Source organism: Acinetobacter sp. BY419, from assembly GCF_019038395.1.
GTDB lineage: Bacteria > Pseudomonadota > Gammaproteobacteria > Pseudomonadales > Moraxellaceae > Acinetobacter.
In genome coordinates, this window is sequence record NZ_JAGFXZ010000005.1 from 57,672 (window position 1) to 115,342 (window position 57,671).

Annotated in this window: 52 protein-coding genes, 1 pseudogene and 1 riboswitch (1 of these 54 only partly in view); of the genes and pseudogenes, 35 read left to right on the forward strand and 18 right to left on the reverse strand. The window is 44.8% G+C overall.

The features are described from left to right. On the forward strand, positions 1-337 hold the 3' portion of the coding sequence (locus KUG37_RS03245) for a disulfide bond formation protein B (RefSeq protein ID WP_216937950.1). 191 nt of this gene lie to the left of the window's left edge; 337 of the gene's 528 nt are visible here — the last part of the coding sequence; its start codon lies beyond the left edge, outside the window; its stop codon occupies positions 335-337. Between the two features lie 56 nt (positions 338-393). On the opposite strand, the gene KUG37_RS03250 is transcribed toward KUG37_RS03245, so the two are convergent. Beyond that, positions 394-1,725 carry a GPI inositol-deacylase gene (locus KUG37_RS03250; RefSeq protein WP_216937951.1) on the reverse strand — a complete coding sequence of 444 codons (1,332 nt, stop codon included), beginning with the start codon at positions 1,723-1,725 and terminating at the stop codon, positions 394-396. A 246-nt stretch (positions 1,726-1,971) separates the two neighbouring features. Here KUG37_RS03250 and KUG37_RS03255 point away from each other — a divergent pair, with 246 nt between their 5' ends. The 7 genes from KUG37_RS03255 (at position 1,972) to urtE (ending at position 10,414) form a co-directional block, all read left to right on the forward strand. After that, complete coding sequence (locus KUG37_RS03255) at positions 1,972-2,565, forward strand: YqiA/YcfP family alpha/beta fold hydrolase (protein WP_216937952.1); 594 nt, start codon at positions 1,972-1,974, stop codon at positions 2,563-2,565. A 1-nt stretch (position 2,566) separates the two neighbouring features. Continuing rightward, positions 2,567-4,447, forward strand: coding sequence for a DNA topoisomerase IV subunit B (gene parE / locus KUG37_RS03260; RefSeq protein WP_216937953.1), 1,881 nt, complete (start codon positions 2,567-2,569; stop codon positions 4,445-4,447). A gap of 357 nt (positions 4,448-4,804) precedes the next feature. After that, positions 4,805-6,085, forward strand: coding sequence for an urea ABC transporter substrate-binding protein (gene urtA / locus KUG37_RS03265; RefSeq protein WP_216940158.1), 1,281 nt, complete (start codon positions 4,805-4,807; stop codon positions 6,083-6,085). 92 nt (positions 6,086-6,177) lie between these two features. Further along, entirely contained in the window at positions 6,178-7,812 is a 1,635-nt protein-coding gene (gene urtB, locus KUG37_RS03270) for an urea ABC transporter permease subunit UrtB (protein ID WP_216940159.1), read from the forward strand. Between the two features lie 4 nt (positions 7,813-7,816). Then, on the forward strand, positions 7,817-8,890 hold the full coding sequence (gene urtC / locus KUG37_RS03275; protein WP_216940160.1) for an urea ABC transporter permease subunit UrtC: 1,074 nt from the start codon (positions 7,817-7,819) through the stop codon (positions 8,888-8,890). Beyond that, positions 8,887-9,705 (forward strand): urea ABC transporter ATP-binding protein UrtD, encoded by an 819-nt coding sequence (urtD, locus tag KUG37_RS03280; RefSeq protein WP_216940161.1) that lies wholly within the window; start codon positions 8,887-8,889, stop codon positions 9,703-9,705. The genes urtC and urtD overlap by 4 nt, the downstream gene beginning before the upstream one ends. Before the next feature lie 10 nt (positions 9,706-9,715). Then, positions 9,716-10,414: an urea ABC transporter ATP-binding subunit UrtE gene (gene urtE / locus KUG37_RS03285; RefSeq protein ID WP_216940162.1), complete on the forward strand. Its 699-nt coding sequence runs from the start codon at positions 9,716-9,718 to the stop codon at positions 10,412-10,414. Positions 10,415-10,552: 138 nt separating this feature from the next. Here urtE and KUG37_RS03290 read toward each other — a convergent pair whose 3' ends face one another. The 4 genes from KUG37_RS03290 to KUG37_RS03305 all read right to left on the reverse strand — a co-directional run bounded on the left by KUG37_RS03290 (position 10,553) and on the right by KUG37_RS03305 (position 13,567). Beyond that, a complete protein-coding gene (locus tag KUG37_RS03290; RefSeq protein ID WP_216940163.1) occupies positions 10,553-11,260 on the reverse strand; it encodes a phospholipase D family protein in 708 nt (235 codons plus the stop codon). A gap of 66 nt (positions 11,261-11,326) precedes the next feature. Beyond that, a complete protein-coding gene (locus KUG37_RS03295) occupies positions 11,327-12,049 on the reverse strand; it encodes a hypothetical protein (protein ID WP_216940165.1) in 723 nt (240 codons plus the stop codon). Positions 12,050-12,227: 178 nt separating this feature from the next. Further along, positions 12,228-12,740, reverse strand: a complete 513-nt coding sequence (locus KUG37_RS03300) for a GNAT family N-acetyltransferase (RefSeq protein WP_216935831.1) — start codon at positions 12,738-12,740, stop codon at positions 12,228-12,230. An 80-nt stretch (positions 12,741-12,820) separates the two neighbouring features. After that, the gene (locus tag KUG37_RS03305) at positions 12,821-13,567 is read right to left on the reverse strand and encodes an outer membrane protein OmpK (protein WP_216935830.1); all 747 of its coding nucleotides are present in this window, start codon (positions 13,565-13,567) and stop codon (positions 12,821-12,823) included. Positions 13,568-14,611: 1,044 nt separating this feature from the next. Here KUG37_RS03305 and KUG37_RS03310 point away from each other — a divergent pair. The 4 genes from KUG37_RS03310 (at position 14,612) to dsbD (ending at position 18,292) form a co-directional block, all read left to right on the forward strand. Further along, positions 14,612-14,977 carry an HPF/RaiA family ribosome-associated protein gene (locus tag KUG37_RS03310; protein WP_216935828.1) on the forward strand — a complete coding sequence of 122 codons (366 nt, stop codon included), beginning with the start codon at positions 14,612-14,614 and terminating at the stop codon, positions 14,975-14,977. A 130-nt stretch (positions 14,978-15,107) separates the two neighbouring features. Then, positions 15,108-15,650 carry an ankyrin repeat domain-containing protein gene (locus KUG37_RS03315; RefSeq protein WP_216935826.1) on the forward strand — a complete coding sequence of 181 codons (543 nt, stop codon included), beginning with the start codon at positions 15,108-15,110 and terminating at the stop codon, positions 15,648-15,650. A gap of 25 nt (positions 15,651-15,675) precedes the next feature. Next, entirely contained in the window at positions 15,676-16,431 is a 756-nt protein-coding gene (locus tag KUG37_RS03320; RefSeq protein WP_216935823.1) for a transporter, read from the forward strand. Between the two features lie 19 nt (positions 16,432-16,450). Next, entirely contained in the window at positions 16,451-18,292 is a 1,842-nt protein-coding gene (dsbD, locus tag KUG37_RS03325; RefSeq protein WP_216935835.1) for a protein-disulfide reductase DsbD, read from the forward strand. A 30-nt stretch (positions 18,293-18,322) separates the two neighbouring features. On the opposite strand, the gene KUG37_RS03330 is transcribed toward dsbD, so the two are convergent. Next, complete coding sequence (locus KUG37_RS03330; protein ID WP_216940167.1) at positions 18,323-19,519, reverse strand: GGDEF domain-containing protein; 1,197 nt, start codon at positions 19,517-19,519, stop codon at positions 18,323-18,325. Between the two features lie 339 nt (positions 19,520-19,858). Between KUG37_RS03330 and KUG37_RS03335 the strand changes: the two genes are divergently transcribed. Further along, complete coding sequence (locus tag KUG37_RS03335) at positions 19,859-20,428, forward strand: FMN-dependent NADH-azoreductase (RefSeq protein WP_216935819.1); 570 nt, start codon at positions 19,859-19,861, stop codon at positions 20,426-20,428. A 58-nt stretch (positions 20,429-20,486) separates the two neighbouring features. On the opposite strand, the gene KUG37_RS03340 is transcribed toward KUG37_RS03335, so the two are convergent. Next, positions 20,487-21,398: an alpha/beta hydrolase gene (locus KUG37_RS03340; RefSeq protein WP_216935817.1), complete on the reverse strand. Its 912-nt coding sequence runs from the start codon at positions 21,396-21,398 to the stop codon at positions 20,487-20,489. A gap of 156 nt (positions 21,399-21,554) precedes the next feature. Between KUG37_RS03340 and KUG37_RS03345 the strand changes: the two genes are divergently transcribed. Beyond that, positions 21,555-21,992 (forward strand): DUF2147 domain-containing protein, encoded by a 438-nt coding sequence (locus KUG37_RS03345; RefSeq protein ID WP_216935815.1) that lies wholly within the window; start codon positions 21,555-21,557, stop codon positions 21,990-21,992. 71 nt (positions 21,993-22,063) lie between these two features. Here KUG37_RS03345 and KUG37_RS03350 read toward each other — a convergent pair whose 3' ends face one another. After that, entirely contained in the window at positions 22,064-22,414 is a 351-nt protein-coding gene (locus KUG37_RS03350) for a Spx/MgsR family RNA polymerase-binding regulatory protein (RefSeq protein WP_216935813.1), read from the reverse strand. A 449-nt stretch (positions 22,415-22,863) separates the two neighbouring features. Continuing rightward, the gene (locus tag KUG37_RS03355) at positions 22,864-23,682 is read right to left on the reverse strand and encodes an exodeoxyribonuclease III (RefSeq protein ID WP_216935811.1); all 819 of its coding nucleotides are present in this window, start codon (positions 23,680-23,682) and stop codon (positions 22,864-22,866) included. 40 nt (positions 23,683-23,722) lie between these two features. Between KUG37_RS03355 and pyrE the strand changes: the two genes are divergently transcribed. Then, a complete protein-coding gene (gene pyrE, locus KUG37_RS03360) occupies positions 23,723-24,373 on the forward strand; it encodes an orotate phosphoribosyltransferase (RefSeq protein ID WP_216935809.1) in 651 nt (216 codons plus the stop codon). A 641-nt stretch (positions 24,374-25,014) separates the two neighbouring features. On the opposite strand, the gene KUG37_RS03365 is transcribed toward pyrE, so the two are convergent. Then, entirely contained in the window at positions 25,015-25,224 is a 210-nt protein-coding gene (locus KUG37_RS03365) for a cold-shock protein (RefSeq protein ID WP_004281299.1), read from the reverse strand. A gap of 551 nt (positions 25,225-25,775) precedes the next feature. Here KUG37_RS03365 and KUG37_RS03370 point away from each other — a divergent pair. After that, positions 25,776-26,108 (forward strand): hypothetical protein, encoded by a 333-nt coding sequence (locus tag KUG37_RS03370; protein WP_216935807.1) that lies wholly within the window; start codon positions 25,776-25,778, stop codon positions 26,106-26,108. Positions 26,109-26,298: 190 nt separating this feature from the next. Here the strand turns inward: KUG37_RS03370 and KUG37_RS03375 are convergent, their stop codons facing one another. The 4 genes from KUG37_RS03375 to KUG37_RS03390 form a co-directional block, all read right to left on the reverse strand. Further along, the gene (locus KUG37_RS03375) at positions 26,299-27,234 is read right to left on the reverse strand and encodes a copper resistance protein B (protein WP_216935805.1); all 936 of its coding nucleotides are present in this window, start codon (positions 27,232-27,234) and stop codon (positions 26,299-26,301) included. After that, positions 27,221-28,993, reverse strand: coding sequence for a copper resistance system multicopper oxidase (locus KUG37_RS03380; protein ID WP_216935803.1), 1,773 nt, complete (start codon positions 28,991-28,993; stop codon positions 27,221-27,223). The genes KUG37_RS03375 and KUG37_RS03380 overlap by 14 nt, the downstream gene beginning before the upstream one ends. Positions 28,994-29,034: 41 nt before the next feature. Continuing rightward, the gene (locus KUG37_RS03385) at positions 29,035-29,463 is read right to left on the reverse strand and encodes a hypothetical protein (protein ID WP_216940169.1); all 429 of its coding nucleotides are present in this window, start codon (positions 29,461-29,463) and stop codon (positions 29,035-29,037) included. 127 nt (positions 29,464-29,590) lie between these two features. Further along, entirely contained in the window at positions 29,591-29,791 is a 201-nt protein-coding gene (locus tag KUG37_RS03390) for a DUF3565 domain-containing protein (RefSeq protein ID WP_216935800.1), read from the reverse strand. A gap of 143 nt (positions 29,792-29,934) precedes the next feature. Here KUG37_RS03390 and gshB point away from each other — a divergent pair, with 143 nt between their 5' ends. Continuing rightward, on the forward strand, positions 29,935-30,885 hold the full coding sequence (gene gshB / locus KUG37_RS03395) for a glutathione synthase (protein WP_216935798.1): 951 nt from the start codon (positions 29,935-29,937) through the stop codon (positions 30,883-30,885). Between the two features lie 50 nt (positions 30,886-30,935). Here the strand turns inward: gshB and KUG37_RS03400 are convergent. Beyond that, positions 30,936-31,441: pseudogene (locus KUG37_RS03400) on the reverse strand (hypothetical protein). Between the two features lie 458 nt (positions 31,442-31,899). Between KUG37_RS03400 and murG the strand changes: the two are divergent. From murG to lpxC, 7 genes are all read left to right on the forward strand, one after another. Further along, positions 31,900-33,006 (forward strand): undecaprenyldiphospho-muramoylpentapeptide beta-N-acetylglucosaminyltransferase, encoded by a 1,107-nt coding sequence (gene murG / locus KUG37_RS03405; protein ID WP_216935795.1) that lies wholly within the window; start codon positions 31,900-31,902, stop codon positions 33,004-33,006. A gap of 3 nt (positions 33,007-33,009) precedes the next feature. Beyond that, positions 33,010-34,458, forward strand: a complete 1,449-nt coding sequence (murC, locus tag KUG37_RS03410; protein WP_216935793.1) for a UDP-N-acetylmuramate--L-alanine ligase — start codon at positions 33,010-33,012, stop codon at positions 34,456-34,458. Between the two features lie 56 nt (positions 34,459-34,514). Next, a complete protein-coding gene (locus tag KUG37_RS03415; protein ID WP_216935791.1) occupies positions 34,515-35,444 on the forward strand; it encodes a D-alanine--D-alanine ligase in 930 nt (309 codons plus the stop codon). A gap of 2 nt (positions 35,445-35,446) precedes the next feature. Continuing rightward, entirely contained in the window at positions 35,447-36,301 is an 855-nt protein-coding gene (locus tag KUG37_RS03420; RefSeq protein ID WP_216935789.1) for a cell division protein FtsQ/DivIB, read from the forward strand. A gap of 69 nt (positions 36,302-36,370) precedes the next feature. Then, a complete protein-coding gene (gene ftsA / locus KUG37_RS03425; protein ID WP_216935788.1) occupies positions 36,371-37,633 on the forward strand; it encodes a cell division protein FtsA in 1,263 nt (420 codons plus the stop codon). Between the two features lie 159 nt (positions 37,634-37,792). Next, entirely contained in the window at positions 37,793-38,986 is a 1,194-nt protein-coding gene (gene ftsZ, locus KUG37_RS03430; RefSeq protein ID WP_216935787.1) for a cell division protein FtsZ, read from the forward strand. Positions 38,987-39,112: 126 nt separating this feature from the next. Next, positions 39,113-40,015 (forward strand): UDP-3-O-acyl-N-acetylglucosamine deacetylase, encoded by a 903-nt coding sequence (lpxC, locus tag KUG37_RS03435; protein ID WP_216940171.1) that lies wholly within the window; start codon positions 39,113-39,115, stop codon positions 40,013-40,015. Positions 40,016-40,114: 99 nt separating this feature from the next. Here the strand turns inward: lpxC and KUG37_RS03440 are convergent, their stop codons facing one another. Continuing rightward, complete coding sequence (locus KUG37_RS03440) at positions 40,115-40,555, reverse strand: DciA family protein (RefSeq protein ID WP_216935785.1); 441 nt, start codon at positions 40,553-40,555, stop codon at positions 40,115-40,117. Positions 40,556-40,662: 107 nt separating this feature from the next. Here KUG37_RS03440 and KUG37_RS03445 point away from each other — a divergent pair, with 107 nt between their 5' ends. From KUG37_RS03445 to recJ, 10 genes are all read left to right on the forward strand, one after another. Beyond that, a complete protein-coding gene (locus tag KUG37_RS03445) occupies positions 40,663-41,346 on the forward strand; it encodes a M23 family metallopeptidase (RefSeq protein ID WP_216935784.1) in 684 nt (227 codons plus the stop codon). Between the two features lie 328 nt (positions 41,347-41,674). Beyond that, a complete protein-coding gene (gene aceE / locus KUG37_RS03450) occupies positions 41,675-44,377 on the forward strand; it encodes a pyruvate dehydrogenase (acetyl-transferring), homodimeric type (protein WP_216935783.1) in 2,703 nt (900 codons plus the stop codon). Between the two features lie 2 nt (positions 44,378-44,379). Further along, positions 44,380-46,392, forward strand: a complete 2,013-nt coding sequence (locus tag KUG37_RS03455) for a 2-oxo acid dehydrogenase subunit E2 (RefSeq protein WP_216940172.1) — start codon at positions 44,380-44,382, stop codon at positions 46,390-46,392. Between the two features lie 107 nt (positions 46,393-46,499). Further along, positions 46,500-46,640, forward strand: a riboswitch (yybP-ykoY riboswitch). Positions 46,641-46,713: 73 nt separating this feature from the next. Beyond that, entirely contained in the window at positions 46,714-47,289 is a 576-nt protein-coding gene (locus tag KUG37_RS03460; RefSeq protein WP_216935781.1) for a TMEM165/GDT1 family protein, read from the forward strand. A gap of 184 nt (positions 47,290-47,473) precedes the next feature. After that, positions 47,474-48,271, forward strand: a complete 798-nt coding sequence (locus KUG37_RS03465) for an MBL fold metallo-hydrolase (protein ID WP_216940173.1) — start codon at positions 47,474-47,476, stop codon at positions 48,269-48,271. A gap of 94 nt (positions 48,272-48,365) precedes the next feature. Next, entirely contained in the window at positions 48,366-48,731 is a 366-nt protein-coding gene (locus KUG37_RS03470; RefSeq protein ID WP_216940174.1) for a YkgJ family cysteine cluster protein, read from the forward strand. A 244-nt stretch (positions 48,732-48,975) separates the two neighbouring features. Further along, on the forward strand, positions 48,976-50,442 hold the full coding sequence (guaB, locus tag KUG37_RS03475; RefSeq protein WP_216935778.1) for an IMP dehydrogenase: 1,467 nt from the start codon (positions 48,976-48,978) through the stop codon (positions 50,440-50,442). A 123-nt stretch (positions 50,443-50,565) separates the two neighbouring features. Next, positions 50,566-51,897, forward strand: coding sequence for a phosphoglucosamine mutase (gene glmM / locus KUG37_RS03480; RefSeq protein ID WP_216935775.1), 1,332 nt, complete (start codon positions 50,566-50,568; stop codon positions 51,895-51,897). Between the two features lie 14 nt (positions 51,898-51,911). After that, complete coding sequence (gene pdxH / locus KUG37_RS03485) at positions 51,912-52,568, forward strand: pyridoxamine 5'-phosphate oxidase (protein WP_216935834.1); 657 nt, start codon at positions 51,912-51,914, stop codon at positions 52,566-52,568. A 2-nt stretch (positions 52,569-52,570) separates the two neighbouring features. Continuing rightward, positions 52,571-54,271: a single-stranded-DNA-specific exonuclease RecJ gene (gene recJ / locus KUG37_RS03490; RefSeq protein WP_216940175.1), complete on the forward strand. Its 1,701-nt coding sequence runs from the start codon at positions 52,571-52,573 to the stop codon at positions 54,269-54,271. A 51-nt stretch (positions 54,272-54,322) separates the two neighbouring features. On the opposite strand, the gene KUG37_RS03495 is transcribed toward recJ, so the two are convergent. After that, a complete protein-coding gene (locus KUG37_RS03495) occupies positions 54,323-55,069 on the reverse strand; it encodes a putative porin (RefSeq protein WP_216935770.1) in 747 nt (248 codons plus the stop codon). A gap of 176 nt (positions 55,070-55,245) precedes the next feature. Continuing rightward, the gene (locus KUG37_RS03500) at positions 55,246-56,025 is read right to left on the reverse strand and encodes a putative porin (RefSeq protein ID WP_216935769.1); all 780 of its coding nucleotides are present in this window, start codon (positions 56,023-56,025) and stop codon (positions 55,246-55,248) included. A gap of 497 nt (positions 56,026-56,522) precedes the next feature. Between KUG37_RS03500 and prfB the strand changes: the two genes are divergently transcribed. Continuing rightward, positions 56,523-57,618 (forward strand): peptide chain release factor 2 gene (gene prfB, locus KUG37_RS03505; RefSeq protein WP_216935767.1). Its coding sequence is split into 2 segments (ribosomal slippage): positions 56,523-56,594 and positions 56,596-57,618, totalling 1,095 coding nucleotides; the frame shifts between segments, so codons are not numbered across the junction. The last annotated feature ends 53 nt before the right edge of the window (positions 57,619-57,671 follow it).

Consider the following 57,671-nt stretch of genomic DNA (forward strand, 5'->3'; position numbering starts at 1 on the left):
CATGAAGCGGTTCTATGCCTTGCTGGGTTCACTCAGTATTTTATGGTCTGTGGGTGTGGCTGCGCGGCATGTCTGGTTGCAGAACCTGCCACCGGATCAGGTACCGAGCTGTGGTCCCGGTCTGGAATACTGGCTGGAAACCTTGCCAATGCAATCTGTGTTACAGCAGGTGCTGAATGGTTCCGGGGAATGTGCCACGATTGACTGGACCTTCTTGGGCCAATCCTTGCCTGTCTGGTCTCTGATCTTCTTCAGTATTTTATTAGTGGTCAGTCTATGGCAACTGCTGCGTAAATATAAAACCGCACCAGTGAAACGACTTAGAGACAAATACTAATTCATTAGGTCATCAAAAAAGCCCTCCATTGAGGGCTTTTTTGATTTTGCTTGAGTTTAGGTCAGGGCAATGCCTTCCAGACTATCCAGATCCATTACGTATTCATGAATCTGGTCAAAGGCTTCATCTTCTACACTTGGATAGAACCAGCGCGCCACCTGCTCGGCCACCAGCGGATGATATTGAATTTCGAAATGGTTCAGGCCGTAGAAAATAGCCTTGTGTGCATCGGGGACTTTGAGCTGGAAACGCGGATTGGGATGTTCGCCCAAAGCGCTTTTAATACTGACCAGATAATCTCCAATCATGTGCAGGGTCTTGTTCTTGCGGTGTTCAAACTCGATGGTGCCGGCGACCAGATAGGTATCGATATGAGACGGAATGGGTGCGGGTTTACGGTGATCGTCTATAAAGCCGATTCGAAGCGGATTATGCTCCCAGTCATCATCGCGCACGCTGCCATGGCGCAAATCCAGAATACCGTTACTGCGGATATTAACCAGATGGCCAATCAGCCGAATCAGCGGGAAATGTCCAAGTTTGTCCTGCAGGCTAAAGCCAAAACGCTCGAGTACCGCACCATGATGCGGTGAACCCAGACAGACCAGATTTTCCACCATGTTGACCCAGCGATAGACATTCTGCTTGCCATAAAATAGCGCACTACGCGATACCAGCCCGCCCATGCTATGTCCGATCAGGTCAATACTGGTAATTCTCGGATTGCGAATGACCAGATCTTCTAAGGTATGCGCCAGGCTGCGACCATTGGCAGAAATCCGGCGTCCGGTATTGTAGTTTAGATACAACATGGTATTGCGATCGCGCTGCGCCAGTAATTTTTCGCCAATCCCTTCATATCTGCGATTTGACCAGTCTAAATGGTTCATGCATAAACCATGTACAAACAGGGTAATACGGCCGCTCAGCTCCCCTTTTTGCAGCGATCCATAATGGTCATAGATCACCATGGGCAGGGCTAGAGGATTTTGATATTTCAGCAGATTATCCCCGATAATACCATTTAAGACACTGACCAGAAAATGTAAGTAAGGCGTCAGTGGTTTATTATGCAGTTTTGGAAATCGTTCAATAATCTGGCGCAAAGCGGGTGCAATCAGGGTATTACCATAATGAAACAGCATGTCATAAGACATTTGATAGAGCCGCACAATCGAAGGAATATTCTGAATTTTCTGTGAATTATTTTCACTTAAACCAAAAATACTCATTAAAATTTCGCGCTGAATACTCTTGATCAGCTCCTGGATCACATCGTTAAAGCGCATGGTTATCAGCAGCGCCAGGCCTTCCAGTACATCGGCCTGACTCGGCGGGGTTCGGTCCCATCGACAATAGGTTTCATGTAACGGTGTCAAACTTGGCATCTGATCCTGTCCTTTCAATAAGCCGCATGGTGTGCCATCTTTCTTTTTAAAGAACTTCGCGGTATAAATTCTTTTTCTTGTTGAGTTTCCAGATTTTGAGAGCCTCAGCTTAAAATAACGAGAATTACAGTAGACTTCAGGCTTTATTGTCAGACAATTTAAGTAATTAACAGGTCTTATAAAGTAGTGTACTTCACATTTTTTAAATTCAATTTTGATGATTGATGGGTTTTTTGTTGGTAGTTCATGAATATCATTTATTTGCATGGGTTTAAGAGTAATGCGGACTCAATCAAGGGGAAACTGCTGCAGCACTACTGTGCAAAGTCTCCTGAGATTCGGGTACATTTACCGGATTTAAACATGTCACCGAATGATGCCATTGCATATGTGTCGGGTCTGATTGAATCGATGCAGGAGGTGGCGTTGCTGGGCAGTAGTCTGGGAGGATTCTATGCGACACATCTGGTCGCACAGCATAGTGTGCCTGCTGTACTGATTAATCCGGCAATGCGACCATGGCAACTGTTTCGTGAACTGTTTGACGAGCAACTGCCCTATCAGGTTCATCCGAACTGGTGTCTGGATGAAGCAGATCTGGCACAACTGCAACAATTGGCCCTGCCTGTTGCACAAGATGCAGACAAAATTCTGGTTCTGCTGCAACAAGGTGATGAAGTTTTGGATTATCGTGAAGCACATCGTTATTATAGTGCTGCGCATCCCCCTGCAATGCTGATGACTGAAGCGCATGGCAGTCACGGGATGGATGATTTTGCGGAGAAAATTCCGTTCGTCTTACAGTTTTTATTGGACTGCATAAAAAAGGAAACCGAATAACGTGTCTCAATATACGGCTCAATCTCTTGAAGTTTTATCTGGTCTGGATCCGGTACGTCGTCGTCCGGGCATGTATACCGATACTTCTCGTCCCAACCATTTGGCACAGGAAGTGATTGATAATGCTGTCGATGAGGCACTGGCAGGGCATGCCAATAAAATTACCGTCACGGTCTATAAGGACGGTTCTTTATCAGTGGAAGACAATGGTCGTGGTATGCCGGTGGATATTCACCCTGAATACGGCCAGAGCGGTATTGAAATTATCATGACCAAACTGCATGCCGGCGGTAAGTTCAGCACCGATAACTACCAGTTTTCAGGTGGTTTGCATGGCGTCGGGATTTCGGTGGTGAATGCGCTTTCGACCCGTGTAGAGGTTGAAGTCCAGCGTCAGGGCAATCTGTATAAAATGGCCTTTGAAAAGGGCGAACCGGTTGCACCGCTTGAAGTGCTGGCCGGTAAGGCGCCGAAACGGGTATCTGGGACCACAGTTCATTTTTGGCCAGAAGCCAAATATTTTGATTCACCCAAATTTGCCTTGAAGGCACTCAAACATAATTTAAAAGCCAAAGCTGTTTTGGCAGCGGGCTTACAGATCAATTATGTTGACCAGATCAATGATGAAAAGATCACCTGGCAGTTTGAAAATGGTCTGGTCGACTATCTGATGGACGAGCTGGAAGACCGTGAAATTATTCCTGCACCAGCTTTTGTCGCAATAGGCGATGCGGAACGTGCCAGCGCTGAATTTGCCATTTGCTGGAACGTTGAAGGCGGTGAAAGCGTTCAGGAATCTTATGTGAACCTGATTCCTACCGCACAGGGCGGCACCCATGTGAATGGTCTGCGTTCAGGTGTCACCGATGCCATGCGCGAATTCTGTGAACTGCGTAACTTATTGCCGCGTAATATGAAACTCTCTGCCGAAGATGTCTGGGACGGGGTGAACTATATCCTGTCGCTGAAACTTCAGGAGCCGCAGTTCTCCGGCCAGACCAAAGAACGTCTGTCGAGCCGTGAAGCATCCGGCATTGTACAAAACATCGCCAAAGATGCCTTTGCATTATGGCTGAACCAGAATTCAGACATCGCCATGCAACTGGCTGAAATGGCAATTTCCAAAGCCGGCCGCCGTTTAAAAGCAGCGAAAAAAGTTGAACGTAAAAAGATTGTGGCGGGTCCAACCTTGCCGGGTAAATTATCCGATTGCGTAGGACATGATCTCGATCAGTCAGAACTGTTTATTGTGGAAGGAGATTCTGCCGGCGGTTCGGCTAAGCAGGCGCGTGACAAGAACTTCCAGGCGATCATGCCGATTCGCGGTAAGATTTTAAATACCTGGGAAGTGTCTTCTGACGAAGTTTTGGCATCTCAGGAAGTGCACAACATCGCGATTGCCATTGGTGTCGATCCGGGTTCGGATGACCTGTCTGAACTGCGTTATGGCAAGGTCTGTATTCTGGCCGATGCCGACTCAGATGGTTTGCACATCGCGACCTTGCTGTGTGCCTTATTTGTAAAACATTTCCAGACCTTGGTGGAAGAAGGGCATCTGTATGTGGCCATGCCGCCATTATTCCGCATAGATGACGGCAAAGATGTCCATTACGCACTGGATGAAGATGAGCTAAATGGCATTCTGAAAAAATGCAAAACCAAGAATCCGCAAATTACCCGATTTAAAGGTTTGGGTGAGATGAACGCCAGTCAGCTCCGTGAAACCACGCTTGACCCAAATACGCGCCGTTTAGTGCAATTGGACTTGGATGATATGCAATTTACTTCGGGCTTACTGGATAAATTGCTGGCGAAAAAACGTGCCAGTGACCGTAAAGACTGGTTAGAGCAAAAAGGTAATCTGGCAGATCTGGTGGTTTAAATCCGATCAATCCACTTCTAAAAAATCCCGCGCTTGCGGGATTTTTTGTTTTAAAATAGTGCATTTTTTACTCAATATGCTGCACTTTATTTGTACATTGTCTTCTATCTTACTTTTGTCATGTGTTTATTGGCCTTTGTGCAACCTATTTAAGATTGAGCTTGGATTCTGCATTTGAATAGAACTCTCAGTCCTTTTAGTAGTGCTAAATTCATGATTCATAATACAAATAATCAGATCATTTTTAGCGATTTTTTTATTTTTTCAAGCCTTGGCACAGAAATTGAATCACTCCCTCCAGATGTACCACAAGACCAGCATGAAAAATGCACCATTATAAAGTTTGGAGAAAATCTGATGTTCCAACGCAATTTATTTTCAAAAAGTATTTTAGCCGTAACCATGGCAGGGGCTGTTGCATTAACGGGGTGTTCAAAATCGGCTGAAAAAGCAGAAGCCCCGGCCGCAGAAAGCAAAGTTGCTGGCAGCGGCGACACGATTAAAGTCGGGATTCTGCATTCTCTTTCAGGCACGATGGCAATTTCTGAGACTTCGCTGAAAGACACTGCCTTAATGGCCATTAAAGAAATCAATGACAATGGTGGTGTACTAGGTAAAAAACTGGAACCTGTAGTGGTGGATCCTGCATCCGACTGGCCACTCTTTGCAGAACAAGCACGTCAGCTTATTACTCAAGACAAAGTCGCGGTGATTTTTGGTGCATGGACATCGGTATCGCGTAAATCTGTGTTGCCAGTGGTTGAAGAGTTAAATGGCTTATTGTTCTACCCAGTCCAGTACGAAGGACAAGAGCAATCGAAAAACATTTTCTATACGGGTGCTGCACCAAACCAGCAAGCCATTCCTGCTGTGGAATACTTGATGAGCGAAGAAGGGGGCAAGGCTGAACGCTTTGTCTTACTGGGAACAGACTATGTGTATCCTCGTACGACCAACCAGATTTTACGTGCTTTCTTAAAGTCCAAAGGTGTGGCGGATGCCGACATCATGGAAGAGTACACTCCATTTGGTCACAGCAACTATCAAACCATTGTTGGCAACGTGAAAAAATTTGCAGCAGGTAAAAAGACTGCGGTGATTTCGACCATCAATGGCGACTCCAACGTGCCGTTTTATCGTGAACTGGGTAACCAGGGCATAAAAGCCTCGGATATTCCGGTGATGGCATTCTCGGTGGGCGAAGAAGAATTGCGTGGTATTGATACCAAGCCATTGGTCGGCCATTTGGCTTCTTGGAACTACTTCATGTCGGTGAAGAATCCAGTCAATACTGAATTTACCAAAAAGATGAAGCAATATGCGGTTGAATTTAAATTACCGAATGTAGATAAGCTGGTAACCAATGATCCGATGGAAGCGACCTATGTCGGCATCAATATGTGGAAGCAAGCCGTTGAAAAAGCGGGCTCTACAGAGGTTGACAAAGTCCGTGAAGCCATGGCAGGTCAGGAATTCAAAGCACCATCGGGCTATGCCTTGAAAATGGATGCAACGAATCACCACTTACATAAACCGGTCATGATTGGTCAGATTCGGGGGGATGGACAGTTTGATGTGGTCTATAAGACAGCACAAGCCATCCAGGCACAGCCATGGAGCACTTATATCCCCAAATAAAAACGACATATAGCCTGCTGTATCAGCAGCAGGTTTCTTTTGATTTTTTCCTTTTTTATGGATGAAATTCCAATTTAATAGGGGTGAATATAATGAATATTCGCGTGAATATCGCCGCTATTTTTCTGGTATTTGCACAGGTCGTTTGTGTGCAAGTGGTATCAGCAGAACAAGCCTCAAATAGCATTACCTTGACTGCGGCCACACAGCAACAAGATGCAATCCAGCAATTTGTGCAAGGTGATTTTGCCCAGCGCCGTGTTTTACTCAATCAATGGCCGGGCAGTATTGAACAGCTAGATCAGCTTGCAGAATATGTTGAAAACGAGCAGCTTTATAGCGGTTCCAATGGTCAGACCTACATTTTAGAATCGGACGAAAAATTACTCAGCTACCCGAGTCTAGACATCGTGACTGACTGGCCCGGTGACCTATCCCAAGTCACCTTAGTCAATACCTTGCGTAAAGCACTCAACTTTGGTTTGGCACAAAGAAAGCTCAAATCTGAAGATGCTTCTGAGCGTCTAGAAGCGATTGATATTTATGAAAGCAACTTGTCCGAGCTGAATATTGCGCATATCAATGCACTGTATTTAAACGAACAAAACAACAAATTCAAAGATCGTTTGGCTCAGCTCAAAGCCCGTCTGGATTATCAGAACCCTGATGTCCTAGTCAAAATTCAAGCCGCAAAAACCTTGCAAGATTCGAATCGTCCCGATGTGTTGGCAATGGTGGAAAATGAGCTAAGCCAGCCGAATTTACATCCTGAATTAAAAGCAGCTTTAGTCGAAGCTAAAAGTGATATTAAAACCCGTATTCAAGCCAGTGAATGGGCAGGACATTTATTTTCTGGTCTCAGTACCGCGAGTATTTTACTGCTTGCAGCACTAGGTTTAGCGATTACCTATGGTTTGCTTGGTGTCATCAATATGGCTCATGGCGAGCTGATTATGATCGGTGCCTACACTACTTATGTGGTGCAAAGCCTGTTTAAAAGCTATTTGGGCAGTTATGTCGACTGGTACCTGATTGCCGCGATTCCTGCTGCATTTGTGGTCAGTGCGCTGATTGGTATGTTGATTGAACGCACGGTAATTCGTCCGCTATATGGTCGCCAATTGGAAACCTTGCTTGCCACTTTTGGGGTCAGTCTCATTCTGATGCAACTGGTACGGATGACTTTTGGTGCACAAAATGTTGAGGTATCGAACATTTCATGGCTGTCAGGCGGAATTTCTATCACGCCCAGCTTAATGCTGCCCTATAACCGCATTACCATTATTGTTTTTACCATCGCAGTGCTTCTATTACTGGTTTATCTGCTTAATAAAACCCGTTTTGGTCTGTTCGTGCGTGCGGTCACGCAAAACCGTCAAATGGCACGTGCAGTCGGCATTCGTTCAAGTCGTATTGACATGATGGCCTTTGGTCTCGGTTCAGGTTTGGCGGGACTTGCCGGCTGTGCCCTGGCACAAGTCGGTAACGTTGGCCCAGATTTAGGTCAAAACTACATTATTGATGCCTTCCTCGTGGTGGTGGTTGGTGGCGTCGGTCAAGTCTGGGGCGCAGTGCTGGCAGCACTCGGTCTGGGTATTAGCGGTACAGCACTCGAAATCGGGATTGGTGCGGTACTGGCAAAAATTGTTCTCTTGGTGCTTGTGATTTTGTTTATTCAAAAACGTCCACAAGGTTTGTTTGCCATCAAAGGCCGTTTTGTGGAGTAAACAGATGAAAATGACACATTTACTCTCGGATAAACCGTATAGCGGTGTGGCGATTGCTGTGTGCTTTGCCATTCTATTGATTTTACCGTGGTTACATTTATTGCCGAGTGATTCCGCTTTTTATTTGTCTGCTTATTGGGTGACCCTGATTGGCAAAATTATGTGTCTGGCTCTGGTGGCTTTAGCCTTGGATCTGGTCTGGGGATATGCCGGGATTTTAAGTCTGGGGCATGGTTTGTACTTTGCCCTCGGTGGTTATGCTTTTGGGATGTACCTGATGCGTCAGTCGGCAGGGGATGGCATTCCAGACTTTATGCGTTTCTTAAGCTGGACTGAAGTGCCCTGGTTCTGGGTCGGTACAGAATATTTCCTCTGGTCGCTGGCACTCGTAGTGCTCGTGCCGGGCATTATTGCCTTTATTTTTGGTTTCTTTGCTTTCCGCTCGAAAATCAAAGGCGTGTATTTCTCGATTATTACCCAAGCCATGACTTTTGCCGCTGCATTACTTTTCTTCCGTAATGAAACCGGCTTTGGTGGCAACAACGGCTTTACCGGTTTTAAAACCATTTTAGGCATGGACATTACCTCGGCATCGATGCGTGCCAGCCTGTGCTTTATCACCGCACTGGTTCTGCTGCTCTGTTTTGTTGGTTTACGTCATCTGATGAATAAACCCTATGGCCGTGTACTCGGTGCGATTCGTGACAGTGAAAACCGTCTGCAATACTTGGGCTACCGCACCTTGTGGTACAAGCTCTCGGCATGGGTGCTTTCTGCGGTGATCGCCGGGATTGCAGGGGCGTTGTATGTGCCGCAAGCCGGCATTATTAACCCAAGTGAAATGAACCCGGTGAACTCCATTGAAATGGCGGTGTGGGTAGCAGCAGGTGGTCGTGGCACGCTGATTGGTCCATTGATTGGGGCAGGTTTAATTAATGGTGTAAAAACCTATTTCACTTCGGCTTATCCTGAAGCATGGCTGTTGATTTTAGGGGCGTTATTTATTGTGGTGACCCTCTTCCTGCCAAAAGGCGTGATTGGTCTGTTTGACCGTTTTAAAAAGGAGCGTAGCGAATGAGCGAATTAGTTCAACCTCATGGCGGTCATGCTTCTGATGGCTATGGTCGCCCGAAAGAGCTGGGTGCAGATTTCAGCCACGGTATTGCGCTGTATCTGGAAAAAGTCAGTGTCTGGTTTGATGCCTTTCGTGCCCTAAATGATTTGTCGCTCTACATTGAAGAAGGTGAATTGCGCTGCATCATCGGGCCGAACGGGGCAGGGAAAACCACGCTGATGGACGTGATTACCGGCAAAACCCGACCAACCGAAGGTAGCGCTTTTTTTGGGCAAAACTATGATTTGTCGAAAATGAGCACCGAAGAAATTGCCGAAGCTGGCATCGGACGTAAATTTCAAAAACCAACAGTGTTTGAAAATTTCACCGTGATGGAAAATCTGCTGCTGGCTGCACCCAAAGACAAGCGGGTGAAAAAGAGTTTTTTTAGCAAGCTCGATCCTGATGCACAAAATGCTTTAGATGAGTCCTTAACGCAAATTCGTCTGCAAGAATTTATTAATAAACCTGCTGGATTGCTATCGCATGGTCAAAAGCAATGGCTTGAGATTGGCATGCTGCTTATGCAACGTCCCAAGCTGATTTTACTTGATGAACCTGTAGCAGGCATGACCGATGCCGAAACCGAACGCACGGCGGAACTGTGTTTAGAACTCAAGAAAAACCATACCTTGATTGTGGTGGAGCATGACATGAGTTTTATCGACACCATCAGTGAAAAAGTCACGGTGCTGGCGCAAGGGGCGATTTTGGCAGAAGGCACATTGGCTGAGGTTCAAGCCAATGAAGATGTCATTGAAAAGTATTTAGGACGTTAAGGAGACCAATATGCTCGAAGTCAAAGACGTCAATCAATTTTATGGTGGCAGTCATATTCTGCGCGATGTGTCGTTTACTGCGCCTGTAGGAGAATGTTCGGTAGTACTTGGGCGCAATGGTGTGGGCAAAACCACACTGCTAAAATGCCTGATGGGAATTTTGCCAATTAAGTCAGGGCAAATTTTGCTAGATGGTAAAGATATCTCGAAATTCAGTCCTGAGCAGCGTGTCCGTGAGGGCTTGGCCTATGTACCACAAGGTCGTGATATTTTTTCTACCCTGACAGTTGAGGAAAATATTCTGATTGGCATGGCGAAATTTAAGGGGCCAAAGACCCGTAAAGTGCCTGAGCACCTGTATGAAATTTTCCCGGTACTGGATGAAATGAAGCATCGCCGTGGCGGAGATTTATCCGGTGGTCAGCAGCAGCAGCTTGCCATTGCGCGTGCACTTGCTTCTGCACCGCGTGTGCTGATTTTGGATGAACCGACCGAAGGCATTCAGCCCTCGGTTATTAAAGATATTGGTCGGGTCATTCGTAAACTGGCTGATGGGGGGGGAATGGCAATTATACTGGTTGAGCAGTTTTATGACTTTGCCGAAGAGCTTGCCGATACTTATACCGTGATGGCACGTGGGCAAGTCGTGGCGCAAGGTGTGGGCAGTGAAATGATGGAAAAAGGTATTCGGGAGTTGGTGGCAATTTAAAGCTTTTTAGCTCCCTCTCTTGCGCCGTATATGGCTCAGGGAGAAAAGGCGGGGGAGGGGCTTTAAATTCACCTATCCCTAACTATCTCCTAAATGGATAGGGGCAAGTCCATTTTTTAAAAGTGGAGTGTGAAAAGATTAAATCTCAGTATTTTCATCCCAAAGGAAGTACATGCCAAATTGTCCTGTTCGAAATTCACCGCCTATCGCTTTGCCCGTATCAGTTAAAAAGTGCTTATCATTTTCAAGTTTAAGATAGCCTTTATTCACCAGTTGTTCGAGCAAATCGGGTGTCTTGAGTCCAACTTTAGAAGCAAGTTTTGCTGTGGTTAATTTCTTGAATTTCACATTTTCTTGTTCTAGTTCACGCTCAGTTTGAACCTCAACGTTATCTGTTTTAACTTCATCTACGCTAATACGAACTTCTTCGCTAATCCGGATGATGCGCTGCGCTTCTTCATACGCATCTTTGAAAACTTCATCATCTTCATATTTGCGTATTGAAATGCCCATTTCATTGTTATTGACCTGGCTAAATTCATATAAGTTCAAACTCGAAATAATACATTCCGATTCATTGAGATAGCATTTTGCATGCAGATTTTTGCAGAAACTCAAACGGACATAGTCCAGTTTTTGAATCCATTTAATTTCTTCAGGATGCAAATCACTTTTACCATAGACAATGCGAATATCAATTTTTAGCCGGTCTTTGTCTTCGAGTAATTCTTTGATACGGTCATTGAGACGTAAATAAGGACTGATCAAAATTAAACGTTCTTTGGCATTTTTAATAAGTTCTTCTAAGAAAAAATCGGTTGCACTGGTATTTAAGAATTTAGCCATATTTTCCCTGCAATATTTTGAATTTTACGATTGTTATAGGGCAATAAGATATCGCTGAATCAGCAATCACTCAACCTTTAAATACCTGCCATCTGCTGAAACGTTATGCCCAAAACCACAAGACATCGGATTGCTGCTATTGACCACAATCTGTTGTCCATTTTCAGCACTAAACTGAAATTTCAAATCAATTCTGCAGTCGTCATAACGATATTGGGTATGTGTTTTATTCAGTGGCATGCGGGTTAAAAATTCTCCCATATTAGGACCATAAATCAGACTGCGTAAACCCATATAGAGACCATTAAACTCAATCTGGTAGGCATTGGAAGTCCGTTTAACTTCAATCGCATTCCACTGACCAAAACCTGCATAGCGGACATATTTTCCTGCAAGATTCTTCGGTTTTTCTGGTGCAGGCAACTGTTTTAGATTGAACTGGCTGGCTTTAGCATTCGGGAAAACGGAAAACCAGGCGCGTGCCCATTGCGGCTTTCCAAGCTTGGCATAACTTAAACCGACATTATTAAATGCTGTGGTGATGTCACGTTCGGAAAAAGCAGTGCCCCCGTCTTCCACATTCATCGCACAAAAAGATGACCAGGCCGCTTGCTGCTTGAATTGCTCTAGGGCCTTTAGATATTGTTTTTGATCGTAGAATTTTTTACCGTTATTTGCATAAGTTTTTACTTTGTCACAACCTGAGCGTAATTCTTTGCCGAAATCTGAATCGGCAAAACACAGGGTGTTTAAACTTAAAAGACCAATAAAAAATAAAGATTTGTACATGGTGTTATTCAGTATGAATTTGATCCAAATAAAACATAGTCACTGGTACAAGTAAATAGAACGTGTGTACTTAGTAAGCTGGATCACAACAAGAAAATATGGCGATAACCAGGTATTAAAAAGCTGAATAGGAGTGCTCAGAAAGCAGATCTGGAAATGGATTTAAAATAAGAATGAATCAAGCCGGATCCAGATTTAGCTGTAAAAGTACTAAATCACGCCATTGCCCAAACTTCTGTCCGACTTGCGGCATATATGCAGTTTGAATAAAGCCCAATTTTTCATGCAGGCGAATCGACGAGGTATTTTCAGAATCAATTGCCGCAACCATGATATGCAATTTCTGTACTTGAGCCTGTTCAATTAAAGATTGCAATAATTTAGAACCTAAACCTTGTCCTGCATAATCCGGATTTAAAAAAATGGAATGTTCTACCGTCTGTTGAAAGCCCTGAATGCTTCGAAACTGATCATAGCAGGCATAGCCCGCCACGACCTGATTTCGAGTATCTTCAATCACAAATACCGGGAAATTCTGATTTTTAAGCTGCTTAAACCAGATTTTGAAATAGTTTAAATCAAAGGCTGTTCTGTTCCAGGTCGCAGTGCCGTACAGTACTTCCTGATTATAGATTTCGAGAATGGTTTCAAGATCAAATTCGGTAGCATGGCGAATGTCAAAATCAGGCATATTCTTGTTCTGGTATGGTTTGGCTTAAATATATAGTTAAAAAAAGCAGAACCGAAGTTCTGCCTTTGATCATACATCAATTAGAAGTGATACTTCACAAGTGCGCTGACATTGTTTTCGTCTGTGCCCTTCACAGCATATTTGTTGTTCCAGACAGAATGTTCAATACCCAGGTATAAACGGGTTTCTGGAGAAATGTGTTTGCCCAGATTCCACTTGTATTGGGTAGTCCAGTTAAGTTCGCTCGCATGACCATTTTTTTCAGCAGTAGACCAGTCAAGGAAACCGTCAACAAGGAAGTCTTCGGCACCGAGTTTGAACGGAATACCATATACCACGGTCAATTGATAATCGTCTTCAGAGCCTTTTTCATTATCGGCCTTGTAGAGGTTTAACTGGGCATACTGGAAATACGGGATTTCAAGGTCAAATCCAACACCATAAAGATAGTTATTAAAGTCACTGCCTGGATAGTTGGCGCTATTGGCTTCCCATGTACCAGCAATTAACACATCTTTAATAGGACCCAGTTCAAGCTTTTGACCGCTTACAGCACCTAGACTTAAACGAGGCGATACTTCGAAATATGTTGCATTACCTGAGTCATTATGAGTACGGTCAGCAAAACCGAAGAAATCTCCGTAGTTCAACTTGGCAGCATATTCAAAGGTCGCAGTCGTTTGCTGGTTATCATCACCTTCAAATGGGAATGCGTAGTGTTCACCATACAGACCAGTGATGCTAAAGTCCTGCCACACAGGTTTTGCCTGAGCAAATACTGCAGTTGAAGCCAATGCACAAAGTGCTACGAGTTGTGTAAATTTCATTTAAATCTCTCCCCCAAGAAAGCAGCATAAGCATACAGATTAATAAGTAAAAATAAAGTTAAAATTGCTGACCCAGCCAGAAATATTCAAGCACCGAGTGCCAAGAATGCGTCAATCTCATCACGGCTATGCCTGTTTAAAATTTACTAAGTCTTTATTTTTAAAAAGTAAAGGAATGGTAGCTTTTCTTCGCCTATTCAGTCGGAAAAATAATTCTTTATCTATCAACAGACGTGGTAAATCCAGCAGGCATGCCATGTCCAGAGATAGTGGCTAAGAAGGATAGAATTTTTATCGTACAACATTATTTGCAAGTACCCGCCGCTGAAAAACAACCCAGGAGATACTGCTTAAATCTTGAATGTATTCCTGTTTTAAGTACTGTTCATTATTTATGTCATAAAACTGGGTTTAAAATTATAGATGATGATCCGTTCTTCCAGCTTTTTTCAGGCAAACAACAATCCTGATTGTTTAATTCTCTTACTCAATCTGCCAAGGCTCAACTTTTGCAAAGTTGTTTCTAAAAGATAACTCCAGCGCACAATGGCAATGGCTCAAGAGCTGTCAGGTCTTTGCCAGCGCAGACTAGACTGAAAAAATTGATCTGCTCACAAGCGTTAATTTGCAATAAAAAAATATTCTTTTTTATTGGGTTGCTCTCATCCCGTATTTGTAAGGGCACTGATCCAATGGAACTTATAAGTTGAATTCACAAATAAGAGCCCGCAGCTCGATCACATAAATAGTGTTACACCTGCACCACAATTATTCCCTTCTTTTTAACTCGGTAAGCAGTTGTCACAATCAATTATTCTTTTGCTAAAAAACCAAAATATCACTTGCATATTTCCCAGATACAGCCGATATTCTAGATATAAGGACACGATTCTGCAGACTCAAAAGTGTGTTCATTGTTCAAAGTGGAGGGTGTAATTCCAGTCATTTGAAGATGTAAAATGCAATGCGAAACAGAAAGTTAATAGCGTGCCAAGATAAAAAATTTTGCACTAAAAAGTTACAAAGATTTGAGGATGGTAATTTATGAATATTGAAATTCGTACAGATAAGCACATTCAGAATAGCGATCGTTTAATTGAGTATGTACGTGCAGAATTAAATCAGGAATTCCAGCGCCACAGTGAGCGTATTACCCATTTTTCAGTTCATCTTAGCGATGAAAATGGTGCCAAAGGTGGCGAGGACGATATTCGTTGCATGATTGAAGCACGACCTGCCGGGTTGAAGCCTGTAGTCGTCAATCACCGTGCGCCTAGTGTAGCTACTGCGATTAGTGGTGCTATTGACCGGCTGAAACGCAGTCTGGAACATGTTATCGAGAAAAATACTGACCCTCGCGCAGGAGCACTGGAACTTGCAGATACAGATACTGCAGATATAGAAAACTGATTCCAGAACAATATGAAAAGAGCCCTGCGGGGCTTTTTTCATATTAAAACCAAAATATACTTGCTGGAAATACAACAAAAGCCTCTTTATTCGGCATAATAGTCGAAAACGAATTAAAGAGAGTCCCATCATGTTAACTGCGCAACAACAGCTTTTTGTGCAAGCACTCGAAGAATTGAATCTGGACCAGGTAAAACAGCTGCTGGCAGATGGACTTAATCCAAATTTTGTTGATCATGATAAAGGTCCGGTGATTTCGGTCTGGTCAGACGGCCTGTTTAAATGGTGGGAAGAGGTCTGCGAGTTGTATGAAGCAGGCACGCCACTTTCTGCTGAAGAAAAACAGACACGATTAGCAGTGCATTTGCAGATTCTGGAAGAATTGATTCAGGCCAAAGTCAATTTACATCTTTGGGATGCTGAAGAAATTTACGGTCCGCTTTGGGATGCTGCGAGTGCCGCATGTGCACCAGCCGTACAGCGTTTACTTAATGAAAAAGTTGATCCGAATAGTAAAGATGAAGATGGTATGACAATTCTATCTTCAATTAGTGACCTCTTCTTTGACTGTGATTTTGATGAAATTAACTGGTCAGAAGCCCTGGAAGAAGAAAAACAGACGCTAGAGCTACTTCGTAGTCATGGTGCGAAAATGACCAAAGAACTCAGTTAAATAAATTTTAGTAAAGAGCCTTAACATGACAACATTAAGAATTTTGGGGTTGATTGCACTGGCGAGTGGTAGTGCACAGCTTTTCGCAGCTGATTTTGAATTTGACCGGCCTAGCGAAGGTCTGGGTACTGGTATTACGCCAGTAGGAAAGGTGGCTTGGGAACAGGGATTGCCAACGGTTCAATATCGCGATTCAGGCGAGCAGACTATCACTAAACTGAATGCAGATATGTTGTTACGTACCGGGCTTGCTAAGGATTTAGAATTACGTCTGGGTTGGGATGGTCCGGGGTGGACACAAGTAAAATCTAATGGTCAGACTGATGACAAAGATGGCTTGGGTGATATCAGTATCGGTCTAAAAAAAGCCATTGATCTGGATGAAGAAAAACTGACTATGGCGTTGCTGGCCGAAGCGGTTATTGCGACAGGCAATACCGGATTCAGTAATGAAGAAGATATTTACAGCCTCAGTTCCGCAGTGGCCTATCAATACAATGACCTAGTGAGCACAGCAATCACCATGCGTTATGAATGGCAGGACAGTCACTGGGCAGTAGTAGCAGTTCCATCTTTACGCTACCAGATTAAGGATCGCTGGTCAGGTTATTCGGAGCTGATTTACCGTAAAGCTGAAAGTGTCGATAATGAATATGCACTTGGTACCGGTGTCATGTATGCCCTAAACGATCGTGTCCAATTGGATGCCAGTGTAGGCGTGGATTTGAACGGTATTGATCGAAGCTACTTCTCAGGCCTAGGCTTATCTGTGTTGTTCTAAGCGATTTAGTTTATAGATGATCAAATACCAGCAGTTCCAGATCTGGGGAAAAATGCTTGCCCCAATCATCTTGGGAAGCTCTGTGTTCAGCAGTCCTGCTCAGGCCGAAACAGCATTGTTATCTGCCGAGCAGGCTTTCCCTGTGAGCGTGATCTCCACCAGTCAGCAACAGGCTGAGCTGAGCTGGCAGATTCCGGACAACTATTATCTCTATCAGCATAAAATTGAAGTGCGGCAGGGCAATCAGCCGATGTCGCTTGAATTGCCGCCTGCTGAAGATCTGTATGATGAGAACTATGGGCATACCCAGGTTTATTATCAGCAGTTAAAGTTTCAGATTCCGACTCAGGCCAACCAGTCTTATCAGGTCAGCTGGCAGGGCTGTGCCAAAGACCGGATCTGTTATCCGCCACAAACGATCCAGTTCAAGACGGATTTATCCGGTCTGGTGCAATTTGAAGCTGCCGGATCAGGAACAAAGCGCTTGCTTGATCTGAATGGGTCATCACTGCAACACAATACCCTGTTTAATACAGCAGATTCCTCAGAATCTGCAACAGATGCAATCTCTGCCTCTGCCAGCACGCAAACCGCCGCCTATGCGGCACAAGACCAGAAATGGTCAGCCCAGTTGCTTGAGCGCTCTTTGGGTTATGGGCTTTTGCTGTTTTTGGGCTTGGGAATTTTACTGGCTTTTACGCCGTGTTCCTTGCCGATGCTGCCGATTCTGACTTCACTGATTGTGCGAGACAGTAAAGGTCTTAAGGCCTGGATGATTGCCCTAACTTTCGTCAGCAGTATGGCCGCTGTCTATGCCGTACTTGGCTTAATCGCGTCTTCGGCCGGCCTGAATTTTCAGCGCTGGTTGCAGCAACCTGGAACCCTGATCGCATTTAGTGTCCTGTTTGTCCTGTTTGCGCTGAATCTGTTTGGTTTGTTTGAGATTAAACTGCCACAACGTCTGGTTCACCGTCTGGACCGGGCTCAGGCCATGCAACAGGGAGGCAGTCTGGTCAGTGCGGGGGTCATGGGCATGATTTCGGCACTTCTGGTGGGACCCTGCATGACCGCACCATTGGCCGGTGCATTGTTGTTTATTTCCCAGACGCAAAGTCAGTGGCAGGGGGCTTTGCTGCTCTTTACCCTAGGTTTCGGGATGGGTAGCCCTTTATTGCTGGCCAGTATTCTGGGGGCACGGATTCTGCCTAAAGCTGGGCACTGGATGAATCAGATCAAAGTGCTCTTTGCTTTTATCATGCTGGCATTAGCCCTGTATTTTATTCGGCCGCTCATGTCTGAAGCCGCTTTACAGTGGTTATCTTTAGGCTTGGGCATGGCCTTTGTTGCCTATGTGCTGTTTCGGATTTTCTGGCATCGTACTGGTCTAAGATGGCTCTATATTTTATGTCTGGTACTGGCTGTTCCCTATATTGCGTATAGCCAATATCAGCACAGTCAGCGATTTTTTGTTGAGCAGGCCGGCACAGAAGCCCAGTGGCATGTGGCACGCAGCGCAGCAGAATTTCAGCAGATTTTGGACACGGCACCCCCAGGAAAAAAAATCATTATTGATGTCTACGCCGATTGGTGTGTCGCCTGTCAGCCGATTGAACATCGTATTTTGAAATCTGCACAGGTCCAGCAGGCTTTGTCGCCTTATTTCCTGATTAAGCTGGATTTAAGCCAATACAATGCCTCACATCAAAGCTTGTTGAATCAATGGGAAATTCTGGGACCACCGACATATTTATTTTTGAATGATCAGCAGCAGGAAATTCGCGGTTTACGTTTGACTGGCGCCTTTAGCGAGGCAGAATTGCTGGCCCAGTTGCAACATTTGGCTCAGGGTGAAAACCCATGATATTCACCATTATAAAAAAGCTGAACCCATTTAAGAAACCTGCATCTGTGCAGTTGCCGGTTCGACATAGGCTTTGACCAGATTGCGGCCACTGGCTTTGGCCTGATAAAGCGCCTGGTCAGCCTGACTGAGTAACTGCTGCGGGCGTAACTCGGCTTTAGAAATAGCGATCCCGAAACTGGCGGTGACCGGAATCGGCTCGCCCTCATCACTGATAATCTGTAATTGCTGAATCGCAATGCGGCAGCGTTCAGCCACTTGCTCGGCTTTTTCCAGACTGGTATTTTTCAGCACCAAAATAAATTCTTCACCGCCAAAACGGCCGACCACATCACTTTCACGTAATTGCTGGTTTAGGACGGCACTGACTTCGACTAAGGTTTCATCACCCTTGTGATGCCCGTATTGATCATTAATTTTTTTGAAATGGTCCAGATCCAGCAGCACCAGTGCATAATTAGGTCTGGCTGCGGCATTCAGCGTGTCCAGACACTGATTGATGCTGCGGCGGTTAAACAGGTTGGTAAGCGGATCAATCTGGCTCAGCTGTTCGATCAGCTGCTCGCGATGACGCCATTGGCTCAGCAAAATTTCGAATAACACCATGCAGACTGCTAAAATCGGCAGAATAAAATACAGCATCGATAATAGCCAGAAGCCATTATAGAAAAGCTTGTTATCCAGATTAAATAGCGGTGAATAAGGCAATTGATGACTGAAACTTAAATAGGCACATCCGCCCAAGAAAATGGATGCAGGAATCAGCATACTATAGACCAGCGTGCGATGAAACAGCACCAGTCCCACCATAATTAAACAGACATAGGAGGTCGTGGCCACAGGGCTGATCACTCCTACGATATAAGCGTCACGACACAGCGAAATAACAAAAGTACCCACTGCCAGATAGGGCAGATAACGTTCAACCAGACGATTGCCCTGAAATTTATAACAGGGGAAAATCAGTGCGAATAGAATCATAAAAAAACTGCTGTTCAAAATAATTTGGGTATAGACCCGCTCTAGATGAACATACTGCCAATATTCCGGATTTAATAAGACAAAGATATCCCAGCCGAGCCAGGTCAGATGTACCCCGCACCCCAAAGCCAGCATCAGGATGCACTTTTTTAAAATACTCCAGTTCATCACGACTTCATCTTCGACCAGATATTTTGTGATTCTGTGTTTCAGCATTTTTTCTAATACAGGCGATATTCGCTTCATGGCCCCGGTCTGACTTTAATTGTTTTATGGCAAATTTTTTAAGGCTTATTCGATATTTATAGCTTTATTTACACAAGATAACATAAGTTGGAAGGCTTGATAAACAACAATATTTAAAACGATTTGGTTATTTTTTATCTTAGCTACTTTATTCTTGGCCAATAGTGCAAGCGATCTATGTCCTAGCAAACACCCCTGATCAAAATAAGAGAGGTTAAGACGCATGCAGTTTTGTTCTAAATTCAGGATGATGTGTTTTATGTGTGCTAATTATTTCAATATAGCCAATAGTTAAAATGGTGGGATTGTTAGATAGAATTGCAAATCAAGAGCGAAACCATGAAAGTTTTACAGATAGATTCCAGTATTTTAGGAGAGGCCTCAATTTCGCGTCAGTTGACTCAGGCCTTGGTCAATCAATTGCAGCGAAAATATGCTCAGGCCATTGTAGTTGAATACCTGGATCTGGCGGCACAGCCTATTCCCCACCTTAGCACTGAAATTTTAATGGGCCAGAATGCCGAACAGACCACATTGGGCGACGAACTTTTAGAGCAATATTTGCAGGCGGATATCGTGGTGATTGGTGCGGCGATGTATAACTTCGGTTTGCCATCGACTTTAAAAGCCTGGATTGACCGGATCTGTGTTGCGGGGCGTACCTTTAAATATACCGAACAAGGTCCTGTGGGCCTGGCGGGCAACAAGAAAGTGTATATTGCCAGCAGCCGTGGTGGGGTCTATGGCGAGCAAAGTCCGGCTGATTTTCAGGAAGCTTTCCTAAAAACCGTGTTTAATTTTACCGGTGTAACGGATATCGAAGTGATTCGCGCTGAAGGAGTGAATATGGGCGAGACTGTCAAAGCACATGCGCTGCAAACTGCATTACAGCAGGTTCAAGCCATTTAAGCCTACTATATCTTTAAAAAGGTCAGCTACAGCTGACCTTTTTATGCGCTGAATTATATTAGTCCCGATCCAGACGATGGGCAAATTCAGCAAGATCACTTAAGGCCTGTTTGGCTTCATCGAACCAGGCACTGAACATCTGAAAATTATGCCACATGCCGGTATACAGTTTAAATTCAACATCGACACCCGCCTGTTCGGCTTTCTCCTTAAAACGGCTGGCATCATCCAGCAGAATTTCCTTGGAACCGACCTGAATATGAATCGGGGGCAAGCCGCTTAAATCGGCAAAAAAGGGTGAAACTTCCGGATCGCCTCGATTGATGGAAGGCGGTACATAATATTCAATGCCAGTTTCAACCGTTTCCAGAGAAAGCAGGGCATCATGTTTCTGGTTATAACGTAATGATTCACTGGTCAAGGTCAGATCCAGCAGTGGTGACAACAGAATCAAGCCACTGACCTGTGGAAGATTGTCCTGCTGTATTTTGAGTGCCAGTGCCAATGCCAGATTGGCTCCGCAAGAATCACCGGATAGAATGATATCTTTGGCCTGAACACCTTGATCGAGCAGCAGGTTATAGACATCAAACAAGGCTTCTAGCGCTTCCGGATAGGCAGATTCGGGTGCTAAAGGATAATCTACATGGAGCACCTGCATCTGGGTTCGAGCCGCAATTTGAGTCATAAAGGCACGATGGGTATTTAAAGAACCTAAATAAAATGCGCCGCCATGAATATGAAAAATCAGCTGGCTAGATTCCTGCTGTGGTTTGATTTCCTCAGCACGTAATCCCGCCAGACGTAACGAGCGAATCTGTACAGTTTTATCCTGAGGAAAAAGTTTGCACATCTGTTCCAGTGCAATACGCATGGAACTCGGTGGAAGATTGAATCTGCTCGGGGCACGAATGGCCGTCTTTAAGAAGCTTTCTGTAATTAATTGTTTGGTTAACGGGCTTATCTTCATTTTCCTTCCATCTTTTTGTGCTTTTATTGATCATATAGATTATTTACCAACCATATTTACAAGGTTACACTAAATAGTCACAGCTAAAAATTGAAAAATTGTTGTAACTTTTTAATACTACATTGGTCTATTTTCAGACTAAGGAAATGAAGCAAAATGAAAAAAATAGCGCTTATGTTAGGACTACTAGGCTTATCTGTACTGGCGAACGCCGCAGATCCTTTAAATGGCACGGTATGGAAAACCATTGATGACAAAACCAAGCAGCCTAAGGCCATGGTTAAATTCACTGAACAAAAGAATGGGACTTTGTCAGCCAGTATTCAGTCTGTGTTAACTCCCGGTGAAGAAAATGCATGTACCAAGTGTGAAGGTCCTTACCAGAACAAGTCACTCAAAGGCTTGACCATTGTTAAAGGTCTTAAGAATGCAGGTGGTACCAGCTATGACAGCGGTTCAATTCTGGATCCACAATCCGGTAAAACTTATAAGTTGAAGGGCCAGCTGGCAGATGGCGGCAAGAAACTTGAACTACGTGGTTTCATTGGTGTAGCGGCATTGGGTCGTAACCAGACTTGGGTTCGTGCCAACTAATTTCTTTTTAGTAAAAATTAAAAGCCTGACCGATGTCAGGCTTTTTTGTGACTATCGTTTAGGGCAAGAGTTCAGTGGTTCAAACCACGGTAAGCCGTTTCATCAAAACCGGCAATAAATCCCGTAGAGGTCGCCAATATCGGACGTTTAATTAAACTGGTATGTGTGGTTAATGCACTAATTAATGCCGTTTCACTCGATAGCGCCGTTTGCTGCTCTTCTTCACTGAGTTTACGCCAGGTGGTGCCTTTCTTGTTCAGGACCACATCCTGACCCAAGGCATCTAGCCAGGTTTTGACTGTTTCAGCATCGATGCCCTGTTTTTTATAATCATGAAATTCATAACTCAGATCTTGCTCATTGAGCAGATCAAAAGCTTTTTTCATGGAACTGCAATTTTTAATCCCGTAAATTTTTAACATAGGCATCCTCTAAAAAATTTAACTTATGACTTAGCTTAACCAAATTGGCAGCAGCAGACCATGCGAAATCAAAGGAAAAAGGGAAAATATTGAACCCGAGAAAGTCATGTCATCACAATGACATCAAACGGTTTTAAAATAGGCAGGAAGAAAACAGGTATTAAAAGTCAAATATTAAAAATAGAAAACCCGCATTTAATCATCCTGATCATGCGGGTCTCAGTCCAACGTCCATTGTCACATCCATGCAAAAACAGGCTAAATCTATTAGTCTGTCTTATTGTCTTCCTACGGCGTCCTGTCCTTTTGTTGTCGTCCTGACATGTCCTTGTGCCGTATCGCTATAATGCTATGTTATTACATTGAGTGAAATCTAAAATTACGTCATGGCATGTAAGCGATAAACTCTAATTGAGTGAATAGGTGTGCACTCAATTAGAGCCAAAGCTTTATAGCTTATAGTCAATAATTACCGGGGCATGATCACTAAACCATTGTTCTTTATAGACCCAAGCATTGACGGTGCGCTCTTTCCAGTCCGGAGAACAGGCCTGGTAATCAATCCGCCAGCCGACGTTCTTGGCACGGGCCTGTCCGCGGTTGGACCACCAGGAATACAGTTCGGCTTCTTTGCGCACTTCCCGGAACGTATCGACATAACCCAGATCCTCATAGATATGATCTAGCCAGGCACGCTCATGCGGTAAACAGCCAGAGGATTTCTGGTTACCTGACCAGTTTTTAATATCAATGCGTTTATGTACGATGTTGTAATCACCACAGACAATGACCGATTTATTTTCATCGCGCCATTGTTTCAGGATTTTTGCGTATTCTTCCAGAAAGTGATCTTTACGTGCTTGAGCTTCATCACCTGATGAACCGGAAGGCAGGTACAAGGAACAGATATGTGCAGTTTGCTCTAAGCCCAGATCAAATTCAGCGGCAATAAAGCGGCCTTGTGAATCGGCCAGTTCAAAGCCCAAGCCATCGGTTAAAGACACAAAAGGCAGACGGCTGTAAATTGCGGTACCGGCATAACCTGGACGTTCGGCAGGGAACAGATGGGTATACCAGCCTTCAGGCTTAAACTTATCGGTCCATTGCACATGGGTGATCCGGCTTTCCTGCATGCAAATCACATCGGCGTCGGACTGTTCCATCCATTCCAATAGGCCTTTGCTCACCGAGGAGCGTAAGCCGTTGACATTAATTGAAACGACGCGAAGAATTTTTTGATCACCCGGATAGCTACTCTTTGGTATCATGCGCAAGTCTTACCTTAATTAATGGATTTAGGAGCACCTCATGTCAACGCCAGCTCAGTTTAACCCGCAAGCTTTTATCGAACTCGCATTATCACGCGGTGTGCTTAAATTTGGTGAGTTTACTTTAAAATCGGGACGTGTGAGTCCCTATTTTTTTAATGCGGGTCTGCTCAATGATGGTGAAGCCCTGACCCTACTGGCTTCTGGCTATGCAGCAAAATTAACCGAATGTGACAATGTTGAGGTGGTGTTTGGTCCTGCATATAAAGGTATTCCTTTTGTGGCAGCGACCGCTGTGGCTTTATCGCAAAATCATGGTATCAGTGTGCCTTGGGGATTTAACCGCAAAGAAGCCAAAGATCATGGCGAGGGTGGGGTACTGGTTGGCGCTTCTGTAGAAGGTAAAAAAGTCTGGATCATTGATGATGTGATCACGGCAGGAACAGCGATTCGTGAAGTGGTGACCATCCTGAAAAATGCAGGTGCACAAATTGCAGGTGTTCTGGTTGCGCTTGATCGTCAGGAAAAAGGCCAGGGTGATTTATCTGCCATTCAGGAAGTCCAGCAAGAGCTTGAGATTCCGGTACATGCCTTAATTACCATGAAAGATTTGATGGATTATCTGGAAACTACGGGCAATCAAGAAGCTTTGGCTAAAATGGAAGATTACCGGGTTAAATATGGTATCTAAGCTTTAATTCTTAGAAAAAGGGAGCTTAAGCTTCCTTTTTTATTCACAGGTAAAAGTACCTACGATCAAAACTATTGCTCAGAAGGAGGGTTCAGACCGTACATTTTTTTAAGATTCAATTTATTTATAAATTCAGCCATTTAATAAATATCTAGATTAAGCTAAGTAAAATGACTGTAATTTAAGGGAATCCATTGGTTTGTAATAATAAAATAAATTCAAAATACGGGAGATCGAAAATAATATTTTATTATTTTTGTACGCATTTGCTTACGTCAATTCAGGCACTTTGCCTCTATACGAGCTGCCCGTCATTTCCTATGATGAAGTCATCAGGAACAGGATGTTCCATAGAAGAATAACCAGAGATAAATACAAGGAAAGTAAGGTACGACAGGAGTTATACCAAGCGAGCTAACACGGAAAACCCCTGGCAGGATGCTGGGGGTTTTTCACTTTACCGATTCATCCAGGCCTGAATTTAACAGGCTGAGGTACAGAGATCATAAATAAGGTGATTCACTCATTTAGATAACTGGTATATCTTATAAAGTATTAAAAATAGATCACTTTTGAGTGATTCATAATCTTCAGAGCTAAAAAAAGCACCTTAAGGTGCTTTTTTTCATTGTTGGGCTAAATTATAGCGCAACGATATTGATCGCATTCGGACCTTTTTGACCATCAACTACGCTGAAAGAAACGCGTTGACCTTCAAACAAAGTCTTGAAACCAGAACTGCTGATTTCTTTAAAATGAGCAAAAACATCAGGGCCTGATTCTTGTTGAATAAAACCAAAACCTTTAGTTTCGTTAAACCATTTTACTGTACCGGTAACTGTAGTAGACATAATATAACCTATTAAATTTTTAATAATTTTAGTCATGTAAATGACTATGGATAACTTGGAAAAACAACAAGAATTGAAATAAAGATCTGAAAAAACTGAGGATTATAAAATAACACTACGGCACTTAAAGAAGTTTAACTAAACAACGCTTTTTTCTAGTTGGATACTAGCATACCCTAAATCAGAAAATATTCAAGTTTTTTATATTTATTATTTATTTTTCTTATAAAAATTAGTTCCATTCTGCTTTTTTAAGCTTTTTAAGCTGATCTGCTTTAGCTTCATAACGTGCATTTAAGCTTCGCTTAAACCAAATAATAAATACCTGTTGTGTTTACGTTGCTTTATGTTAGTCAAAGTCGTCTAGTTGTCAGTATTATTTTGCTAAGTCAGTGTATTTTATAACTTTGAGTAAAATCATCTTTTCAGCTTTAAGATAGTTCTTGTCATTGCCCGTATATAAAAATACACCTATATTAAAAATCATTTGGAAAAATTAACTATAAGAATTTCTTAATTTTAATTTTAAGACAAAACAAAGAGTAAGTCTCATGGATTACTGGAACAGTGTGTTGCTCATATCCATCATCACCATGGTCGGACTAGCCATGATCATCCTGTTCGTCGGATGTAAAATGTGGAAGAACCTGGTGGTGACTTTACTGATTGCCACCTTAATTGGTTTTCTGATTATGTGTGCTGTCAACTTTATCTTTGGTGATCGGCTTCATTTTCTTTGGGGCGCCGAAGAGATGGGCGGTAGCAATTTTATACTGGAAATGGGATTGATGAGCCTATTAATTGGTGGCGTGAGTACCTTTATGATTATGTTAGGTACCTTGGTTGCCAAAAGTAACAGCAGGAATCAAAGCGACGAAGATTAAGTTCTGCAAGGCATAGCAGCTGTTGTAATAAAGGCAAAAGTGCAGAAAAATATATCAAGCCTCATTAGAATGCTTAGAAAATCAGAAAATAACTTTCCTCAGCCCAATCTAAACCGCTACGAAGCATAAACGGATTTTCATACTCCGTAGCTATATGATTTTCTATATAAAAAATTAAATTTTAAAAAAATTAGAACATCATTTTAAAACCTGCGGCATAGATCCAGCTCTGTTCAGAATCGGCACCCTGCTGCCAGGCAGTCTTTTGATTACCTTTGTTATATTCATACGCCACTTCCAGATAAGGCATGAACTTTTTGCTCACTTCATAGCGTGTTTTCAGGCCCAATGTCGCATGACGGAGACCGGTTTTTTTCGCATTGCGTGCCTGATCCTTCAGGATGAGATCCAGCTCGATAAAGGGCTGCATAATCAGTTTCTGGGTCAATAACAGGTCGCGTTCCGTTTCCAATGTCAATCCCACAAAGTTATTTTCACCAACGTAGAGAAAAGCATCAGTTTCGAAAAAATAGGGGGCCAAACCATGCAGGCCAAATACGACATCGAAACGCTCGTTCTGTTGCTGTGTAGCAGGATCGGCTAGATTTTCCTGACGGTAGCGCAGACCAGTCTGTACATCCCAGAAATCGGCAATATTCCGGCTATACAGTACTTTGGCATCATATTCAGTCTGACTGGACTCATATTTATCCGCCTGCAATTTAAGAAAGAGTTTATTTTCATCGGTGCCGATTCTGACTTCATTCTCCGATTTAAATGCCCCATTTCCCTTTGAATGGTGCTGCCATTTTTGATCCAGAATCACCCGGCTATAGATTTGTGCACCATGTTCTTTACGGTGGTCATGGCTACTGGCAGAGTTAACAGGTTCATCGCTCAGTACAGGCTGAGTTAATGCTGATTGCTGCTGTTCATCGAATGATGCGACCGCTATTTCGGTATTGTATCCCTGATGGCTAGTGCTTTGTGTAGCATGTTGACCAGTATGATGCTGATGTTGAGCATGACCCGTATGCTCGCGAGAATCAGCCGCAAAAATACTCAGACTGGCCAAGGTAAGCGCACTGCTGAGCACAGTTTTTAAGAAAAGATTAGTGATGTGCATGGCTGGCTCCTTGGGCAGTTGCTGGCTTTGACGGCATTTTTTGAGAAGAGGGGTTAGAAACCTGATCTTCATTCACATGCGCCACAATCAGCTTGTTCATCATGCCGGCGCTCATGTGATAGAGCAGATGGCAGTGAATCGCCCATTCTCCCAGTTCATCTGCCGTGAGCAAGGTCGTAACCGTTTTTCCAGGTGGTACAATGACAGTGTGTTTATTGGGCATCTGTGCAGCAGACTGGCCATTTTCCAGTTGCATAAACATGCCATGCAAATGCATCGGATGCGCCATCATACTGTCATTGATAAATCTCAACCGGATTCGCTCGCCATGTTGCACCTGAAGCGGTTCGGCATCACTGAACTTTTTACCATTGATGGTCCAGATATAACGCTCCATGGTTCCACCCAGACGAATCACCAGTTCACGTTGTGCTATACGGGTATCGGGTTGCGGTGTCAGCGCTTTCAGATCTTGATATTGCAAGGCTTTATGTCCTGCAGGCGTGGACATATTTGCCCAGCCCTCAACAGGCTTATGAGGCTGGTTTTTCTCGGACACGGCACTATGACTTGCATGCAGATCTTGCCGGGCATGTTGATCATGTTTAGGCAGACTATGATTGGCTTGCGAGGTCTGACGGGTGGGTGAGTCATGAGACATATCATGCTGTTCACCATGCCCCATATCTTCCATAGTCAATAAGGCACGTGGACGTGGCGCCGGTAATTGAACCGGAGGCCGGGTTTTACTTGAATCCACTGCCTGATGCAGGCTGCCAAGGGCAAAGCCCGAACGGTCGATTGATTCAGCTTCAATCTGGTAATGAGCTGCAGTGGGTTCCACAATGACATCATAAGTTTCAGCGGTTCCAATACGGAACTCATCCACAGCGACCGGCTGCACCGGTTGTCCATCGGCGCTGACCACGGTCATTTTAAGCTGGGGAATACGCACATCAAAAAACGACATGGCAGAGGCGTTGATGAATCGCAGCCGAACTTTTTCATTGGGCTGAAACTGACCAGTCCAGTTCTGTTCAGGGGTTTTACCATTGATCAAAAAAGTATAACCCGTGACATCCGACAGGTCGGTTTTCAGCATGCGCATCTGGTTCCACATTTTGCGATCTGACCAGGTGGCTTGAAGGCCATCATGTTTCACCTGCTTAAATACATCGCCCAAGGTTTCGCGCTGGTTCTGATAATATTCGGCAGATTTTTTTAAATTGTTCTGAATCTGCTGGCTGCCTTGTTCGTGAAAATCCGACAGCATGACCACATAATCCTGCTCGGTCTGTTCATGTGCAGGAAACGGGGTGTGGACTTTGGGACGAATCACCAATGCGCCATAGAGGCCATCCTGTTCCTGGCCTTTGGAATGTGCGTGATACCAGTAGGTTCCGTTTTGACGAACCTTGAAGCGATAAGTAAAAGACTGCTTGGGCTTGATGCCCTGAAAACCATTAAATCCAGGAACGCCGTCCATCAGGCCGGGCAGGAGCAGGCCGTGCCAGTGCAAGGAGGTATCTTGATTGTTCAGGTTGTTTTGCACATGAATTACCGCGTCATCACCTTCTTCAAACTCCAGTAATGGCGCAGGGAATTTTCCATTCACGCTCATTCGTTTGACCGTCTTTCCGGTGAGGTTGATCAGACTTTCATCAATGACCAGATGATATTCTTTCACGGCTGCAAACAGTGCAGACGACGAGATGAGACCGAAGCCCAGACACAGGCTTTGACTGATTTTAAGTAACATAACTTAATCCTTAATGAATAAAAAAATTTAAAAATTCAGGATCAAGCTTTGGGTGGGCGCAGGATGTCCTGCCAATAACCGGCAAGGTGTTTGGCATGATAAGCGGGGAGAAGGGTTTTTTCTGGATAACCGTGATCAGGCACGTTTAATTCGGGCGCTGCAATCGGCAAGCTGGTGATCAGGCTTTGACAGGCGCTAGCGCTACAATCCAGACAATCTTGGGCTTGCGAATGCTTTGCCATGTCAGAAATGCAGCCGGCCTGTACCGATTCTGGATTCTGATGATGAACAGACTCATGCTGGGCATGGGATACAGTGGCTTTTGCCATTTCTAGACAATGGCTATTGATTTGCTCAGCAGGCATGAGCAGATGCATGGTTTTTGCAGATGCGACAGACACACTACTCCAGCCTATGGCAAAAACCATAAGCATCACCAACCAGATCTGTTTGACGAGCTGTGTGAGCAAAGTGCACCCTGAGAAAAATACGCTGCATGTTTGAGCAATAAAGCATAAGCGCAGCAGTTTAAATTAGCAAATCCCGAACAAAACTATTTTATCTTTTTGAGGTGAACTGCGCGCCCATTGTAAAGCTTCAGGTTTTAGTTTTGCACTTTTCGCATTTTTTACAGTCTAGCAACATCCAGAGCTTTTCTTTGCGCCCTTGCTCGGTCATTACCCAGGGACGGTTTTGCCAAGGTGGCGTATGCCTTACATGCTGGTCATGACTACAGGCCAGTTCTGCGACCCAATAATTTTCTTCATCCAGGTGAAAACCGATAATCGCCTGTTGCATAGAAAACCTCCTGTGAGCTCAGATTGCCTGAGCACCTATCTAAAAACCTATACAAAATAAGTCATGCAAAATCACCATAAACAAAAGAATCGACACAAGCTATACTCCTTGCCAAGTCATTTTTTGAAAAAGAGCAGAGAAACATGCGCGTACTTGTTGTGATGGATCCCATTGAAAATGTAAACCTGAAGAAAGACTCGACCATGGCGATGCTATGGGCAGCGTCGCGTCGTGGGCATGAACTTGGTTATGCATTGCAGCAAGATTTATATATCGACCAGGGCAAGGCCTTTGGTCTGATCGCGCCGCTACAGGTGTTTGAAGACTACGATCATTATTATGAACTCGGCGAAAAACAAAAAGAGTCGATCGCTGCTTATGACGTCGTTCTGATGCGCAAAGATCCGCCTTTTGATATGAATTTTGTCTACACCACTTATATTCTGGAGCAGGCAGAACGCGAAGGTGCATGGATTATCAACAAGCCACAAAGCCTGCGTGACTGTAATGAAAAACTGTTCGCGACCCAGTTCCCGCATCTGCAAGTGCCCACTTTGGTGACCTCACAGCAAAGCCTGATCCGGGAGTTTTTAAAGGAACAGGTCGATGTGATTGTGAAACCGCTGGATGGCATGGGTGGTACCGGGATTTTCCGCCTGTATCAGGATGGAATTAACATTGGTTCAACCATTGAAATGCTGACCAATAATGGTAACCAGCCGATTATGGCCCAGCGTTATATTCCGGAAATTGTCGAAGGTGATAAACGCATCCTGATGATTAATGGCGAACCCGTTCCGTATTGCCTGGCCCGTATTCCGCAAAATGGTGAAGTGCGCGGCAATCTGGCGGCGGGTGGTCTGGGAGAAGCACGTCCACTGACTGAAAATGATAAAGCGATTGCGGCAAAAGTAGGGCCTTATCTCAGAGAAAAAGGTCTGGTTTTTGTGGGGCTGGATGTGATCGGGAATTATGTCACTGAAATTAATGTGACCAGTCCAACCTGTATTCGTGAAATTGATGCCCAGTTTGGAACCTCGATTGCAGATGATCTGTTTGCCGTGCTGGAAGCGGGTCAGGCCAATCAGGTCTAAAGGCGCATCTCAGTAACAAAAGAGTCTGCTTGCCGGCTCTTTTTTATTTTTTATTTGGGATAGTGCTTAAATAAAAATGCTGGCATCACCATGCCCAGCATCGAAAGGCAGACGGTGATAATGGCAAGATTGCCCCAGTATTGGGTGGCAGATATCAGCGCAGCGCTCAGGGTCGGTATAAAAGATTGTGCAGTGAAAACAGCACCGCACTGAGAAACTGTAATTTGAATAAGAGCCAGTAATTTGCTGCAAACACCAGGCAGTTGCTGCAGAGCATTGCGATGAATCCGACGCGTAATAAGGTCTGCGGTTTCCAGCCACGTTGCAGCAACATGCCTGCGCCAAAAGTACCACCCAAATTGGCCAGCACCAGGCATCGCTTGAGTCCCATTTTCTCCGAGAATGCACCAATGTACAGCGCAAATAGCATTCCTACAGCCTGCACCAGCGCCAGCGAAAAGCCTGCCTGAGTAAAACTCAAGTTTAAATCCTGCTGTAAAACCGGAATGACGGCCGAAAGTTTGCCTACGTGGACCGCTGCCAGATATCCGGCCAGAATAATCCATACATCACGAATTGATATTTTTGACGTTTATAACAATTGAGTCCATTCCTGTCATCTGCTTGTGGATCAAGCATTAATTATAACTATATGAATAACATGAAAATTTTATAAAATTAATAGGATTTAAGCCTAAGATCATCGGCTAGATATAAGAGCTTGGTTAATCAGAATCGAGTTGAAGATCATGATAAATAAGACACTTTTCGCAGTAAAGGCATGGATAATTTAATGAGAAAATAATTTAAAATTGATATGATGTATCACTTAAGTTGAAGGAAAAGTGCAGACCTTATAAATAAAACGAGTCTAAACTTGGAATTTGCATGAAAAAAACAATTAAAGCCTTGTTGAAATAAAGTAAATAAACTTTCATGGCCTGATGATTGTGATTACAATTGATTACTTAAATCAGATTTCCTGCTCCATTTTTTGAATTGAAGAATTAGACCGTGACCGATGCTCAGCAAAAACAGCCTAAACATGTCATGATGATGGCCGCAGGTACAGGTGGACATGTATTTCCAGCATTAGCTGTTGCGAAAGACTTACAACAACAAGGTATACAGGTCTCCTGGCTGGCCACTCCCACAGGCATGGAAAACCGTCTATTAAAAAATCAGAATATTCCCATTTATCAGATTGATATTCAGGGCGTGCGTGGCAACGGTTTTGTGCGTAAAGTTCTGGCGCCTTTTAAAATTATGAAAGCGACTTTGAGTGCCATGAAATTCATGAAACAGCTCAAGGTTGATGCAGTAGCAGGCTTTGGTGGTTATGTGGCAGGGCCGGGCGGTCTGGCCGCGCGTATTTTAGGTATTCCGGTGCTAATTCATGAGCAGAATGCGGTGGCCGGTTTTACCAATACCCAGTTGTCGCGTGTGGCCAAGACGGTGTGTCAGGCTTTTCCAAATACCTTTCCGCCACAGGAAAAAATCGTCACCACTGGCAATCCGGTGCGACAGGAAATTAGCCAAATTTTAAATCCGTCCTGGCGTTATCAGGAACGTGACAAGGCAGGATTGCCCTTACGTATTTTGATCGTTGGCGGATCTTTGGGGGCGCAAGCCTTAAATGAACGGGTTCCGCAAGCCTTAAAGCAACTCAATGTACCTTTAAATGTCTATCATCAATGTGGGCAAAACCATGCTGAGGCGACACGGGCACGTTATGAAAATGCTCCGGCAAGCCTGCAAGTTGAAGTACAGCCCTTTATTGAAGATATGGCCCAAGCCTATAGCGAGGCTGATCTGGTGATTTGCCGTGCTGGTGCATTGACCGTGACTGAAATTGCTACTGCCGGTGTCGCTGCGATTTTTGTGCCGCTCCCAAGCGCGGTAGATGATCACCAGACTGCCAATGCCGGTTTTCTGGCCAATATCAATGCGGCAAAAATTTGCCCACAGGCCAGTATGACCCCGGAAAGTTTAAAAACCCTATTAGAGCCGATGCTGAATCGCCCGCTATTAATGGAAATGGCAGTTAAAGCACGCCGACAGGCTCAACCCGATGCGACTCAACATGTGGTCCGTTTAATTCAAGAATTATCATCCGAGTAAACTATGTCTCCAGTAACCCCAGCTGAACAAGCGAAAAAATTAATCAAAGTGCCGGAAATGCGCCGTATTAAACACATTCATTTTGTGGGAATTGGCGGTGCAGGCATGTGTGGTATTGCGGAAGTATTGAAAAACCAGGGCTATAAAGTTTCCGGTTCAGATATCAAGGCATCCAACACCACAGCACAGCTGGAAGCAAATGGCATTAAAGTCTATATCGGACATGCGGCAAATAATATTAAGGGTGCCAATGTGATCGTGGTATCTACCGCGATTGATCAGGAAAACCCGGAAATTAAAACCGCGATTGAAAATCGTATTCCAGTGGTTCGCCGTGCGGAAATGCTGGGTGAGCTAATGCGTTACCGTCATGGTATTGCGGTTGCCGGCACCCATGGCAAGACCACCACCACCAGCCTGATCACCTGTATGCTGGCTGAAGAAAATATGGATCCGACCTATGTGATCGGTGGTTTGCTGAACCGTACCGGTATGAACGCGGCTTTGGGTGCCAGCCGTTATATCGTGGCAGAAGCAGACGAGTCAGATGCATCTTTCCTGTACTTGGAACCGATGGCCGCCGTAGTGACCAATATTGATGCCGATCATATGGATACTTATGGCGGTAGCTTCGATGTGCTGAAAGATACTTTTATCCAGTTCCTGCAAAAGCTGCCATTTTACGGCTTGGCCGTAGTCTGTGGCGATGATGCCAATATCCGTGAAATCATGCCGCGGATTGCACGTCCGGTGCTGACCTATGGTTTTAATGAAGATAATGATATTCGCGCAGTTGATGTCGATCAGGACGGTATGCAAACTCACTTTACCGTATTGCGTAAAGAGCGTGAGCCATTACGTGTAACCGTGAATCAGCCAGGCTTGCATAATGTGCTGAATGCCTTGGCTGCGATTGGTGTAGCAACTGATGAGGGCGTGTCTGATGCTTCAATCTGCCGTGCACTGGAAGGCTTTAGTGGTGTGGGTCGCCGCTTTGAGGTTCAGGGTGAATTTGCCATTGAGGGCGGTGACGTGAAACTGGTGGATGATTATGGTCATCATCCAAAAGAAGTAGAAGCGACGATTAAAGCCGCGCGTCAGAGCCATCCGGACCGTCGCCTGGTGATGATGTTCCAGCCACACCGTTATAGCCGTACCCGTGACTGTTTTGATGATTTTGTAGAAGTGCTTTCTACTGTAGACCAGTTATTGTTGCTGGATGTGTATCCTGCAGGTGAAAAACCGATTGTAGGGGCTGACAGCCGTACTTTAGCCCGTAGCATTCGTTTACGTGGCGAAGTCGAGCCGATTCTGGTCGATGCAGTGGACGGCAACCTGAATCAGATCATGAGAAAAGTATTGCAAGCAAATGACTTGTTATTAACCCAGGGCGCAGGTAATGTTGGAGCAATCTCAGTCGAACTTGCGCAAAATCACTTATATATAAAATAGTCATCTTGTGTGACTGAATTGAATTGACCAGATTGAAAAAGTTTAAGGATATAAACGTGTCAAATGCTTCAAAATTCGGAAAAGTTGCCGTGTTGCTTGGTGGTAAATCTGCAGAGCGTGAGGTTTCTCTAGACAGTGGTACGGCGGTACTTGAGGCATTAGTGCGTTCAGGGGTCAATGCAGAAGCTTTTGACCCGCAGGATCGTAGTGTCACAGAACTGGTAAATTATGACCGTGCTTTCATTGTATTGCATGGGCGTGGCGGGGAAGACGGCCAGATCCAGGGTGTACTGGAATGGTTAAACGTGCCGTATACCGGTACCGGTGTACAAGGTTCTGCAATTGGCATGGACAAGGTCAAGACCAAACAGGTCTGGCAGGGTTCGGAACTGCCGACAGCACCATATCGCATTGTCAGCAAAGATTCTGATGCGGCTGACATGGTTCATTCTTTAGGTTTGCCTTTGATTATCAAGCCGGTACATGAAGGTTCCAGTATTGGTATGAGCAAGGTCGAAAAAATTGAAGACTTTGCAGAAGCGATTGCCAAGGCAACTGAACACGATGCCGTGGTGATGGCAGAAAAATGGATTACCGGCCGTGAATTCACCATTGTGGTTTTAAATGGTCAGGCGCTGCCTGTGATTCGTCTTGAACCGCCTCAAGATGTCGCATTCTACGATTATGAAGCTAAATATAACCGTAATGATGTGCAATATGGCATTCCGTGTGGTTTAAGCGAAGCTGAAGAGCAGCAGTTAAAAGCCTTGAGTTTGCGCGCATTCCAGGCAGTCGGTGCTAGCGGTTGGGGCCGGATCGATGCTATGCAAGATGAACAGGGTAACTTCTGGTTACTTGAAGTTAATACCGTGCCGGGCATGACCAGTCATTCTCTGGTACCAAAAGCGGCAGCTGCAGTGGGTTATAGTTTTGATGAGCTGTGTGTTGCGATTCTGGAACAGACCTTGACCGGTTCGGCACATTAAATATGGCTCAACTTCCTGTTTCCATGCGCCGTAAACGTGCTGCGATTACCTCAATTCACGACAAGCCGCCGACACGCAAAGAAAAGCTGACCAATTTTGGGGGCTGGTTATTGTTGTGTATTGCGGTGCTGGTGCTGGCCTTTGGAATATTGGGCTTATATAAAGTCATGACCAATACTGATGTGGCAGAGCTGGGCGTGTTAGGTACGCGCTCGGCTGCTGAACAGCGTCAGATCATGCAATATGTGTCACCGGTTGTGACCGAAAACTATTTTACTTCGGATCTGGAAGCGATCCGTGATCGTACGCTGGAGCTGTCCTGGGTGGACCAGGTGGTGGTTTCCCGAGCGTGGCCAAATGGCATTCGGGTACGGGTCATGCCGCATCATGCGATTGCACGTTGGGGCACAGGACGTTTATTGAGTGACAGTGGTGTTATTTTCACTGAAGTTACACCAAAGAATTATGAGGCATTACCGTTGCTACATGGGCCGGCTAGCCATGCAGAAACCATGATGCGTCGTTATAATGAAATTAATCAGTTATTTTTACCACAAGGTATTCGTCTAAAAGAATTATATCTCACCGAGCGAATGACCTGGTTTATGCAGTTTGATTCGGGTTTAAGAATAATTGTTGATAAAGATCAGACCATGAGCAAATTACAGCGCTTGAGTCATCTGTCTCAGAGTGACTTAAAGCCGGTCTGGTCTAAAATTTCGGCCATCGACCTGCGTTATCGCAATGGATTGTCGATACAGTGGAAAAATTCAATTCCGCCTAAAATTGTAAATGGACATTTTATTGTAACCATTGATGACACGGGCGTTGAGAATACTGTAACAGTAAAGCCATAATGACCGGCTTTAAAAAATAGAGGCATTAAAGCCATAAATCTAACAAACACGTAATGGTAGTAGTGAATAATGAGTGAAGCTGTTCCCTCGGTTGTGGCGATTGACATTGGGACACACAAAGTTTCAGTTTTGATTGGCAAGGTACACGCGCCAGACAATATCCAAGTGATTGGTATGGCTACCGCTCGTAACCGCGGCATGAGTAAAGGGAAAATTGTCAGTCTCGATAAAGTTATTACTGCAATTAAAAATGCCGTTCAAGAAGCAGAAGATATGGCGGAATGCCGGGTGCATTCTGCCTGGGTCTCTATTCCAAGTGCTGAATTAAAAAGCTTTTATGCTTCAGGTCGCACCTCGACCGACAATAGCGAACATGCGATTACCACTAGCGAAGTGGTACGTGCACTGGAGTTAGCCAAAGCCAGTCATTTGACTTCAGACCATTATCTGGTCAGCGCTGTGCCTCTGGGCTTTGAGCTGGATGATTCACCGGAATGGGTACTGAATCCGATTCGTATGTCGGCACATAGCATGACCGGGCATTATCATCTGATGATGCTACCGATCAGTACCATGCAGAATATTGATCGTGCCCTAAAGGGTGCCAATATTGGCGTAGAAAAAATGGTGGTGTCGAGTCTGGCGACTGCTGAAGCCTGCCTGCTCAAAGATGAAAAAGAATATGGCGTATGCTTGGTAGATATCGGTGCCGGTACCACCAATGTGGCGGTATATGTGGATGGTCGTCTGGCCTTAACCCATACCTTCCAACGTGGTGGTGAACATGTGACCCGCGATATTGCGGCAGTGTTGCAAACTACGACCGAAGAAGCTGAACGCCTGAAGTTACTGTATGGCTGTGTAGACCTGAAAGTGGTCAAGCCTGACCATATGATTCAGTTCCAGGGGATTGATGGACCACAAACCATCAGCCGGATCGAACTGACTGAAATTATCATGGCACGTTATGAAGAAATTCTCGGACTGGTGCGGGATGAGCTGGTGAAAAATGGTGCCATCCAGGGCTTATATCATGGGGTGGTACTGACCGGTGATGCCAGTCATATTGAAGGCATGGTGAGCTTTGTCCGCCGTACCATGGGAGTCTCGGCTCATTTGGGTAATCCGCCTGCTCAGGTCTATGCGGATGAACAGCATCAGGCTGCTTTACGCCGATCGCAATATAGCACTGTGGCTGGTTTGCTGATGTTTAGTCAGAGTGATACTCAGGACACCATTGTGGAACAGGATGATGTAGAGCGATTGTCATTGACGCAGCGGGTTAAAAGAGCCTGGTCTGGCTTTAATGACACCCTGAAATCAATCTTTTAAGTCGATTTTTATTGTGAATATTGTTGAGAAGATGTAGTTAATCGGGCTTGTACTTGACAAGTTAACGCATGAGCAGCATTCTTAAAAACAATTTTATTAAGATTAAGGCAGTATACGGGCTTAGTGACTGCCAATTATGAATTAGGAATTTTATAGGTCATGGCCTCATTTGAATTTTTCGAAGACGATCATAGCGATAGCAATGGTCAAGCCCGTTTCACTGTGTTTGGTGTAGGTGGTGCGGGTGGTAATGCTGTACAACATATGTTGCAGTCCGATATCCAGGGCGTAAAGTTTGTTTGTGCCAACACGGACAAGCAGGCACTCGATCGCATGGAAGCCGAATTCAAAATTCAGCTGGGCGAGCAAAGTACCCGTGGTCTGGGAGCAGGTGCAAATCCGCAAGTCGGTCAGACTGCAGCAGAAGAAAGCCGTGAACTGATCCGCCAGCAGCTTGAAGGGACCGATATGGTCTTTGTTACTGCTGGTATGGGCGGTGGTACGGGTACCGGTGCTGCGCCAGTGGTTGCTGAAATTGCCAAGGAAATGGGTATCCTGACCGTAGGTGTCGTGACTACCCCATTCAACTTTGAAGGCAAACGCCGTTTACAGGCTGCAGAAAAAGGCATCGAAGCACTTGAGCAGCATGTCGATTCATTGATCATCATTCCAAACCAGCGTTTATTGAAAGTCTTTCGTGATATTTCAATGAAAGATGCATATAAAAAAGCGGATGATGTGCTCCTCAATGCAGTACGCAGTATTTTTGATTTAGTGGTTCGTCCAGGTCATATCAACCTGGACTTTGCCGACTTGAAAACGGCGATGAGCACACGTGGTTATGCCATGATGGGTGTCGGTCTGGGCCGTGGTGAGAACCGTGCACGTCAGGCTGCCGAGCAGGCGATCCGTAGTCCATTGCTCGACAACGTGACCATCATGAATGCCAAAGGTATTCTGATCAACGTGACCGGCGGTGATGATGTGACTTTCGGTGAAATTGAAGAAATCACCGATGTCGTCAACCAGATTGTCGATTTAGATGAAGGTCAGGTGTTCTACGGGACAGTTTTTGATCCGGATGCGCGTGATGAAATCAGTGTCACCGTGATTGCAACGGGTTTGACCCGTCATGCAGCGGATTCAGTTGAACCGACCAAACGTACCAATGTACAGGCAACTCGTCCAGCAGCAGCCTCACAGACTGCGGTAGAAGATGATGATGTACCGGCAATTCAGCGACAGCAACATGAAACAGGTACAGCAGCCAGCCCAGCTGCAGCTTCGGTTTCTAGCCCACGTCCAACGCCAATGAGCATTCAGGATTATCTTAAGAATCAACAGCGTAAATAACATGTAACATCATGTGTTTACTTGGATTACACAGTAAAGGTGGCTTTTAAGCCACCTTTTTGTTTTTTATCAATGGCCAAATATGCTAACGTATAGCGGTTTTATAGATGAACAGATGATAGAAACATGTTGAAACAACGTACCCTGAAACGTGTCGTGAAAGCGAGCGGAATCGGTCTTCACAGTGGGCAAAAAGTCATGATTAACTTTGTGCCACACCATGCCGATGGGGGAATTGTGTTTCGTCGTATTGATCTGAATCCACCAGTCGATATTCCTGCCGACGCCATGCTGATTCAGGAAGCCTTTATGTGCTCGAACCTGGTACAGGAAAATGCCAAAGTAGGCACTATTGAACATGTCATGAGTGCTATTGCCGGCCTGGGAATCGATAACCTGATTATTGAAGTCTCTGCCTCTGAAGTGCCAATTATGGATGGCAGTGCAGGTCCGTTTATTTACTTGTTAATGCAGGGCGGTTTGCAAGAGCTTGAGGCTGCCAAGCAATTCGTCAAGATTATTAAACCGGTTGAAGCGCTAATTGATGATAAGCGTGCCATTTTTAGCCCTCATGATGGCTTTCAGCTGAATTTTACGATCGATTTTGATCATCCTGCCTTTAAAAAAGAACATCAGTCTGCCAGTATCGACTTTTCCACTGAAACCTTCGTTTACGAAGTCAGTGAAGCGCGTACTTTTGGTTTTATGAAAGATCTGGATTATCTCAAAGCCAATAACCTGGCGCTGGGTGCCAGTCTGGAGAATGCTATTGGTGTAGATGAAACAGGGGTCGTCAATGAAGACGGCTTGCGCTTCTCGGATGAATTTGTACGTCACAAAATTCTGGATGCAGTGGGCGATTTATATCTGCTCGGACATCAGATCATTGCCAAATTTGATGGTTACAAATCTGGACATGCCTTGAATAATCAACTTTTACGCAATGTGAAAAGTGATCCAAGCTGCTATGAAATTGTAACATTTGATGACGAAGCCAATTGTCCAATCATGTATGTGAGTGTGACATAAGTCATTGTGTTTGTGTCTTTATGTTTAAGTTATTGCTCCAATACTGTGACACAGGTCACATAATAGTGGTTTTTTAATTTATTACATTTGATTGCGATGTTACTTTTTATTGCTTGCCAAACGTAGTAAAGCTTGGCTAAGCTTAGGGTCGCTTATAAAGTCAGCAGCACTACGAAGTAATTCCTGTGTTTCTGAATTTAATGCTCTTTCAGGTGTTGCTGCAACAGGTTGCGTTTGCGAAGGATTCCTCAGACAAACTTGAAGTTTAGTAAGATCCGTTAATTCATTTATTTGAGAGAGTTGTGAAATGTATTGCTTTTGAAGATAGGCCAATTGACTGATCATGGCCTGGTTTTCACCAGTAATCGTTAACACACCATTTTGATAGCATACAACTTGCCAGTGTTCCGGTTGGGGCAACAGCGGTTGTACGAGTTTCGTAAGTTTCTGCCAGGCAGCAACTTGTGATGAGAGAAACGAAAAGTTTCCTGTTTTTATCTGTTTTCTGGTTTGTTGAAAAACGTTGACAGGTTCCGACATACATTATTCCTACATATTTATGTCTTAATCTTATGCGCTTCTTTTAGTGGATATCAAGGATAGAGATCTTCAAGGAACTCGATTAGAGCATTTTAGAGAGGTTTTTTATGCACATGCGACGTATTTTGTTGGCATTTTCTTTATCAGTTTCAGCGGCTTCGGTAGCTTTCGCAGATTTAGTCAATCTAAATCAAGAAAATGGATCAACAGATCGTATCGAGCAATTGACACGGACTTTGGCACAGGGTGCATATACTCATCCAGATGACATCGATATTCCAGCACAAACCAAATTAAATGTTCAGCTTCGTGAAAAGCCGGTTGAACTGAACAATCAAACACTTGCGCAGAAGTATGCTAGTACTTCATCAAACAAAACCGCAGTGAACAGTGCTTATTCTTGGCTGATTTCTCATCCTTTACCTAATTCTCGCGTAAGTTCAAGTTACGGTGGCCGCACCATGGGTGGCCGTGCTGAAAATCATTCAGGCCTTGATCTTGCAGCACCAAGCGGTACACCAATCTATGCTACAGGTTCAGGAATTGTGACCAAATCGGGTTGGGGCACTGGTTATGGCCAATACGTAGAAATTAATCACGGCAATGGCTATTTAACGCGCTATGCTCATGCTTCACGTCTTATTGCACGTGTGGGAGAACAGGTGCAAGCGGGTGATCATATTGCTAACGTTGGCTGTACTGGTCGCTGTACCGGTCCACACTTGCATTATGAAGTAGTAAAAGACGGTCAACGTAAAAACCCATCTACTTATTTGGCTATGTTACCTTAAGTATAGACCTGAATCACAACCTGTATCTCTATACATAAAAAACCTCCAATAAGCATTTTAATGCGTTTAAGCTAAAAGCTCTTCAAGTCAAATTGAAGGGCTTTTTGTTTTATCGCTTTTAAATCTCATATTATCACCAACTATTATAATGTTTGTATAATAAATCGCCTTAATTGACTATTTTTTGTTATGTAGTGTAATTATACGTCACCAATCATTTAGTTCCTAAATAGTACTGCCAAATCGCATTCATCTGAGACCATACCTGCTGAGATCTCAAATATGGTACATATAGGAGATTGGATTAGGCTTTTAGGAACTGTAGATTATGGCGTTTTATGGCGATACAGACGCGCAAGAAACCCAAGAATGGCAAGATGCATTTGATTCTGTTTTGCAGCATATGGGCACTGAGCGTGCAGCATTTTTATTAGAAAAACTTTATCAACGCGCAATCGCAAAGCATGTTCCTATTCAGCGTTTAAATACTCCCTACTTAAATACGATTTCTGTTGAAGAACAGCCAGCAATGCCAGGTGACCAGGACATGGAGCGCCGGATTCGTGCGCTGATCCGCTGGAATGCCCTGGCAATGGTCTTGCGTGCGAATAAAACCGGTGATGATCTCGGTGGTCACCTGGCGAGCTTTGCTTCTTCTGCGACCCTCTATGATGTGGGCTTTAACCACTTTTTCCGTGCCAACAGTGATCACTTTGGCGGCGACATGATCTATTACCAGGGTCACTGTGCACCGGGTATTTACGCGCGTTCATTTTTAGAAGGCCGTTTGACTGAAGAGCATCTGAATAATTTTCGTCGTGAAGTCGGTGGTAAAGGTCTGCCATCTTATCCGCATCCTTATTTGATGCCGGACTACTGGCAGTTCCCGACGGTATCGATGGGTCTGGGTCCCATCATGTCGATTTATCAGGCGCATATTCAAAAGTACCTGATGAACCGTGGCCTGATCAAAGAAGAAGATCGCAAGGTCTGGGCGTATTTGGGCGATGGCGAGATGGATGAGCCGGAAAGCCTGGGTGCAATTTCTCTGGCCGGTCGTGAAAAGCTCGATAACCTGATCTGGGTGGTGAACTGTAACTTGCAACGTCTGGATGGTCCGGTACGTGGTAATGGCAAGATCATTCAGGAGCTTGAGTCACTATTCCGCGGCGCAGGCTGGCGTGTAATTAAAGTTGTGTGGGGCCGTCACTGGGATCCACTGCTGGACAAAGACAAGTCTGGCGCACTAAAAGCGATCATGGAAGAAGCAGTCGATGGTGATTTCCAGCGCTACCAGGTAAAAGGCGGAGCTTATGCACGTGAAAAGTTCTTTGGTAAATATCCAGAAGCCAAAGAGCTGGTGAAAGATTTAAGCGATGAAGATATTGATAATCTGAACCGTGGTGGTCACGATCCGTACAAAGTCTTTGCTGCCTATGCTGAAGCATGTACTGCCAAAGGTCAGCCGACCGTGATTCTGGCGAAAACCGTTAAAGGTTATGGTTTGTCGGAAGAAATCGAAGCTGTTAACAAGACTCACCAAATCAAGAAAATGCAAATCAATTCTTTGAAATACGTGCGTGACCGCTTCAACCTTCCTTTCACCGATGAACAGCTGGAAGAAGTACCGTTCTATCGTCCAAGCGAAAATTCTCCTGAAATCAAGTATATGAAAGCCCGTCGTGAGGCTTTGGGTGGCTACCTGCCTGCACGTCGCAAGGACAGTGAACAACTGGCGATTCCTGAGCTTTCAGTATTTGATTCGGTCTTGGCGGGTTCAAACGGTAAACAACAGTCGACCACGATGGTGATGGTTCGTTTAATCTCTGCACTTCTTAAAGAGAAAGCGATTAAAGACCGTGTTGTTCCAATCGTGCCTGACGAAGCCCGTACTTTCGGTCTGGAAGGCATGTTCCGTCAGCTCGGTATTTATGCCGCACATGGCCAGAAATATACCCCGGAAGATCAAGAGCAGCTGATGCACTACCGTGAAGCCAAAGATGGTCACATGTTGCAAGAAGGGATTAACGAAGCCGGTGCGATGAGTGCATGGGCCGCGTTAGGCACCAGTTATTCAACCAATAACCTGCCAATGATTCCAATGTACATGTACTACTCGATGTTTGGTTTCCAGCGTATCGGTGATATTGCATGGGCCGCAGGCGATGCACAGGCACAAGGTTTCTTGCTGGGCGCTACTGCAGGTCGTACTACACTGAACGGTGAAGGCTTGCAGCATCAGGATGGTCATTCCCACATCCTGGCCAGTACCATTCCAAACTGTGTCGCTTATGACCCATGTTTCGGTTATGAATTGGCAGTGATCGTGCATGACGGTTTACGACGTATGTATGTGAATCAGGAACGTGTGTTCTATTACCTGACGGTGATGAACGAAAACTACGAGCATCCTGAAATGCCAAAAGGTGTTGAAGAAGGCATCAAGCGCGGTATGTACCTGCTTGAAGAAGACGAGAAAGCCACGGTACAGTTACTGGGCTCAGGCGTAATTCTGCGTGAAGTGATCAAGGCAGCAAAAATCCTGCGTGAAGAGTATCAGATTCATTCCAATGTCTACAGCGTGACCAGCTTCAATGAACTGGCACGTGATGGTATGGCATGTGAAGAATACAACCGCCTGCATCCGCTTACTGAAGAAGTGAAAGAAGCCTGGGTATCGAAACAGCTACGCGGTACCGAAGGTATTGTGGTGTCTGCGACCGATCATATGCGTGCCTATAGCGAACAGATCCGTGCTTATCTTCCGGATGGCCGTCCATTCGTAGCACTGGGTACTGACGGTTATGGCCGTTCAGATACACGTGCCAACTTGCGCAGTTACTTCGGTGTTGATGCTGCCCATATTGTGGTGGCAACCCTGAAAAAACTGGCAGATGAAGGTGAAGTTGATCCGCGTCTGGTTAAAGATGCGATCTCTACTTTCGAGCTGGATACAGATCGTCCAGTGGCTTGGGCACCTCAAGAAACCCCATCTGTACATGCTGTTGCTGACTACAAAGAGGAGAACTAAGCATGCAAATTACGACTCCTGATATTGGTGTAGACAAGGCAACAGTGGCTGAAATTCTGGTCAAAGTCGGTGATACGATTGCGATCGATGACAGCATTGTTCTACTTGAATCTGATAAAGCCTCTGTTGAAGTGCCAAGTACTTCAGCGGGCATGGTGAAAAGCATTCTGGTCAGCCAGGGTGATGAAGTCACTGAAGGCGCGGTACTGATTGAGCTGCAAGCTGAAGATGGTAGTTCTGAGGATACGGTGGAACCGCAGAAAGCGGATCTGTCGCAAAAAACGTCAGAAAATACCCCAACCTCATTGTCTGACCAGGAAATCATGCAGGAACTGGCTTCACATCAGCCAAAAGCTTCTGCTGATCCGGCGACTCAAGCCCGCTCACAGGTGGTCGATGTGCAAGTACCCGATATTGGTGTGGAAAAAGCCATTGTCGGCGAAATTCTGGTCTCTGTTGGTGATGAAATCGACATAGATCAAAGTCTTGTGGTGGTTGAATCAGACAAGGCGACGGTTGAAGTGCCGAGTACAGTTTCAGGCACGGTAGAATCCATCGACATTAAAGAAGGCGACACGATTAAAGAGGGTGTGGTAATTCTGAAAGTGAAAACGGCTGCTTCGGCAGTACACGCACAGACAGAAGCACCTCAAGCCGAAGTTGCTCAACCGGCCACATCAGAGAAAGCTGACGTGCCGCAAACATCAGCAGCACCTGCGGGTAATGTTGAAGTGATGGTGCCTGACCTCGGTGTAGACAAGGCGGCTGTGGCTGAAGTTCTGGTTCAGGTGGGTGATACGGTTAAAAAAGACCAAAGCATCATCGTGGTTGAATCAGACAAGGCAACGGTTGAAGTGCCAAGTACTGCGGCCGGTGTGATTAAAGCCATTCATGTTGAACTCGGACAAAATGTCTCTCAAGGCATTGCGTTGGTGACGATTGAAGCTGAAGCACAAGCAGATGCGGCACATGTCGCAGCCAAAGCAGAGGCACCGAAAGCCGCTGTTGCACCCGTAGAGACAACCAAAGTAGCATCAGCACCTGCTACTCAAGCAGTAGTGACCTCTGACAATGCCGACAAGCTGACCGAAGAGCAGAATGCCGCCAACTCGAAAGTCTATGCCGGTCCTGCTGTACGGAAACTGGCACGTGAACTGGGTGTGGTACTGGCAGATGTTAAAGCATCTGGCCCCCATGGCCGCGTCATGAAAGAAGATTTGAAAGCGTATGTCAAAAAGCGTCTTACTGCGCCGCAGGCTGCTCCTGCAGCTGCTGCTACTCAAGTCGCAGGTCTGCCAAAACTGCCTGACTTTAGTGCGTTTGGTGGTGTGGAAGAGAAAGCCTTGTCGCGTTTGCAACAAGTGTCTATTCCACAGTTGTCACTGAATAATTTTATTCCACAAGTGACCCAGTTTGATGCAGCCGATATTACTGAGCTGGAAGCATGGCGTAATGAGCTGAAAGGCAACTTCAAGAAAGAAGGTCTGAGTCTGACCATTATGGCTTTCATCATTAAAGCGGTTGCGCACTTGTTGAAAGAAGAGCGCGAGTTTGCGGGTCATTTGGCAGATGATGGCAAGTCTATCTTGCTACGTAACGAAATCCATATGGGGATCGCGGTAGCAACACCGGATGGTTTAACAGTTCCGGTACTGCGTCATCCAGATCAGAAGTCGATTAAACAGATTGCCACTGAGCTGGGAACCTTGGGTCAAAAAGCGCGTGACAAAAAATTGTCGCCGAAAGATCTGCAAGGTGCGAATTTCACTATCACTAGCTTGGGTTCAATTGGTGGTACGGCATTTACGCCATTGGTGAACTGGCCGCAAGTGGCAATTCTGGGAATTTCACCTGCGACCATGCAACCGGTCTGGAATGGTGAAGGCTTTGATCCGCGCTTGATGCTGCCGTTGTCCCTGTCTTATGACCATCGTGTGATCAATGGGGCAGATGCGGCACGCTTCACCAATAAGCTGACCAAACTGCTCAAAGATATTCGTACCTTATTGATCTAATCACTATCTGTGTTTCTCCCAAAAGAGAACGCAAAAATTAAAAAACCCTGCTTCGGCAGGGTTTTTTGTTGCTGCATTGAAAAATATTCTATTTGATTCTATACTTGGCACACTTCATTGGGGAGTAGCCGCCTTTTGCGCAAAGCAGAAGGGTGATGGTCAACATATTTGCTCAACCGGGCATGGTCATCATAGCAAAGAACCAAGTCAGCTTTTTCAAGCTTTCTTTTGTTGGCAAGACCTTTGATTTACCACTCTGCAGATTTTGGCTAGCAGGAGCGGTGAGTCATTGGTATTGGATGCTAGCCAGAGAAAAACCTCATGTATGAATTCTTACTGTCGACTGCAATCGTGGCGCTGGCTGAAATGGGTGATAAAACCCAACTGCTGGCTTTGCTGCTTGCCGCACGCTTTCGTAAACCTGTTCCTATTTTACTTGCCATTTTATTGGCGACGCTGATTAATCATGGTCTTTCTGCGGTATTGGGACAGTGGGTGACGACCGTTATCGGGCCGGAAGTACTGTTGTGGATCGTCTCGATTGGCTTTATCGCGATGGCTGTCTGGATGCTGATTCCGGATGAACTCGGTGATGAAAATGCCAGTATCAATAAATGGCAAAAATTCGGGGTATTTGGCGCGACCTTTATTTTATTCTTTCTGGCAGAAATTGGCGATAAAACCCAGATTGCTACAGTCGCATTGGCAGCACGTTTCGATAGCGTATTCTGGGTGATGCTCGGCACCACTTTGGGCATGATGCTGGCCAATGCACCTGCGGTATTTCTGGGGGATAAACTGGCAAATAGATTGCCAATCAGCCTGATTCATAAAATTGGAGCGGCCATTTTCCTGGTCATTGGTGTCGCCACCCTGCTTCAATATTATTTATTTTAAAAATACAGTAATAATTGTATGAATCCTGAGCTAAAAACTCAGGATTTTTTATTGCCAAAATATTCTCAAAACCCTTATAAATAGCGTGATATGGCCAGTTTTATTGATTGTAAGTTCAACTAAATGCTTATATCTTGTATGGGTATAAAACAGCACTTTTAAATTTTAATCGGGGAATATCTACATGGTTTTTGAACGCACCACATCGCAGGTCCTGTTTGATAACGGGATACATAAATGCATCAGTTTTACCAGTCTGGTCAAAGGTGAAGGCGTTCAGGCAAACCAGTTTTTAATCATTGATAATGAGCGGGCTGCGGTACTCGATCCGGGTGGGGATTTAACTTATGTTCCGCTAACCATGGAACTGAATAAATACACCCGTTTGACCAATCTGGACTATGTCATGGCCTCGCATCAGGATCCGGACATCATTACGTCGATGCCGCGCTGGCTGGTATATACCGAAGCCAAAGTAGTGGCTTCCAAGCTCTGGGCGCGTTTTTTGCCGCATTTAAATTCGGCCTTTATGAGCGACCGGATGAAAGGCAACTGGCTGGATCGACTGATAGAACTTCCTGATCATGGTCAAATTATTCCATTAGGTAACTCTAAAATTGTGGCGGTACCGGCACATTTCCTGCATTCCGTCGGTAATTTCCAGTTTTATGATCCGATTGCCAAGATCCTTTTTTCGGGAGACATGGGTGCCTCAATGGTCGAGGATGCCTCCAAGCCACTGGAAAACTTTGCCGCGCATATTTCAAAGATGAAAGGTTTCCATCAACGTTATATGTGCAATAACAAGGTGATTCGTCTCTGGGTGCAAATGGTGCGTAGCATGAATATCGAGATGATTGTGCCGCAGCATGGAACGCCTTTTATGGGCAAAGAGCAGATCACCCAGTTTCTGGACTGGATTGAAACTTTGGAATGCGGCACCGACCTGATGGATGAAACTGTATTTACCTGTCCTGAATAAGCACAGAAAACACAAAATTCTTCTTGTGTAGAAAAACAACATTTTTTATATTTCTTCTCCAAAAAACTTTTTTGATGACGAGAACTTATAATAAATGTTGTCTCAAATTCCAACATCAGATGCATGTTTAAGCTGCGGGGCGTGCTGCGCCTATTTTAGGGTTTCATTTTATTGGGCTGAAGGCATACATATGCCTGAGCACTATACTGAACCGGTGACGGCCGTTTATTCCTGTATGGCTGGAACCAATCAAAAAAAGCCCCGCTGTATTGCACTGGGTGGCACGATCGCCAAGCAGGTGAGTTGCGGTATGTATGAGCTGCGCAGTTCTTCCTGCAAAGAAGTACAGATTGCCGATGAGCAATGCAATAAGGCACGCCTGGCACACCATATGTTGCCTTTTGTGCAGATTGATACGGATGAAGCCGACAATGATGACAGTTTTGAATATGTCAGCTAAATCGCCAGAAAGCAGAGCTTAGGCTCTGCTTTTTTAAGCTTTTGAAAACATCGGGATAGATTTAAAAATAAGGGTCAGGTTTCTAGAAATGTTGATTGCCCTGTAGAACCCGGATGGAGTCATTAGAAAGACAGCAGATAAAGGTAAAATGAATCGGAATTAAAAAAAATAATTTTGCAATTGCAATGAAATTTAAGCCGATATTTGTTTATAATAGTGCACGGAAATTACCAGTGAGACTGTTATGTTGACCATCGTTCAAGACGCGTTAACCTTCGATGATGTCCTATTACTCCCTGCCTATTCTACTGTTCTTCCAAAAGATGTCTCCCTAAAGACACGTTTAACTCGTAGCATTAACCTGAATATTCCTCTTGTGTCCGCAGCGATGGATACGGTGACTGAGTCCCGTATGGCGATTGCAATGGCGCAAAATGGTGGTATCGGTATTTTGCACAAGAACATGGATATCGCTGTTCAGGCTGCAGAAGTGCGCCGTGTGAAAAAATTCGAAGCGGGTATGGTTAAAGACCCGATTACAGTCACTCCTGAAACCACAGTACGTGAACTGATTGCCTTGACTCAAGCCAATAACATCAGTGGTGTGCCAGTTGTGAAAGACGGCAAAGTGGTCGGCATTGTGACCGGTCGCGATACACGCTTTGAAACCAATCTTGAGCAGCCAGTCAGCAATATCATGACCGGTCAGGATCGTCTGGTGACGGTTCGTGAAGGCGAATCAAAAGAAAATATCCAGGCCTTATTGCAACAGCACCGTATTGAAAAAGTATTGGTGATCAATGATCAGCAAGAGCTGAAAGGCCTGATTACGGTAACAGATTTCCGTAAAGCTGAACTTTATCCAAACAGTTCTAAAGATGACTTGGGTCGTCTGCGTGTTGGTGCTGCTGTCGGGACTGGCGCAGAAACCCCAAGCCGTGTAGAAGCTTTGGTTGAAGCGGGTGTGGACGTGATTGTGGTAGATACTGCGCATGGTCATTCTGCCGGTGTAATCGAGCGCGTACGTTGGGTTAAAGCCAACTATCCACAAGTTCAGGTGATTGGCGGTAACATTGCCACTGGTGATGCTGCGCTTGCGTTACTTGATGCAGGTGCCGATGCAGTGAAAGTCGGGATCGGTCCTGGTTCAATCTGTACCACACGTATTGTGGCCGGTATTGGCATGCCGCAAATCTCTGCGATTGATTCTGTTGCCAATGCACTAAAAGATCAGATTCCTTTGATCGCGGATGGCGGTATTCGTTTCTCTGGCGATATGGCCAAAGCCATTGGCGCTGGTGCAAGTACCATCATGGTGGGTTCACTCATGGCGGGTACTGAAGAAGCACCAGGCGAAGTTGAATTCTTCCAGGGTCGTTATTACAAAGCTTATCGTGGTATGGGTTCATTGGGTGCAATGGCGGGTGCAACCGGTTCTGCTGACCGTTACTTCCAGGACGCTAAAGCCGGTGCCGAGAAACTGGTTCCTGAAGGCATTGAAGGTCGCGTACCGTACAAAGGTCCAATGGGCAATATCGTGCATCAGATGATGGGCGGTTTACGTTCATCGATGGGTTATACCGGTTCTGCGACGATTGAAGACCTGCGTCAAAATGCCAAGTTTGTAAAAATCACTTCTGCCGGTATGTCAGAATCACATGTGCATGATGTGACCATTACCAAAGAAGCACCAAACTATCGCGTGGGTTAATTTTCCGTGATTTAAAATTTTAAAAAGCCGTCATGCAAATGACGGCTTTTTTATTTTGGTGTAAAGTGTGACACAAGGAAAAAAATGGGTGATATCAATCATCCGCTAAGAAGTGAGATAAAGATGAGTTATTTTGGTACGGACGGTATACGTGGAAAGTTTGGCGAATTGCCGATTACCCCTGAGTTTGCCCTGAAACTGGGATTTGCTGCCGGTAAAGTTTTAAAACGTCATAGTAAAAAATCCAAACCACTGGTGGTCCTGGGTAAAGATACCCGTTTGTCTGGCTATATCCTGGAAGCCGCCTTGCAGGCAGGTTTAAATGCTGCCGGGGTGTATGTTCATCTTTTAGGTCCACTACCGACACCAGCGATTGCTCATCTGACCCGTGCCTTACATGCCAGCCTGGGAATTGTGATTTCCGCTTCGCATAATCCGTATTTTGACAATGGCATTAAGTTTTTCTCTGCAGATGGTAAAAAATTGCCAGATGCCTTACAAGAGGAAATTAATCAAGAACTTGATAAAGATATGGTCATTGAAGATACCGCAAACCTGGGTAAAAGTGTCCGGGTCAAAGATGCCAATGGCCGCTATATTGAATTCTGTAAATCGACTTTCCCATATCATCTGGATCTGAATGATTTAACCATTGTGGTGGATTGTGCCAATGGTGCGGCCTATAACGTCGGACCTGCGGTGTTCCGTGAACTGGGTGCCAAAGTCATTGCAATTCATGATGAACCGACGGGTTTAAACATTAACGACAATTGTGGTTCAACCCATCCTGAAAGCTTGCAACAGGCAGTGCTTGAGCATAAAGCGGATCTGGGGGTTGCTTTTGATGGCGATGCCGACCGTGTGGTCTTGGTGGATCAATACGGCAAACTGATTGATGGCGACCATATTCTGTATATCTTGGCAACTCAAAGCTCAAAAAAACCGGCCGGGATTGTCGGGACTTTAATGAGTAATATGGCGCTGGAACTGGCGCTAGAAAAAGCTCAAGTGCCATTATTACGTGCCAAAGTTGGCGACCGTTATGTATTACAGGGCCTGGAAGAAAATGGCTGGATCATTGGTGGTGAGCCTTCAGGTCATATTCTGACTTTGGACAAGAGCACCACAGGCGATGCGATTATTGCAGCACTGCAGGTCTTAACGGTGATGGTCGAACAGAAGAAAGCCCTACATGAACTTGTGGCTGACTTTAAACTGTTGCCAAATGTCCTGGTCAATGTACGTTTAGATGCCATGTTTGATCCTTATGCAGTGCCGGCGCTAGCAGCTGAATTCGAAAAAGCGGAACAGCAGCTTAAAGGCCGTGGCCGTTTATTGATTCGTAAATCAGGCACTGAACCCGTCATTCGGGTGATGGTCGAAGGTGATGACCTAGCTGAAGTTACTACACTTGCAAATAGCTTGGCAGATGCTGTGCGTGCCAATGCTGCTTAACGGGAGCATAAATGATGAGTGATCTGATCAAGGATCTGAGTGAGCTACGCCTGAATTATGAAAAAGGCGAGTTGCAGGAACAGCAAGTCAACCCGAATCCGCATATGCAGTTCTTGCAATGGTTTAACCATGCGCTGGAAGCAAGATTACATGAACCCTATGCCATGGCGTTGGCGACAGCCAATGCACAAGGGCGTCCGCATGTGCGTACTGTATTGCTACGTGGAGCAACTGAAGCGGGCTATGACTTTTATAGCAATTATGACAGTCAGAAAGGTCAGGATCTGGCTGAAAACCCTTATGCCGAGCTATTGTTTTACTGGCAGGATCAGGAGCGGCAGATTCGTATTTCGGGTCGTGTAATGAAAATCTCGGAAGAAGAGTCGACCGATTACTATCATAAACGCCCACGTGATAGCCAGATTGCTGCACATGTCAGTACGCCGCAAAGCGGGGTGATTGGCAGCCGGGAAGAGCTGCAACAGCGTTTCTGGGACTTGCATAATCAGGTCGCGAATCAGCAGCAGCTAGATAAGCCGGTCTTCTGGGGTGGCTATCGTCTTGAGCCAGATTATTATGAATTCTGGCAAGGCCGTCCGAGCCGTTTACATGATCGTCTAAGTTATAGCAAAACTGATGCTGGCTGGACTTTAGAGCGTTTAATGCCATAACCATGCAAAAACTGCAAATCAAACACCGGCCTTTCTTAACACGTCCTGAAGCTTTTCAGGGCGTCCCTGCATTTGTGGCCGAGATTCTGGCCCGCCGCGGAGTAGAATCCGAGCAGGAGCTGGAACTCAAGCTCAAGTATCTGCTGGCCCCGATCATGAAAGGACTCCCTGAAGCGATTCAGCTGATAGACCAAGCCATAGATAGCGGCAAAAAAATTGTCATTGTCGGTGATTATGATGCTGATGGCGCGACCAGTACTGCACTTATGGTCTTAGCCTTGCGGGATATGGGTGCCAATGTCGAGTATCTGGTTCCTGACCGCTTTAAATATGGCTATGGTTTGACTGCGGCCATTGCAGATCTGGCTTTTGTCAATTTCACCCCTGATTTACTGATTACCGTGGACAATGGGATTTCTAGTCATGAGGGTGTGAAACAGGCACAGGATCACGGCATGCAGGTGATCATTACCGATCACCATCTGACCACCAAGCTGACACCAGAAGCCGAAGCGGTGGTCAATCCCAATCAGCTGGGTTGTGACTTTCCGAGCAAAGCCTTGGCCGGGGTCGGGGTGGCTTTTTACGTACTGGCCAATCTGGCCACCCATCGCAAGAAACTGGGAAAATCAACCAGCTCAATTACCAACTATCTCGATCTGGTGGCGCTCGGTACTTATGCCGATGTCGCGAGTCTGGACTATAACAACCGGATTCTGGTCGATGCAGGTCTGAAGCGGATCCAACAGGGACAGTGCCGTGCTGGAATCAGCGCACTCCTTGACATTGCAAAACGTGATCCGGCTGGTCTGAAGGCTCAAGATTTGGGCTTTGTTCTGGGACCGCGGATTAATGCGGCTGGACGGATGGAAACCATGGACATCGGCATTGAATGTCTGCTGGCTCCTGATCTGGCAACGGCCTATCCACTGGCTGAACAGCTGAATCAGCTCAATGTCGAACGCCGTCAGGTGGAAGGAAAAATCAAGCAGGAAGCCCTGGTTGAGCTGGATAAAATTAAGTTTGATGAAACTGAACTGCCTGCTGCGCTGATCATGTTTGAACAGCATTGGCATCAGGGAGTAATCGGGATTGTGGCTGGACGGTTGAAAGAGCAGTTTCATCGGCCGAGTATTGTCTTTGCTGCGGATCAGGATGGCGTTCATATCAAAGGTTCGGCACGTTCGATTGAAGGCATTCATATCCGTGATGCGATTGAACAGGTGGCGGAGCAATATCCATATTTAGTCAGTCATTTTGGTGGACACGCAGCAGCAGCGGGTTTAACCCTGAAAAAAGAAAATTTCGCTGAGTTTAAGCAGGTCTTTGAAGCCCTCATTGGTGCGATGGATGAGGATTTATTTACTGCAACTTTATGGACAGATGGAGAACTGCCAGGCTCCGCTTTTCAAATTGAGACAGTCGATTTATTGCAGAATTTAAGTCCTTGGGGGCAAAAATTTCCCCAACCGATTTTTGATGGTGTGTTTAAAATCATGGACTATCGCTGGCTCAAAGATGTCCATCTTAAATTACGCGTGGCTTTGGAGAATGGCCAGATTGTGGATGCGATTGCCTTTAATGCAGCGGATAAATATAGTTTTGACCCGATGAAAGATACGCGTTTGGTCTATGAACTGGATAAAAATGTCTTTAATGGTAATGTCAGCCTGCAGATGCGGATTATCCATTTAGAACAATAGGCCATAAAAAACCGCTCAATCGAGCGGTTTTTGTATTTTTAAGCGGAGTGATTAGAAGCGGTATGCACCACGTACAGCAAAGACATTGCCAACATCAGCAAAATCGATCGAGCCTTCTAGGCTGACTTGCTGATTAAAGAATTTCTTGGCACGAATTTGGAAAGTATCATCTAAACTATCATCTCTATATCCAAGACCAACACTAAATGTTTTATCTAGATATAAGTCAGTGCCTAAATTGAATGCCTCATCATTAGCAAAAGTAACACCACCTTCAAAGTTCATTTCATACTGACCGACTTGTGTTACGTATTTGGCACGTAAAGTTGGATCAACATCGTCACTATCATCATTATCGTAACCCGCTAAACCAGCGGCGATAAGCAAACCAGAAACAGGTAAATAACCTAATTCTGCTTTATAAAATGTGGTGTCAGCATCACCAATTGGTGTATCAATAGATGATTGCCCAATTAACCCACTTACGTAGAAGTCTGAGTTTGGGACAAAATATTCAACTCCTACACCGAATGTAGTGACATCGATTGCATCGTAATCGAAATAAGAAAGCTCTGCATTAATATTGCTCGCACGGTTTAAGAACGCAGCTTCATTAAGAGGCGAGTTTTTCACTTGAACTGGATTGAAATAATAAGTTCCATCAATTGCAAAACCAGTAGACGTATCCCCATTGTCCGGATCTACCAGAGCAATCGTACCACCGATTTCAGCTTGATAGGCATGTGCAGTTCCTAGGCTAGCAATAAGTGCTGTAGCAAGAGCAAGTTTCTTAAGCATTTAGATTTCTCTCTTTGTTATAAAAATATAACTGTTTAACTAACAGTTGTAACAAATTGTACGTTTTATATTCGCCCCGTCAATGTGCAAAAATATTTAAATGCTAGTTAAAAGTGCAATAAAAAAACCCATCCGAAGATGGGTTTTTTTATGAATGACTGCTCTGTGGTTTTAGCTTAGAAGCGGTATTTCGCTGCTACACCAAAAGAGTTGTAGTCATTATTAAATTGTTCACCAAAGCCTACACGGCCTTCCAAGCTCACTTGCTGGTTAATGAACTTACGCGCATTGATACCAAATTCGCTTTTGTCTGTAATATCATTGTTATGATAATCAGCACCGACACTCAAGGTTTTGTTGATGAAATAATCTGCTGCCAGATTGTATTCATCTAGATCACCGAACGCTGCACCTGCTTCCAGGTTAATGTCTTTACCGTTGCTTAATGTGGTCACGTATTTAGCACGAAGTGTTGGATCTACGCCGTCATCGTTGTCGTTATCCCAACCTTTCAGACCTGCAGCAATCAATAAACCTGGAGCTGGTAGATAACCGACTTCAGCCGCATAGGTGGTTAAATCATTTTCGAAATCATCATTGTCTTTCAAATCATGACCATTGACGCTACCGCTTAAGTAGAAGTCAGAATTTGGTACAAAGTATTCAACACCTACGCCATAACGATGCGCGTCATTATCACCAATTTCATTATATTGATATTGCGCACTAACGTTGCTTGCACGGTCAAGGAATGCCGCTTCTGCTAATGGTGCATTACGAGTTTGAACTGGATTGAAGTAATAGGTACCATCGACACCGAAAGAACCGCTGGTTCCACCGTGGTCCGGATCAATTACTCCCGCTGATCCACCAATTTCAGCTTGATACGCATGTGCTGCTGTACCAGTCATTGCTATTGCTGAAAGTAGTGCTGAAGCAATTGCTAATTTTTTCATGGTTATTACCCCTAAAATGGTTAATCTAAATATACACTTTTTGTTACAACTTTAAGTGTAGACCAATTCCAAAGATCGTCAATCACAGGAAAGTTACCGCAATGTGAATAGCGTAATCTTATGTAATTTTCTCTAAATAAGTCACTGAATAATAAAGGTAAATTTATAATGTAGTGTTTTATTAAAACTGTGTGGATATTGTAGAGTGTGCTGAAATTGCTACTTTTTATTTGTTTTAGTATATTTTTTAAAAATAAAAATCTATCCACGGCTATTCAGGAATGAGCAAAGGTAGCAGCAAAAAAATAATAGAAACTCTTAAATAAAAAAACGACTAATAAACTGATTGCAGGCGGCACTGGGCGCTATAAATAAGTCCTAAGAATACATCATTTGAACTTTTAGCCAGCACTGAGGACCCTCAAACTGCAAAAAAAGACTGTGCTATAATATCGGGCTAAATAATTTGTGCCCAATTCTGATTGAGAGTAATTCACGTGGAAATTAATCCGTATCTAAACCAATTAAAAGACTTAAACGAACGTGGTCAAACACTACGGGGGTATCTTTGACTACGATCTGAAAAAAGAGCGTTTAGAAGAAGTCCTGCGTGAATTAGAAGATCCAACCATCTGGAATGACCAGAGTCGTGCCCAGGCGATGGCCAAAGAAAAAGGCGAGCTTGAAAACGTGTTAAATGTGCTGGACGGTTTAAGTACCCAGCTTGAAGATGCACAGGCTTTGCTTGATCTGGCAGTGGAAGCCGATGATGAAAGCTTATTAGAAGATGTACAGGCTGAACTGAGCACGGCTGAAACAGAACTGGCCAAGCTTGAATTCCGTCGGATGTTTAATAATCCGATGGACCCAAATCCTTGTTATCTGGAAATTCAGGCCGGTTCAGGCGGTACAGAAGCTCAGGACTGGGCTTCAATGTTAATGCGGATGTACCTACGCTGGATTGAACGCCATGGCTTTAAAGCAGAAATCATGGAAGAGTCAGACGGCGATGTCGCAGGGCTTAAATCGGCGACCATCCGTGTAGATGGTGAATATGCCTACGGCTGGTTACGTACAGAATCTGGGGTGCACCGGTTAGTGCGTAAATCGCCATTTGACTCGGGTAACCGTCGTCATACTTCGTTCTCGGCGGTGTTTGTTTCACCTGAAGTCGATGACAATATCGAAATTGAAATCAACCCTGCCGATGTTCGTACTGATACCTATCGTGCCTCGGGTGCGGGTGGTCAGCATATTAACAAAACAGATTCTGCTGTACGTTTAACCCATGCTCCGACCGGAATTGTGGTGGCCTGCCAGAACCAGCGTTCGCAACATGCCAACCGTGACCATGCCTGGAAGCAGTTACGTGCCAAACTTTATGAACGTGAAATGCAAATTCGTAATGATGCTGCAAAAGCGCTGGAAGATACCAAGTCTGATATCGGCTGGGGCAGCCAGATCCGTTCATACGTCCTCGATGATTCGCGGATTAAAGACTTACGTACCAGTGTGGAAAGCTCGAATACCGGCGCGGTTCTGGATGGTGATCTGGATAAATTTATCGAAGCAAGCTTGAAACAGGGCTTGTAAGAAGTCATTTGAATAGCTGGCGTAACCAAGCTTGTACAGACTAAGACTTTTAT

Excerpts from the sequence above, each read along its gene's own strand:
- KUG37_RS03250 (WP_216937951.1), bottom strand. The coding sequence starts at position 1,725 with ATGCCAAGTTTGACACCGTTACATGAAACCTATTGTCGATGGGACCGA.
- KUG37_RS03255 (WP_216937952.1), top strand. The coding sequence starts at position 1,972 with ATGAATATCATTTATTTGCATGGGTTTAAGAGTAATGCGGACTCAATC.
- urtA (WP_216940158.1), top strand. The coding sequence starts at position 4,805 with ATGTTCCAACGCAATTTATTTTCAAAAAGTATTTTAGCCGTAACCATG.
- urtB (WP_216940159.1), top strand. The coding sequence starts at position 6,178 with ATGAATATTCGCGTGAATATCGCCGCTATTTTTCTGGTATTTGCACAG.
- urtC (WP_216940160.1), top strand. The coding sequence starts at position 7,817 with ATGAAAATGACACATTTACTCTCGGATAAACCGTATAGCGGTGTGGCG.
- urtD (WP_216940161.1), top strand. The coding sequence starts at position 8,887 with ATGAGCGAATTAGTTCAACCTCATGGCGGTCATGCTTCTGATGGCTAT.
- urtE (WP_216940162.1), top strand. The coding sequence starts at position 9,716 with ATGCTCGAAGTCAAAGACGTCAATCAATTTTATGGTGGCAGTCATATT.
- KUG37_RS03290 (WP_216940163.1), bottom strand. The coding sequence starts at position 11,260 with ATGGCTAAATTCTTAAATACCAGTGCAACCGATTTTTTCTTAGAAGAA.
- KUG37_RS03295 (WP_216940165.1), bottom strand. The coding sequence starts at position 12,049 with ATGTACAAATCTTTATTTTTTATTGGTCTTTTAAGTTTAAACACCCTG.
- KUG37_RS03300 (WP_216935831.1), bottom strand. The coding sequence starts at position 12,740 with ATGCCTGATTTTGACATTCGCCATGCTACCGAATTTGATCTTGAAACC.
- KUG37_RS03305 (WP_216935830.1), bottom strand. The coding sequence starts at position 13,567 with ATGAAATTTACACAACTCGTAGCACTTTGTGCATTGGCTTCAACTGCA.
- KUG37_RS03310 (WP_216935828.1), top strand. The coding sequence starts at position 14,612 with ATGAATATTGAAATTCGTACAGATAAGCACATTCAGAATAGCGATCGT.
- KUG37_RS03315 (WP_216935826.1), top strand. The coding sequence starts at position 15,108 with ATGTTAACTGCGCAACAACAGCTTTTTGTGCAAGCACTCGAAGAATTG.
- KUG37_RS03320 (WP_216935823.1), top strand. The coding sequence starts at position 15,676 with ATGACAACATTAAGAATTTTGGGGTTGATTGCACTGGCGAGTGGTAGT.
- KUG37_RS03330 (WP_216940167.1), bottom strand. The coding sequence starts at position 19,519 with ATGAAGCGAATATCGCCTGTATTAGAAAAAATGCTGAAACACAGAATC.
- KUG37_RS03335 (WP_216935819.1), top strand. The coding sequence starts at position 19,859 with ATGAAAGTTTTACAGATAGATTCCAGTATTTTAGGAGAGGCCTCAATT.
- KUG37_RS03340 (WP_216935817.1), bottom strand. The coding sequence starts at position 21,398 with ATGAAGATAAGCCCGTTAACCAAACAATTAATTACAGAAAGCTTCTTA.
- KUG37_RS03345 (WP_216935815.1), top strand. The coding sequence starts at position 21,555 with ATGAAAAAAATAGCGCTTATGTTAGGACTACTAGGCTTATCTGTACTG.
- KUG37_RS03350 (WP_216935813.1), bottom strand. The coding sequence starts at position 22,414 with ATGTTAAAAATTTACGGGATTAAAAATTGCAGTTCCATGAAAAAAGCT.
- KUG37_RS03355 (WP_216935811.1), bottom strand. The coding sequence starts at position 23,682 with ATGATACCAAAGAGTAGCTATCCGGGTGATCAAAAAATTCTTCGCGTC.
- pyrE (WP_216935809.1), top strand. The coding sequence starts at position 23,723 with ATGTCAACGCCAGCTCAGTTTAACCCGCAAGCTTTTATCGAACTCGCA.
- KUG37_RS03365 (WP_004281299.1), bottom strand. The coding sequence starts at position 25,224 with ATGTCTACTACAGTTACCGGTACAGTAAAATGGTTTAACGAAACTAAA.
- KUG37_RS03370 (WP_216935807.1), top strand. The coding sequence starts at position 25,776 with ATGGATTACTGGAACAGTGTGTTGCTCATATCCATCATCACCATGGTC.
- KUG37_RS03375 (WP_216935805.1), bottom strand. The coding sequence starts at position 27,234 with ATGCACATCACTAATCTTTTCTTAAAAACTGTGCTCAGCAGTGCGCTT.
- KUG37_RS03380 (WP_216935803.1), bottom strand. The coding sequence starts at position 28,993 with ATGTTACTTAAAATCAGTCAAAGCCTGTGTCTGGGCTTCGGTCTCATC.
- KUG37_RS03390 (WP_216935800.1), bottom strand. The coding sequence starts at position 29,791 with ATGCAACAGGCGATTATCGGTTTTCACCTGGATGAAGAAAATTATTGG.
- gshB (WP_216935798.1), top strand. The coding sequence starts at position 29,935 with ATGCGCGTACTTGTTGTGATGGATCCCATTGAAAATGTAAACCTGAAG.
- murC (WP_216935793.1), top strand. The coding sequence starts at position 33,010 with ATGTCTCCAGTAACCCCAGCTGAACAAGCGAAAAAATTAATCAAAGTG.
- KUG37_RS03420 (WP_216935789.1), top strand. The coding sequence starts at position 35,447 with ATGGCTCAACTTCCTGTTTCCATGCGCCGTAAACGTGCTGCGATTACC.
- ftsA (WP_216935788.1), top strand. The coding sequence starts at position 36,371 with ATGAGTGAAGCTGTTCCCTCGGTTGTGGCGATTGACATTGGGACACAC.
- ftsZ (WP_216935787.1), top strand. The coding sequence starts at position 37,793 with ATGGCCTCATTTGAATTTTTCGAAGACGATCATAGCGATAGCAATGGT.
- lpxC (WP_216940171.1), top strand. The coding sequence starts at position 39,113 with ATGTTGAAACAACGTACCCTGAAACGTGTCGTGAAAGCGAGCGGAATC.
- KUG37_RS03440 (WP_216935785.1), bottom strand. The coding sequence starts at position 40,555 with ATGTCGGAACCTGTCAACGTTTTTCAACAAACCAGAAAACAGATAAAA.
- KUG37_RS03445 (WP_216935784.1), top strand. The coding sequence starts at position 40,663 with ATGCACATGCGACGTATTTTGTTGGCATTTTCTTTATCAGTTTCAGCG.
- aceE (WP_216935783.1), top strand. The coding sequence starts at position 41,675 with ATGGCGTTTTATGGCGATACAGACGCGCAAGAAACCCAAGAATGGCAA.
- KUG37_RS03455 (WP_216940172.1), top strand. The coding sequence starts at position 44,380 with ATGCAAATTACGACTCCTGATATTGGTGTAGACAAGGCAACAGTGGCT.
- KUG37_RS03460 (WP_216935781.1), top strand. The coding sequence starts at position 46,714 with ATGTATGAATTCTTACTGTCGACTGCAATCGTGGCGCTGGCTGAAATG.
- KUG37_RS03465 (WP_216940173.1), top strand. The coding sequence starts at position 47,474 with ATGGTTTTTGAACGCACCACATCGCAGGTCCTGTTTGATAACGGGATA.
- KUG37_RS03470 (WP_216940174.1), top strand. The coding sequence starts at position 48,366 with ATGTTGTCTCAAATTCCAACATCAGATGCATGTTTAAGCTGCGGGGCG.
- guaB (WP_216935778.1), top strand. The coding sequence starts at position 48,976 with ATGTTGACCATCGTTCAAGACGCGTTAACCTTCGATGATGTCCTATTA.
- glmM (WP_216935775.1), top strand. The coding sequence starts at position 50,566 with ATGAGTTATTTTGGTACGGACGGTATACGTGGAAAGTTTGGCGAATTG.
- pdxH (WP_216935834.1), top strand. The coding sequence starts at position 51,912 with ATGAGTGATCTGATCAAGGATCTGAGTGAGCTACGCCTGAATTATGAA.
- recJ (WP_216940175.1), top strand. The coding sequence starts at position 52,571 with ATGCAAAAACTGCAAATCAAACACCGGCCTTTCTTAACACGTCCTGAA.
- KUG37_RS03495 (WP_216935770.1), bottom strand. The coding sequence starts at position 55,069 with ATGCTTAAGAAACTTGCTCTTGCTACAGCACTTATTGCTAGCCTAGGA.
- KUG37_RS03500 (WP_216935769.1), bottom strand. The coding sequence starts at position 56,025 with ATGAAAAAATTAGCAATTGCTTCAGCACTACTTTCAGCAATAGCAATG.